This window comes from Citrobacter sp. Cf072 (genome assembly GCF_030334485.1).
Classification (GTDB): domain Bacteria; phylum Pseudomonadota; class Gammaproteobacteria; order Enterobacterales; family Enterobacteriaceae; genus Citrobacter; species Citrobacter freundii.
The window spans coordinates 1-56,992 of record NZ_JAOWDX010000034.1; the positions used below are offsets into that span (position 1 = coordinate 1).

Genomic DNA, 56,992 nt, shown 5'->3' on the forward strand with positions numbered 1-56,992 from the left:
AATTAGCTCATTACTTTAGCAACAACGCCCGCACCAACAGTACGGCCGCCTTCACGGATTGCGAAACGCAGACCGTCGTCCATCGCGATCGGGTGGATCAGGGTAACAACCATTTTGATGTTGTCGCCCGGCATTACCATCTCTACGCCTTCCGGCAGTTCGATGGTACCAGTCACGTCAGTAGTACGGAAGTAGAACTGCGGACGGTAGCCTTTGAAGAACGGAGTATGACGGCCGCCTTCGTCTTTGGACAGAATGTACACTTCAGATTCGAACTTGGTGTGCGGCTTGATAGAGCCCGGCTTAGCCAGTACCTGACCACGTTCGATTTCTTCACGTTTGATACCACGCAGCAGAACACCAACGTTCTCACCAGCACGGCCTTCGTCCAGCAGTTTGCGGAACATTTCAACGCCAGTACAGGTAGACTTAGCAGTCTCTTTGATACCAACGATTTCAACTTCTTCACCAACCTTGATGATACCGCGCTCTACACGACCGGTAACAACGGTACCACGACCGGAGATGGAGAATACGTCTTCGATAGGCAGCAGGAACGGCTTGTCAATCGCACGCTCTGGTTCTGGGATGTAAGAATCCAGGAAGCCAGCCAGTTCGATGATTTTCGCTTCCCACTCTGCTTCGCCTTCCAGCGCTTTCAGAGCAGAACCACGAACGATCGGAGTGTCGTCGCCCGGGAAATCGTACTGAGACAGAAGTTCACGAACTTCCATTTCTACCAGTTCCAGCAGCTCTTCGTCATCAACCATGTCGCATTTGTTCAGGAACACGATGATGTACGGAACGCCTACCTGACGACCCAGCAGGATGTGCTCACGAGTCTGCGGCATCGGGCCGTCAGTCGCAGCAACAACCAGGATCGCGCCGTCCATCTGCGCAGCACCGGTGATCATGTTTTTAACATAGTCGGCGTGGCCCGGGCAGTCTACGTGTGCGTAGTGGCGAGTCGGGGTGTCATATTCAACGTGAGAAGTGTTGATGGTGATACCACGAGCTTTTTCTTCCGGCGCGTTATCGATCTGGTCGAATGCACGAGCAGCACCGCCGTAGGTTTTAGCCAGTACGGTAGTGATTGCAGCGGTCAGGGTAGTTTTACCGTGGTCAACGTGGCCGATGGTGCCGACGTTAACGTGCGGTTTTGTACGTTCAAATTTTTCTTTAGACACGGCTATATTCCTTACTATAGTGCTCTCCCCTATGGAGAGAGCACGGGACTTAGGTTTTAATCCTGTGGATTATTTACCACGGGCTTCAATAACGGCCTGAGCAACGTTGTTCGGCGCATCGTCGTACTTCAGGAACTCCATGGAGTAAGAAGCACGGCCTTTGGTCAGAGAACGCAGCTGAGTTGCATATCCGAACATTTCAGACAGCGGAACTTCAGCATGGATAACAACGCCAGTGACGTTGGATTCCTGACCACGAAGCATACCACGACGGCGGCTCAAGTCACCGATTACGTCACCGGTGTTCTCTTCCGGAGTCTCTACTTCAACCTTCATGATAGGCTCAAGCAGAACTGGTTTCGCTTTCTTAAAGCCATCTTTGAAGGCGATAGAAGCGGCCAGTTTAAACGCCAGCTCAGAGGAGTCAACGTCATGGTAAGAACCGAAGTGCAGACGCACGCCCAGATCAACAACCGGGTAACCAGCCAGCGGGCCAGATTTCAGCTGTTCCTGGATGCCTTTATCAACGGCCGGGATGTATTCGCCAGGAATTACACCACCTTTGATGTCGTTGATGAACTCGTAGCCTTTCGGGTTTGAACCCGGCTCCAGCGGGTACATGTCGATAACAACATGACCGTACTGACCGCGACCACCAGACTGCTTAGCGTGTTTACCTTCGATATCGGTAACTTTCGCGCGAATCGCTTCACGGTAAGCAACCTGAGGTTTACCGACGTTCGCTTCAACGTTGAATTCACGCTTCATACGGTCAACGATGATGTCGAGGTGCAGCTCACCCATACCAGCGATAATGGTCTGGTTAGATTCTTCGTCAGTCCATACGCGGAATGACGGGTCTTCTTTAGCCAGACGGCCCAGAGCCAGACCCATTTTTTCCTGGTCAGCTTTGGTTTTCGGTTCTACCGCGATGGAAATTACCGGCTCAGGGAATTCCATACGTTCCAGAATGATCGGGTGATCCGGGTCACACAGAGTGTCACCAGTGGTCACGTCTTTCAGACCGATAGCAGCAGCGATATCGCCCGCGCGAACTTCTTTGATCTCTTCACGTTTGTTAGCGTGCATCTGTACGATACGGCCGAAACGTTCACGTGCAGTTTTCACAGAGTTCAGGATGGTGTCACCGGAGTTAACCACACCAGAGTACACGCGGAAGAAGGTCAGGTTACCCACGAACGGGTCGGTAGCGATTTTGAATGCCAGAGCAGCAAACGGCTCGTCATCGCTAGCATGACGCTCAGCAGGAGTATCTTTACCGTCGTCCAGAATACCGTTGATCGCAGGTACGTCTACTGGGGATGGCAGGTAATCAATTACCGCATCCAGCATCGCCTGAACACCTTTGTTCTTGAACGCAGAACCACAGGTTACCAGGATGATTTCGTTGTTCAGAACACGCTGACGCAGAGCTTTTTTGATCTCTTCTTCAGTCAGTTCTTCACCACCCAGGTATTTCTCCATCAGCTCTTCTGAAGCTTCTGCAGCGGACTCGATCAGGTTCTGGTGCCATTCTTCAGCCAGTTCCTGCATGTCAGCCGGGATATCTTCATAAGTGAAGGTTACGCCTGCATCTTCTTCGTTCCAGTTGATGGCTTTCATTTTCACCAGGTCAACAACACCGGTGAACGCTTCTTCAGCGCCAATTGCCAGCTGCAGCGGAACAGGGTTCGCGCCCAGACGGGTTTTGATCTGACCAACAACTTTCAGGAAGTTCGCACCCATACGGTCCATTTTGTTAACGAACGCAATGCGCGGAACTTTATATTTGTTTGCCTGACGCCATACGGTTTCAGACTGAGGCTGAACACCACCAACTGCGCAGTAAACCATTACTGCACCATCAAGCACACGCATGGAACGTTCTACTTCGATAGTGAAGTCAACGTGCCCCGGGGTGTCGATGATGTTTACGCGATGCGGTTCATACTGCTTAGCCATACCAGACCAGAATGCAGTAGTCGCTGCGGAGGTGATAGTAATACCACGTTCCTGCTCCTGCTCCATCCAGTCCATGGTGGCTGCGCCGTCATGAACTTCACCGATTTTATGGTTTACACCGGTGTAGAACAGAATACGTTCGGTAGTAGTGGTTTTACCGGCGTCGATGTGCGCACTGATACCGATGTTACGGTAGCGCGCGATGGGTGTTGTACGAGCCATTTGATTCCTCGTTTATCTTTTAGGCGTTCAATTTAAGTAGCCCAAAGCGGGCTGCTTACTAGAAGCGCCCGCCTGGTGACTAAAACTCCGAAGGGATTACCAACGGTAGTGTGCGAACGCCTTGTTGGCTTCTGCCATACGGTGAACGTCTTCACGTTTCTTAACTGCAGTACCTTTGTTTTCTGCAGCATCAGAAAGTTCGTTCGCCAGGCGCAGAGCCATGGATTTATCACCGCGTTTACGAGCAGCTTCAACGATCCAACGCATTGCCAGAGCATTACGACGGACCGGACGGACTTCAACTGGTACCTGATAAGTAGAACCACCAACGCGGCGAGACTTCACTTCGACAGTCGGGCGCACGTTTTCGAGAGCTACTTCGAAAGCTTCCAGTTCGTTTTTACCAGAACGCTGAGCCAGGGTCTCCAGCGCGCTGTATACGATAGTTTCGGCAGTAGATTTTTTACCATCTACCATCAGGATATTTACAAATTTAGCCAGCAGTTCTGATCCGAACTTCGGATCCGGCAGAATTTTACGCTGACCAATGACGCGACGACGTGGCATGGAAATACTCCGTTGTTAATTCAGGATTGTCCAAAACTCTAAGAGTTTAGTTTGACATTAATATAAAACGTTTGGCCTTACTTAACGGAGAACCATTAAGCCTTAGGACGTTTCACGCCATACTTGGAGCGTGATTGCTTACGGTCTTTAACGCCGGAGCAGTCAAGCGCACCACGAACGGTGTGGTAACGAACACCCGGGAGGTCTTTTACACGACCGCCACGGATCAGGATCACGGAGTGCTCCTGCAGGTTGTGACCTTCACCACCGATGTAGGAAGTCACTTCAAAACCGTTAGTCAGACGAACACGGCAAACTTTACGCAGTGCGGAGTTCGGTTTTTTAGGAGTGGTAGTATATACACGAGTACATACGCCACGTTTCTGCGGGCATGCTTCCAGCGCAGGCACGTTGCTTTTTGCAACTTTGCGTGCACGTGGTTTGCGTACCAGCTGGTTAACTGTTGCCATTAAATAGCTCCTGGTTTTAGCTTTTGCTTCGTAAACACGTAATAAAACGACCTCATACAATATGAGGACGCAGAATTTTAGGTCGGTGTCGAAAAGGTGTCAAGAAATATACAACGATCCCACAATTACCAGGACATCTGGCTGGGATGCTTCACCGTAAGTCTGACGAAGTCAGTATAGCTAACCCTGACGACACTGTCTGAAATTTGACCACTCAACCCGCGAGCCTTAATGTCTTCTTCCAGTACATAGACCTTAATGGAGGCATTTTGCAGACTTTCAAGGAAACGGCTTCCTTCGATTGCTGCCGTCACGCCATCCTGGAGCAATAAAAGTTCATCGTCTTTATCAATCAGACGAAGAAGAGAGGAGAAATCGGTAAGCCACGCGGAGCGATGTAGTGTGTGCAGCATGAGAGTCTCAAAACCTTAAAATGACGTCATAGTTGCCTAACTCACGGCGTAAATCTTCCGGTTCAAGCGCTGTCGCATCGATCACAAAATTACTCCCCTGCTGAAGGCCCCGCTCGCGTAATGAGGCAGCGCAGAACCAACATTGATCGATATCGTACAACCCTAACAGCTTGAAGGTCGCGATATAGTCTCGCGCTAGCACGGCATCCGGTTGCTGTCCCTGAAGGATTTGAAAGACGCCATCACCGATAAAAAACACGCCGAGGTCTTCCGTTAATGCAGAGGTCGCCAGCAATGCATCTAACCCTTCACGGCCAGATGCGCTGCCGTGCGGCACGGTAGAAAAGACAAAAGCAACACGTTTCATCAGAATTGCACCACGCGATCGCAGGTCAGGGATGCCTCAGCCAGCGATCCAAGCCCGCTGAGGTTAAAACCTGATTGTAAATTAGCTCCTGCCAGCCCCAGCCGCTTTGCCTCAGTCTCATCAACCACGCCGCGTCGCAACGCCGCTGCCACGCAAATATTCAGTGTTACACCATGCTGTTGGTTCAGCTGTTGCCAGGCCCGTACCAGATCGTATTCATCACTGGCAGGCGAAGTGAGTAGGTTGGCGTTATACACACCTTCACGATAGAAAAAGACGCTGCTTAGCTCATGCCCTTCTTTGAGTAGCGCATGAGCAAATTGCAACGCGCTGCTCGCCTGCTGCGTGCCGTACGCTGGCCCCGTCACCATGATGGCAAAACGCATTATTTATCTTGCCCCTGGAAATCGCCACTTTTGAACTGACGAATATAGAGGTAGACCGTATGTTTGGAGATGTTCAGCCGATCGGCGACCTGGTTGATGGCATCTTTAATATCGAAGATGCCTTTCTCATACAAATTCAGGACGATCTGGCGGTTCTTCGCGTTGTTGGAAACATTACGATCGGCATTCACTTCTTCGATTGTGAATTCCAGCGTCTGGGTAACCAGATCTTCCACCGAAGAAGCAAAGTTGACGGCAGAGCCCACTTCCGGGGTTTCCGGTGGGATAAAGGTATTCATTATCTGCGAGAAAGGGACATCAAGGTTCATGTTGATGCACAGCAGACCAATCACGCGATGCTCACGGTTGCGAATGGCAATCGTCACCGACTTCATCAAGACACCGCTTTTCGCACGTGTGAAGTAACACTTCGACACGCTGCTATCCGCACCCGTCATATCATGCAGCATACGCAACGCAAGGTCGGTAATCGGTGAGCCAATTTTACGGCCCGTGTGTTCACCGTTAGCAATGCGGATGGCCGAGCATTTCAAATCCTGCAAAGAGTGCAATACGATTTCACAATGGGAACCAATGAGCATCGCCAACCCGTCCACTACCGCTTCGTAGGATTTGAGGATATCGAAGTCGGTTTGATCGAAAGGACGTTGATCCAGCAAATCTAGCTCACTGGTTTCGTTGGTTAAAAGCGACCTGGACATGAAAAAAAGCACTCCTTTTCAGGAGCCTGTCGTTATGTTGTCAGGGCAGGCTCATCACTATTATAGGGGCATCTAAAGTAATACAGCGCACAAGGCGCTTTCCAGTATTAATTATATCCTGTCGATAATAAAAAACCGCCGCCCTGTGGGCGGCGGTTTCTGTTAGCTTATTTTTTGCTGCTGTCTGCAGCTTTATCTGCCGGTGCAGCATCTGGCTGCGCGTCAGCTTTCGGTGCCGGTTTGATGTCTAACAGTTCAACATCAAAGACCAGCGTAGAGTTAGCCGGAATGCCCGGAACGCCCGTTTTGCCGTAAGCCAGATCCGGTGGGATAACCAGCTGGATTTTGCCGCCTTTCTTGATGTTTTTCAGGCCTTCAGTCCAGCCCGGGATCACGCCGTCAAGACGGAAAGAGAGCGGCTCACCACGGGTATAAGAGTTATCAAACTCTTTACCATCGATCAGCGTACCTTTGTAGTTAACAACCACGGTATCGCTGTCTTTCGGTGCAGCGCCGGTACCTTCTTTCTCTACTTTGTAGACCAGGCCAGTAGCCGAGGTTTTAACGCCTTTCTCTTTAGCAAATTTCTCGCGGTAAACTTTACCTTTGGCTTCGTTGTCAGCCGCGTCTTTTTCCATTTTTGCCTGAGCGGAGCTCTTCACGCGCGCTTCAAACGCCTGCAGAGTTTGTTCGATTTCCTGGTCAGACAGTTTGCTCTTGTCTGCAAACGCATCCTGAACACCAGCGATCAGCTGATCTTTATCCAGTTTGATGCCCAGCTTTTCCTGCTCTTTCAGAGAGTTTTCCATATAACGACCCAGGGACGCGCCCAGCGCGTAAGCGGCTTTTTGGTCGTCATTCTTGAATGCTGCTTTGCTGTCAGCAGTAGCGGCTGGTTTCGCAGCATCAGCAGCGAAGGTGATCGGGGCATGCAGAGCAACAGCCATTGTGGTCGCCAGCAGCGTTACTTTAAACAGTGATTTCATCCATATCTCCAGGGCCGGGGCATCTCACCCCAGGGTTAACTAACATAAAAATGTACTATAAAGCGTTGCAGAACAAATCAACATACAGGCACGCCCTATTATCACCACTTTTCAGACTCTTTTTGTTTAAATTAGTTTCGTTACCGAAGATTGAGTGCTGTGCAAACAGGCAAAGTTAAGTAGAATTCGCCGCAGTCCGCGATCTGCCGGAGAAAAAAGAAAGAGGTGAATCATGCAGGATACAACAATGGAAACTCGCCTGGCTGAACTGGAAAGTCGCCTGGCATTTCAGGAGATAACCATTGAAGAGCTCAACGTGACGGTGACCGCGCATGAACTGGAAATGGCCAAACTGCGCGACCATCTGCGTCTGCTGACGGAAAAGCTCAAAGCAACGCAACCGTCCCACATCGCGTCGCAATCTGAAGAGACCCCTCCGCCACATTATTGAGACGTAAAAAAGCGGGGATATCCCCGCTTTTTTTGTGTCCGAAAGCGCTAACGCTTATCGGATCTACTCACATATACCCAAAGGATTTCAAATCACAGCAAGGCGGCAAGCTTGAGGAAGTCCTGGGAGCATAGATAACTATGTGACCAGGATTCGAAAGCGCAGCCAACACCGCTGTGGGTTGAAAGACGAAGGGTATTAGTGGCAACCGCAGCCGCCGCCGTTACCTTTACCGCCACCGCCGCAGCAGCCTTCGCCGCCGTGCTCGTGACCATGGTCGTGGCCGTGTCCACCGCAGCAACCGTCATGACCGTGGTCATGATCGTGGTCGTGACCGTGCGCACCGTGAACGTGGCCGTGAGCCAGTTCTTCTTCGGTCGCTTCGCGGATAGCAACAACTTCTACGTTGAATTTCAGATTCTGGCCAGCCAGCATGTGGTTACCGTCAACCACAACGTGGTCGTCTTCCACTTCGGTAATTTCTACCGGTACTGGACCCTGGTCAGTTTCAGCCAGGAAACGCATGCCAACCTGCAGTTCGTCAACGCCCATAAAGACGTCTTTAGGAACGCGCTGCACCAGGTTTTCGTCGTACTGACCGTATGCGTCGTTTGCGCCAACAGCAACATCGAATTTGTCGCCAACTTCATGACCGTCCAGCGCTGTTTCCAGGCCAGAAATCAGGGAACCGTGACCATGCAGGTAGTCCAGCGGTGCACTCACCGGAGACTCATCAACCAACACACCGTCTTCTGTACGTACCTGATAGGCCAGGCTGACCACCAGGTCCTTTGCTACTTTCATGATATCTCCTGAGCATGGAAAGAATAGTGGCGCAGATTGTAGCGGAATTCTGCACCTGTGTACCCTCTAGCTTAAAAAAAGCTGCGCCATATCGCTAGTCCGGATGAAAAATCCCGATCACTTGCTCTTCTTTGCGAACGTGCTCGCGCGCCTCTTTATCGGCTTCCCGCATCTGATGACCGCACTTAACACACTCAACAATATCGATATTATTTTCACGCCACATCGCCAGCGTATCCTGCGACTGGCAGGACGGACATTTTGCGCCTGCGATAAAACGTTTACGAATTGCCATGATTATCCTCTACTCAAATTCATCCCAGCCATCCAGCTGACGTCGCTCTTGCTGCATCTCTCGTTGGAAAATTTCCTCCAGCTCGCGCCGTGCTTCCCTTGCTCGAGAGATTTGTACCGTATCGGTATGCATGGGGATCAGTTCCCGCAGCATGCGCATATCCAGCCGACGGAAATGCAGCTGAGCACGCTGGGCCTGGTGCGGATGCATCCCCAGTGTAACCAGCGTTTTACGCCCCAACTCCAGCGCACTGGAGAACGTTTCGCGGGAAAACTGCGTCACACCGGCCTGTAATAACTCATGCGCCTCTACACGTCCGCGCGCTCGCGCAAGAATATGCAAATGCGGAAAATACTGTTGGCACAGTTCCACCAGTTTCATTGTGTCTTCAGGCTCATTACAGGTAATAACAATAGACTGTGCCGCCTCTGCCCCTGCGGAGCGCAACAGTTCCACCTGAGTGGCGTCACCGTAGTAGACCTTATAGCCATATTTGCGCATCAGATTCACCGCGCTGATATCTCGCTCCAGGACGGTAATACGCATTTTATTGGCCATCAACAGGCGACCAATAACCTGACCAAAACGCCCAAACCCCACCACAATCACCTGCGGTTTATCATCTTCCACCCAGGGTTTTTCGTCTTCCTCATCCGTGCCGTTAAACTGGCGGGAGAGCCATTTATCAATCAGCTTCATCACCAGCGGCGTGGTCATCATCGACAGCGTGACGGTCACCAGCAGCAACGCCATTTGGTCGCCCTGAAACAGCCGTTGCGAGGATGCCGTTGAAAACAGCACGAAAGCGAATTCACCGCCCTGACTTAAAACCCCGGCAAATTGCATCCGTTCAGAGCTTCTCATGCCGTTAAGACGCGCCAGTACATACAGCACCAGCATTTTAACGACCACCAGCACGATCACGCTCGCTGCCACCCACAGAATATGGGTGTAGAGCACGCCGAGATTGAGCGACATGCCAACGGAGATAAAAAACAGCCCGAGCAACAGTCCCTTGAACGGATCGATTGCCGTTTCCAGCTCATGTCGGTATTCACTTTCCGCCAGCAGCACACCCGCGATAAACGTTCCCAGCGCCATTGACAGCCCCAGCGCATCCATAAATAAAGCAGAACCCAGCACCAATAGCAGCGTGGCAGCGGTGAACACTTCCCGCACGCCAGAATCCGCAATAAAGCGGAAAACCGGACGCAGCAAATAGCGCCCGCCAATCAGCATGCCGGCAAAGGCCAGCACCTTCATTCCCACTTTAATCCAGTCAAAATGTTCGTCAGCAGACCCCGCCAGCAGCGGAACCAGCGCCAGCGCAGGGATCACCGCCAGATCCTGAAACAGCAGCACCGAAAAACCCAACTGCCCGGATTCACTGCGGTTCATGCCTTTCTCACGCATCAACTGCAGCGCCATCGCGGTCGATGACATCGCCAGACCAATGCCCCCAACCACTGCCGCCTGCCAGGAGAACGCAGTGAGCATCAATAATCCGGCCAGCACCACCGCGCTCAGCATCACCTGCGCGGCGCCGACGCCAAAAATTGAACGCCGCAGTTGCCAAAGCTTGGCCGGATTAAGTTCCAACCCAATGATGAACATCAGAAAAACCACGCCCAGCTCGGAAAAGTGCAGGATTTCATCCACATCGCTGATGAACCCTAATCCCCACGGGCCGATGGCAATACCCGCCAGCAAGTAACCCAACACCGGACCGATACCCAACCTGGACGCCAACGGTACCGCCGCCACCGCCGCGAAGAGAAACAACACTCCGGCTGTCAACAAATCTGAACCTTCCATCAGCGGCCTCCCACAGGGATCGGATTCGCCAGCCAGTCACCATACGCTTTCGCATGGCTGTCCAGCTCCTGCTTCGTTTGCCTTCTGGCCCAGTAAACGATAATAGGGCTCATCCAGTGCATGCGGCACATACCGGCCGTCAGCTCGAAAGGGCGCAGCACATCGCTCATTGGATAACGGTTTAGCGCGTCATAGCGGTAGGCACTTTCCGGTTCTCCGGTAGTGATAACGCTACGCCAGTACTTTCCCGCCAGTTGATTCCCTCCGGGACCGCTGGCAAATCCGCGGCTCAGTACGCGGTCAAGCCACTCCTTTAACAGCGCCGGACAGCTATACGTGTAAAGCGGATGCTGAAAAACGATCACATCATGCTCACGCAGCAGCGCCTGTTCATGCGGAATATCGATAAAAAAATCAGGATAGTGCGCGTAAAGGTCGTGCACGGTAACATTGCTGAGCTGCATGGCCGGTTTAAGCAGAACACGGTTCGCGACCGAGTCCTGAGATTCCGGATGGGCATACAGCAGCAAGACTTTCGCTGGCTGGAACATCATCCCCCTCCCGGTTTTGTCTTTTGTCTATTTTCGACGTTTTGGGCTACCATTGCGCCTCGGTGCGGCAAACGGCCCGCACATTACATTATCATAATGATAAATTAACATAGTCTGAACATACGGCGCCTTATGATTGTTTTCTCATCGTTACAAATTCGTCGCGGCGTGCGCGTCTTGCTGGACAATGCCACGGCCACCATTAATCCAGGGCAGAAGGTTGGCCTGGTGGGTAAAAATGGCTGCGGTAAATCTACCCTGCTGGCATTGCTGAAAAATGAACTCAGCGCCGACGCTGGAGGATTTACCTATCCGGGAAACTGGCAGCTCGCGTGGGTGAATCAGGAAACGCCTGCGTTGCCACAGCCCGCGCTGGAGTACGTCATTGACGGCGACCGCGAATATCGTCAACTGGAAGCGCAGTTGAACGACGCCAACGAACGTAACGATGGACATGCCATTGCCACTGTCCATGGCAAGCTGGATGCCATCGATGCCTGGACCGTGCGTTCACGCGCCGCCAGCCTGCTGCATGGCCTCGGTTTCTCCAACGAACAGCTTGAACGGCCGGTCAGCGACTTCTCCGGTGGCTGGCGTATGCGCCTCAACCTGGCCCAGGCGCTGATTTGCCGTTCAGACCTACTACTGCTCGATGAACCTACCAACCACCTCGATCTCGACGCGGTGATCTGGCTGGAAAGATGGCTGAAAAGCTATCAGGGCACGCTGATCTTGATCTCCCACGACCGCGACTTCCTCGATCCGGTGGTGGATAAAATTATTCATATCGAACAGCAAACCATGTTCGAGTACACAGGCAACTACAGCGCGTTTGAAATCCAGCGTGCGACCCGCCTCGCGCAGCAACAGGCCATGTACGAAAGCCAGCAGGAGCGCGTGGCACATCTGCAAAGCTATATCGATCGTTTCCGCGCTAAAGCAACGAAAGCAAAACAGGCGCAGAGTCGTATCAAAATGCTGGAACGCATGGAGCTGATTGCCCCAGCGCACGTGGACAACCCGTTCCACTTCAGCTTCCGTGAACCGGAAAGCCTGCCAAACCCGCTGCTGAAGATGGAAAAGGTCAGCGCTGGCTACGGCGATCGCGTCATTCTCGATTCGATCAAACTGAATCTGGTGCCGGGTTCCCGCATCGGTCTGCTCGGTCGCAACGGCGCGGGTAAATCGACGCTGATTAAGCTGCTGGCCGGCGAACTGGCCCCCATCAGCGGCGAGATTGGCCTGGCGAAAGGCATCAAGCTGGGCTATTTCGCGCAGCACCAGCTGGAGTTTTTACGCGCCGATGAATCACCAATTCAGCATCTGGCACGCATGGCGCCGCAGGAGCTGGAGCAGAAACTACGAGACTACCTGGGTGGATTCGGCTTCCAGGGCGATAAAGTCAGCGAAGAGACTCGCCGCTTCTCCGGTGGTGAAAAGGCGCGTCTGGTGCTGGCATTGATCGTCTGGCAGCGCCCGAACCTGCTGCTGCTCGATGAACCGACCAACCACCTGGACTTAGATATGCGTCAGGCGCTGACCGAAGCGCTGATCGATTTTGAAGGCGCGCTGGTTGTCGTCTCGCACGACCGTCACCTGATCCGCTCCACCACCGACGACCTCTATCTGGTACACGACAAGAAAGTCGAGCCGTTTGATGGCGATCTGGAGGATTATCAGCAGTGGCTGAGCGATGTCCAGAAACAGGAAAATCAGAGCGACGAACCGGCGAAAGAGAGCGTTAACAGCGCCCAGGCTCGTAAAGACCAGAAGCGTCGTGAAGCGGAACTGCGCACTCTGACGCAACCGCTGCGCAAAGAGATCACCCGTCTGGAAAAAGAGATGGAGAAACTGCACGCGCAGTTAGCTCAGGCGGAAGAGAAACTCGGCGACAGCGAACTGTACGACCAAAGCCGCAAAGCCGAACTCACCGCTTGTCTGCAGCAGCAGGCCAGTGCGAAATCCGGGCTGGAAGAGTGTGAAATGGCCTGGCTGGACGCTCAGGAACAACTTGAGCAGATGTTGGGTGAGTAAGGTTTTGCCGGATGGCGACGCTGGCGCGTCTGATCCGGCCTACATAAAGCGTGCGGCCTGCTGCCCGTAGGCCGGATAAGGCAAAGCCGCCATCCGGCAAAAGCCCAGCTTAGCGTTGCATCGCCAGACGCTGGCGGATTTCTTCGAAATGCTCGCAGTTAAACAGCTTGCCGTTGAGAAAACGGGTTTTCAGCTCCCCTTCCTGCTCTTGCTCCCAAGTCTGTTCATCATGCAGACGCAGTTCCCCTTGCTCATCACGTGTGACGCGAAGCAGACCACGGGCTGAACGCTTCAGGCCATTATCGGTTTTCGGCTCTTTGAAAATCGTCCGGCCTTTGCCGTCGACTTCTCCCCACGTCGCTTTCATCGCAAAACCGAAGGTGTCACGCGTGTTGTACTGATAGGTAAAGGAACCGACGCCAAACACGACGTTTGAACTGGCAAATCCTTTCGCTTCCAGACGACGCAGGATCTCATTCGCCCGCTCAAGGGTGATGGAGTCGCCATAAATCAGTCCAACATGCGGGTCGAGCACCTTGTAACCTTTAGCGTTAATCGTGCCGCCAAAAATCTCCCACAGCACTTCCACGGACCCTTTCTCCTGAGCGGTACGATCGCTGCTTGTATCGTTATCTTCGCCAGTACCGCACAGAATCTCTACCGGGTTGCCGCTATCCGGACGGAATACCACACGACCTTCACGCGCCAGAATGATGCTCTTCAGTTCGCGGGTATATTCCGTCAGCACCTGCCAGTAGTCCCAGGTATCAGATACTATCGATACAAATCCTTGCGGGTAGAGATCGGCAATCAGGCGGCGGAAGGTTTCAATTTCATGCTCGCGCTCGCCCATACACATCACGCTGTGTTCAGTAGCTGGAATACTGGCGCCGATAAAATAGGGCTCGCCGTCGGTGTAGTAATCGCGGGCGTACAACAGAGATGGAATACTGTCGGTCCCTTTAAAGCTCAACAAATGCCCACTGCCCGCCTGCATGGTGTCCTGTAATCCGGACATACCGCGAAATGAAAAGTCATGGCACTGGAAGTCAAGATGCGTCAGGTCGCTACAGGTTTTCTGTGCCCAGCGTGCGCAGATTTTACGGTAATGGTGAGCAATCGTGGCGTTTGTCGACGCTTTCCACAATTCCGCCGACAGGACGGTCTCCAGGTAATTCACCAGCCAGAAAAATTCGGGTTTGGTGTTGATAATGGTTAAAACCGGCACAGTCATTGGGACTTTGCTACCTTCATCCAGCGCCTTGATGTGCAGCGGCAGATAGCCCAACTGATGCAATGCACGAATATGGTCCACCGCCACCGCATCTTTGCCGAGATAGCTATCCATGACCTGTTTGTATTCACTCACAACCTCATCTTCCGGGCGGGCAAAGAACGCCTCATTAAACAGGTCGACTAAAAACCACTGCATAAACCCCTGCAGGCCGAAAAATACCAGTTTGCCATCCGCCAACGGCGAGGAGAAAAAGCGATCGCTGCGAGGGGTAAAGTTGGAATATACGCGACGGGTGCCCTGCGGATACTGAACGCGGTGAGACACTTTGTAGCCGTCGATAGCTAAAATTGGATTCATTTTCATAATCAGTCTCTCCCTCAGGCGCGGTAAATCGCGTCAATATCGATAAGTTCAAGCTGCGGATGTTCCAGCGTCGGGGCAGCTAAAGAAGTGGTGGTGTAGATGGCGTCAATACCGTTAGCAAACAGGTGTTCAACGCCCTTAGAAAAGATCCCGTGGGTGACGTACAGGCTAACGCTGCGGGCACCGGCATCACGTAGCACCTGCGCAGAACCTATGAAGGTGCCGCCAGCATCACACAGGTCGTCGACAATCAGCAGATCCCTCCCCCTGACGTCTCCGGCCAATAACGTAAATCCCGTCAGGCTGCCGCTTGCCACATCACGTTTTTTGCTCAGGATGGCGTACTGCTCCACACCGGCCGCTCTGGCTACGGCATCAATCTTCTTCAGCGATCCTGCATCGGGAGCAACCAACATCAGCGCGTTTTGCTGAAACAGCCGCGATAATGACGCGCTTTGCATCAGGCAAACCTCCTGGGGGATCGCCACAAAGTTGTCGATTGCAGCCGCCGCCGCGTCACTGTGCGGGTCGAGCACGTTGACCTTGTCAAATTTCAACGTATTGAGCTGACTGGCGAAGACTTTCAGCGCAAAGCTGTCACCCGATACCATATGTCTGTCCTGACGCGCCCACGGCAGCCAGGGAAGGTCGAGATGGCTGACCAGTACATCGGTCTGATGACGGACCGCCTCAACCAGTTGCGCCAGCAGCATAAAATCGTTCATATCGCGCATAGCCGTGGCACGGATGCGCATCAGGCGAGCAAAGGTTGGCAACGCATCGGTGACTTTTAACCAGACAGCACCATCAGGAAAAACACCGCTGGCAACGGCATAGACCTGGTCGTCCAAAGTTAGTGTCAATTTTATGTTCATCGCGCTCACCTCTTAATTGTGTCCCTTCGACATAATTAATAATGTCTCTAAGACACATATTAAGCAAGCAGAAAATGAATTATTTTTAAGCTGTTAGTTAATCTACTGATAAATAATGAGAAAAAACGAACCTTGCCCCCCGGTGCCGGGCTGGTACACTTATCAGCGTTACAAATCATCGTGAGTACCTTATGACCACCGAAGCCGACTACCTGAATCAGTACGACGCCAGCCGCTTCCCTTCACCTCTGGTGACGGTAGATAGTGCGTTATTTACCCTGCATCAACAGGCGCTGTGCGTATTACTGGTCGAGCGGGCAAAGCACCCGCAAAAAGGACGTTGGGGATTACCCGGCGGCTTTATTGATATCGAAAACGATGATTCAACCCGTACCACCGCGCTGCGCAAACTCACTGAAAAAACGGGTGTTTCGCCTTCGTGGCTGGAACAACTGGATACCTTTTCCGGGCCTGATCGTGACCCGCGCGGCTGGAGCCTGACTGTCACCTGGTTTGCACTAATCGCCTGGGTAGACTGCGCGCCCCATATCGCCAGCGTCAGCAATGCCCGTTGGGTGCCGGTTGATGAGTTGAAAAACTATTCACTCGCGTTTGATCACGAGAAAATCATTACAGCGGCGCTGCATCGCTTGCGGCAAAAAACGATGTACTCGCTCCTTCCAGTGTACTGCTTGCCGGAAACATTTACCCATGGGCAACTACTCGAAGCCACTGAGGTGATCCTCGGTCAGTCGATCCAGCGTAAAAGTCTGATTCGTCGCTTTGAAGCGTCAGGAATGTTTGAAGATACTGGAGAAAGCGTGGCGACAGGGACGCGTAAAGCCCGCCTGTGGCGACGTAAACCTAACGTCGATTTTCATTTTTTCTCGCGTAACCTGCTGACTGACTAGCGACAAAATCACATATTGGCTAACCCGCACGCGCTGTGCGCGGTATAGTTATTCTTTCCGATTATTAATTGCTCCGGTGTTATGGTTGAAATCACGTCCACAGAAATGACCCCACCTACCGACGATTCGCGAGAATTCCGCCCGATGCGCGGTATCAGTAACCGCCATCTGCAGACGATGCTGCCGCGATTAATTCGCCGTAAGGTGAAGTTCGACGCCCACTGGCAGCGTCTGGAATTGCCCGACGGCGATTTCGTCGATCTGGCGTGGAGTGAAGATCCGCAACAGGCGAGACACAAACCGCGCCTGGTGGTTTTTCACGGTCTGGAAGGTAGTCTGAACAGCCCCTACGCACATGGCCTGATTGAAGCAGCACAAAAGCGCGGCTGGCTGGGCGTGGTAATGCATTTTCGCGGTTGCAGTGGTGAGCCCAATCGTTTGAACCGTATTTATCACTCCGGCGAAACAGAAGATGGCACCTGGTTTTTACACTGGCTGGATCGTGAGTTCGGTCGCGCACCGACCGCCGCGGTAGGTTATTCACTCGGTGGAAACATGCTGGCTTGTCTGCTGGCAAAAGAAGGCAACGATATTCCGATAGATGCAGCGGTTATCGTTTCTGCGCCTTTCGTGCTCGAAGCCTGTAGCTACCATATGGACAAGGGCTTTTCCCGTGTCTATCAGCGCTACCTGCTCAATTTATTGAAAGCCAACGCCTCGCGTAAGCTTGAGGCATATCCAGGTTCGCTGCCGGTAAGCCTGGCCCAGTTGAAATCTTTGCGCCGCATTCGCGATTTTGACGATCTGATCACCGCCAAAATCCACGGTTTCGCCGATGCTATCGACTATTACCGCCAGTGCAGCGCCATGCCGTTGCTCAATCGGATCGCCAAACCAACACTGATTATCCATGCTAAAGACGATCCGTTTATGGATCATCACGTGATCCCGAAACCGGAAAATCTGCCTTCACAGGTGGAATATCAGCTGACTGAACATGGCGGCCACGTCGGATTTATTGGTGGCACAGTGCGCCGTCCTGAGATGTGGCTGGAATCAAGAATCCCGGACTGGCTGACAACGTATCTGGAGGCGTCATCATGATTATCCCATGGCAAGATATCTCTCCGGACGCGCTGGACAATCTGATTGAAAGCTTTGTCTTGCGTGAAGGCACCGATTACGGTGAACATGAACGCTCGCTCGAACAAAAAGTCGCCGACGTCAAACGCCAACTACAATCAGGTGAAGCCGTGCTGGTGTGGTCCGAACTGCATGAAACGGTCAACATTATGCCGAGGAAGCAGATTCACGAGTAATCCGTAGCCGCCGGCCGACTTTACTATAATTACAACCATTTCATGGAGTTGTTATGTCTGCCAAACATCCGGTGATTGCGGTAACAGGATCCAGCGGCGCGGGGACCACCACCACCAGCCTCGCGTTTCGTAAAATTTTCGCGCAGTTAAACCTGCGCGCCGCCGAGGTGGAAGGTGACAGTTTTCACCGCTATACCCGTCCGGAAATGGACATGGCGATTCGCAAAGCACGCGATGCCGGGCGGCATATCAGCTATTTCGGCCCCGAAGCTAACGACTTCGGTCTGCTGGAGCAAACCTTCATTGAATACGGCCTGACGGGCAAAGGTCAGTCGCGTAAATACCTGCACACCTACGATGAGGCCGTACCGTGGAATCAGGTTCCGGGGACATTTACGCCCTGGCAGCCGCTGCCTGAACCGACGGATGTCCTGTTCTATGAGGGACTGCACGGCGGCGTTGTCACCCCTCAGCAAAATGTGGCCCAGCATGTCGATCTGCTGGTTGGCGTGGTGCCGATCGTGAACCTGGAGTGGATCCAGAAGCTGACCCGCGATACCAGCGAGCGTGGACACTCGCGTGAAGCGGTGATGGACTCGGTGGTGCGCTCAATGGACGATTACATCAATTACATCACGCCACAGTTTTCCCGTACGCATATCAACTTCCAACGCGTACCAACCGTCGATACCTCTAATCCCTTTGCCGCCAAGAGCATTCCGTCACTCGATGAAAGCTTTGTCGTGATTCATTTTCGTAATCTGGAAGGGATCGACTTCCCGTGGCTACTGGCCATGCTGCAGGGCTCATTCATTTCTCATATCAATACGTTGGTCGTACCGGGCGGAAAAATGGGTCTGGCGATGGAATTGATTATGCTGCCGCTGGTGCAGCGACTGATGGAAGGCAAAAAGATAGAGTGATATGTGGAAAGCGCCCGATGGCGCTTCGCTTATCGGGCCTACGATTCAACATCACCTTGTAGGCCGGATAAGGCAACGCCGCCATCCGGCATCAGCAATTACGCGGCAACCACTTCATAGGAGTGGGTAATGTTCACCGCCTTTTCCAGCATCAGCGCCACGGAGCAATATTTTTCCGCCGAAAGATCGACCGCACGTGCGACGGACGCATCTTTCAGATCGTTACCCGTTACGATGAAGTGCAGGTTGATATGGGTAAACAGGCGCGGCGCTTCATCACGACGCTCGGAGGTCAGCTTCACTTCGCAGTTGGTCACATCCTGACGACCCTTTTGCAGGATCGACACCACATCAATTGCGCTGCAACCACCCGCAGCCATTAAGACCATTTCCATCGGGCTCGGCGCTTTATCACCGGAGTTACCGTCCATCAAAATCTGGTGGCCAGAAGCGGACTCACCGAGGAAGGTCAGCCCTTCAACCCACTTAACACGTGCTTGCATATTTTATTACTCCGATGCATCAATTTTCCTGACAGATTACGCGCACACAACAAATCTCGCAACGGAAGGCGACCTGCGTCATGCTGAAGCGAGACACCAGGAGACACACGGCGAAAGCTATGCTAAAACAGTCGGGATGCTACAGTAATACATTGACGTACTGCATGTATGCAGAGGACATCACATTACAGGCCGTCGCACGTATTGACAGCCCCCTTCCCAGGTAGCGGGAAGCACATTTTTGCAAACCCAGAGACAGGATGTTTTTTGGCTCTGGAGACAGCTTATAACAGAGGATAACCGCGCATGGTGCTTGGCAAACCGCAAACAGACCCGACTCTCGAATGGTTCTTGTCTCATTGCCATATTCATAAGTACCCATCGAAGAGCACGCTGATTCACCAGGGTGAAAAAGCGGAAACGTTGTACTACATCGTTAAAGGCTCAGTGGCAGTGCTGATCAAAGATGAAGAAGGGAAAGAAATGATCCTTTCTTATCTGAATCAGGGCGATTTTATTGGTGAATTAGGCCTCTTCGAAGAAGGTCAGGAACGCAGCGCCTGGGTCCGTGCTAAAACTGCATGTGAAGTCGCTGAAATTTCCTACAAAAAATTTCGTCAATTAATCCAGGTCAATCCAGATATTCTGATGCGTCTGTCCTCTCAGATGGCTCGCCGTCTGCAGGTCACGTCTGAAAAAGTGGGCAACCTTGCCTTCCTCGACGTTACCGGTCGTATCGCGCAGACTCTGCTGAATCTGGCGAAACAGCCTGATGCGATGACCCACCCGGACGGCATGCAGATTAAAATCACCCGTCAGGAAATCGGCCAGATCGTTGGCTGCTCCCGTGAGACCGTCGGTCGTATTCTGAAGATGCTGGAAGATCAGAACCTGATCTCCGCACACGGTAAGACCATCGTCGTCTACGGCACACGTTAACCCCATCGAAGTGGCGCGTTACCCCGTAATGCGCCACTTTTGTTTGCTCCGATGTGGCGAAGACTGATATACCACCCAGAGATCAACTACGCACTACGACAAACGCTGGTGCTATGTTTACCTGTGGCCGTCGGTCTGATCATCGGTCAGCTTCATCTGGGACTCCTCTTTTCCCTCGTCCCTGCCTGCTGCAATATTGCCGGTCTTGATACCCCGCATAAGCGCTTTTTCAAACGCTTAGTGATTGGCGCGTCTTTGTTTGCCGGATGCAGTCTGATCATGCAATTACTGCTGGCACAGACTATACCGCTGCCGCTGATCCTCACCGGCCTGACGCTGATTCTTGGTGTAACCGCAGAATTAGGCCCTCTGCATGCGCGACTACTACCTGCCTCGCTTATTGCGGCAATTTTCACACTCAGTCTGGCAGGTAACATGCCCGTCTGGGAGCCGCTGCTGATCTACGCGCTGGGCACATTGTGGTATGGCCTGTTCAACTGGTTCTGGTTCTGGATGTGGCGCGAGCAGCCGCTGCGTGAGTCGCTCAGCTTGTTGTACCGCGAATTAGCCGATTACTGTGAGGCCAAGTACAGCATGCTGACCCAGCATGCCGACCCAGAAAAAGCGCTGCCTCCCCTGCTGGTGCGCCAGCAAAAAGCGGTGGATTTAATTACCCAGTGCTATCAGCAAATGCATATGCTGTCGGCGCATCGCAACAACGATTATAAGCGCCTGCTACGTGCCTTTCAGGAGGCGCTCGATTTACAGGAACATATTTCCGTTAGCCTCCACCAGCCGGAAGAGGTGCAAAAGCTGGTCGAACGTAGCCACGCCGAACAAGTGATTCGCTGGAATGCGCGCACCGTCGCCGAACGCCTTCGCGTACTGGCCGATGATATTTTGTATCACCGCTTACCGACCCGTTTCTCAATGGAAAAGCAGATTGGCACGCTGGAGAAAATCGCCAACCAGCATCCGGACAATCCGGTGGGTCAATTTTGCTACTGGCACTTCAGCCGTATTGCCCGTGTGCTACGCACCCAGCGACCACTGTATGCCCGTGATTTAATGGCTGACAAGCAGCGTCGGCTGCCGCTGATCCCTGCCCTGAAAAGCTATTTGTCGTTGAAATCCCCGGCGCTGCGTAATGCCGGACGCATCAGCGTCATGTTGAGCATTGCCAGCCTGATGGGCAGCGCCTTACACCTGCCAAAACCCTATTGGATTTTGATGACAATCCTGTTCGTCACGCAAAATGGCTACGGGGCAACCCGGGTACGTATCTTACACCGTTCAGTAGGGACGCTCGTCGGCCTGGTGATCGCCGGCGTCACGCTGCACTTTCATATTCAGGAAGGTTACACGCTGGCAGGCATGCTGCTGATAACCCTGGTGAGTTATCTGACCATCCGCAAAAACTACGGCTGGGCTACCGTCGGCTTTACGGTCACCGCGGTATATACCCTGCAACTGCTGACGCTGAACGGGGAACAGTTTATCGTGCCGCGGTTTATCGATACGATCACTGGCTGCCTGATCGCTTTTGGCGGGATGCTCTGGCTGTGGCCGCAGTGGCAGAGCGGTTTACTGCGTAAAAACGCCCACGATGCGTTAGAAGCCGATCAGGAGGCCATTCGCCTGATTCTTAGCCACGATCCCCAGGCCACACCGCTGGCGTATCAACGCATGCGGGTCAACCAGGCGCATAACACGCTGTTCAACTCGCTGAACCAGGCGATGCAGGAGCCAGGGTTCAACTCGCACTACCTGGCGGACATGAAACTGTGGGTTACGCATAGCCAGTTCATCGTCGAACACATCAACGCAATGACTACGCTGGCAAGGGAACATACGATGCTGACGCCGGATTTGGCGCAGCGGTATCTGGAGTCCTGTGAAATTGCGATCCAGCGCTGTCAGCAGCGGCTAGAATATGACGGTCCCGGAAGCTCCGGCGATGTGAATATTCTCGAAGCGCCAGAGATGCTGTCCCATGGGCCTTTAAGCACCCTTGAGCAGCATCTGCAGCGGGTTTTAGGGCATCTGAACACCATGCATACCATTTCGTCGGTAGCATGGCGTCAGCGACCGCACCATGGGATCTGGCTGAGCCGCCGGTTGCGGGACATGAAAGGTTAAGAGAGTTGCCGGATGGCGGCGTAAACGCCTTATCCGGCCTACAGAGTAAGGTGTGATCCGTAGGCCGGATAAGCGTAGCGCCATCCGGCAATCCGTCAACCCATCACTTTCGCCACGGCCTGCGCGAAGCGCTGCATTCCTTCATCGATATCGGTCTGCTCCACCACCAGCGACGGCGCGAAACGCATCACGTCCGGTCCGGCGTTCAGTACCATCACGCCTTCATTCGCCGCGGCGTACAAGAAATCACGCGCCCGGCCTTTAAACTGCGGCTTCAGTTCGGCGCCAATCAGCAGTCCCATACCGCGAATGTCGCTGAAAATGTCAAACTGCTGGTCAATTTTCTGCAAATGCTGAACAAACGCCTGGCGTTTGGCCTGAATACCTTCCAGCACTTCCGGCGTGTTGATGATATCAAACGCAGCTCCCGCAACCGCGCAGGCCAGCGGGTTACCGCCGTATGTGGAGCCGTGTGAACCCACGTGGAACGCGGAGGCAATCTCCTGGGTGGTCAGCACCGCGCTCACCGGGAAACCGCCACCGAGCGCCTTGGCGCTGGTGAGGATATCCGGCGTCACGCCGTAGTGCATATAGGCAAACAGTGAGCCAGTACGCCCCATCCCGCTCTGTACTTCATCAAATACCAACAGCGCCTGGTGCTGATCACAGAGCTCACGCAAGCCTTGCAGGAATGCCGGCGTTGCCGCAGTAACGCCACCCTCGCCCTGAATAGGCTCGATCACCACCGCGCAGGTGTGATCGTCCATCACCGCTTTGACCGCATGCAGATCGTTAAACGGGACATGGATGATATCTGCCGGCTTTGGTCCAAAGCCGTCGGAATATTTCGGCTGCCCGCCGACGGATACGGTAAACAGCGAGCGGCCGTGAAACGCGTTATGGAAGGCAATGATTTTGGTTTTGAACGGGCTATGACGCACGCAGGCATAGTGGCGCGCCAGCTTAAAGGCGGTTTCGTTAGCTTCGGTACCGGAGTTCATGAACAGTACGCGTTCGGCGAAAGTCGCATCAATGAGTTTACGACCTAAGCGTAACGCCGGTTCGTTGGTGAAAACGTTGCTGGTATGCCACAGGGTTTCACCCTGGGTTTTTAACGCCTCAACCAGCGCAGGATGGCAATGCCCTAACGCGGTAACTGCAATGCCGCCCGCGAAATCAACATACTCTTTACCCTGTTGATCCCATACTCGACTCCCTTTCCCTTTTACCGGGATAAACTCAGCCGGTGCATAAATCGGCAGAATCACTTCATCGAATGTCGCGCGTGTAATTGCAGTTTGTTCAGTTGCCATGTCATTACCACCCTGTTAAGCAGAAATGCTAGTGAAATTATAATCACAAAATATGAATAAAAAATCACTGAATAGCAACCACAAATCACCGGTTGAGGAAATTAGCCAGCAGCTGATGCCCCTGTTCGCTGAGAATGCTCTCCGGGTGAAACTGCACCCCTTCCATATCCCACTCCCGGTGGCGAATACCCATGATCTCCTGTGTTTCACTCCAGGCGGTCACCTCAAAGCAGTCAGGAAGGGTTTCGGGAGCGACCACCAGAGAATGGTAGCGCGTTACCGTTAATGGATTGGCGAGCCCCTGAAAAACGCCCTGCCCGTTATGTGTAATCGGCGACGTTTTACCATGCATCACTTTCGCCGCCCGAACCACGGTCGCGCCAAAGGCCTGCGCCATCGCCTGGTGCCCCAGACAAACGCCCAGCAGTGGGATCTTCCCTGAGAAATAGCGAATAACCTCCAGCGAAATACCGGCGTCATCCGGCGTACAGGGTCCCGGGGAAATGACGATTTTTTGCGGGCTCAGCGCGTCAATTTGCGCCAGCGTCAACTCGTCGTTGCGCCTGACAAGGACATCTGCCCCCAGTTCGCAGAAGTATTGGTACAGGTTCCAGGTGAAAGAATCATAGTTATCAATAAGCAGGATCATGGCGGCTCCGGTACATAAGAACCGCGCTATTCTACTCAGTTTCCGGTGCTTCGCTTACCACTTTACGAAATATCGCCCGCAGTGCAGACAGGTCACCCATCGCCCCGCTCTGATTAGCCTGATTCCACTCCTCAACCGGAATGCCATCCCAGCTCAGCACATACCCTGCATGAATCGCTAACTGTTCGAAGAAAATACGCTGCGCCAGACCGCTACCAATGCGAAACGGATGCAGCACATTGATTTCGCAATAATAGTGCGCAAGACGATCGACAAACTTGTCTTCCGGTAATCCCACCAGCCAGGACTCATCTTCCAGGTCCTGCATCAGTGCATTGCCCTCTTTCTCGATATAGGCGAAATGGCAAAAGCGAGTATCGCCCTGGTAAATATCGACTTCGCGCAGGTGTCCCGCCCAGTCAAAAATATCCCGATACAGCTGGCGATGAATGGCGCACAGGTGCGGTAAGCCCCGTTTAAGCGGCCCCAATTCGATAGTCGCCGCACGCAGCGCCGTCAGTTCATAAGCCGCCTGCGCCAAACGCTGCGCCTGATGAATCCCCAGACGGTTACGCATGACATTCAGGCCCGGATATAAATACGGGTCTCGACCATCACCGAATTTATCGCTCATAGTGCCTCCTCAGCTCTTCAAGACGCGCCAGAGCGTCTTCAGCACTCAGAGTAACCCGTAGAATATCTACGCCTTCCAGCCGTCGACTGGCCTGGAAATTGGCGTTTCGCCGCTGTTCCCACAGCCTGGACTTTTGTTTATCGGTGAGTTTTTTCACGTGACCTCCCTGAATGAGCCGACACTTGCCACAAGTATAAGCAGCAATTTCGGGTTACGCAGAGAGAGGGGGGAACGCGGGCAAGAACTACCCGCGCTAGATACGATTACGGCAGAACTTTAGCAGAAAGGATAACAATCGGTTTTGACGGAACATTCTGGTATGGACCGACATCATGGGTCTGTACCTGAGAGATCTTATCCGCGACATCCATACCTTTCACAACTTTTCCGAAGACAGCATAGCCAAAGTCGCGCTGGCCGTGATCGAGGAAAGCGTTGTCTGCAATGTTGATAAAGAACTGGCTGGTCGCGCTGTCTTTATCCGCTGTACGCGCCATAGCAATCGTGCCGCGGGTGTTACGCAGTCCGTTATCGGCTTCATTCTTGATTGGCGGGTTAGGTTTCTTCTGCTGCATCTGCTCGGTAAAACCGCCACCCTGCACCATGAAGCCAGGGATCACACGGTGGAACGTAGTGTTGTTATAGAAACCGCTGTTGACATAATCGACAAAGTTTTGCACTGAAACCGGGGCTTTCTGACTGTTCAGCTCCAGCTCAATGTTACCAGCAGAGGTTGTCAGCAGAACATGAGGGTCACCTTTTGCTGCCAGTGCTGCGGGAGAGAGAGCAGAAAGAGCGAGAACAGCTGCAACAGCCGCCAGAGTCGATTTGAGCATGAGAATTCCTTAACAAGAGCAGAAATGAAGCAAGTGAATTGATTCTAAAGAGCCTTCAAGGACAAGGCCATCCCTTTACCTAATTTTACGTACTTGAAACAAATGTAACCTTACTGCCGCATGAATCAATGTGATTTAGATCACATACAAAAATGTAATAAACAAACTCATTACCAATAAATATTTAAATACATCACAAAAGCGCCTAAAATCTGCCCGCTCACGGCGCAGTCAATGCGCCTTACACTTCTATACAGGCCAGTCATGACTAACAGCAATCGCATCAAGCTCACATGGATTAGCTTTCTCTCCTACGCCCTGACAGGTGCGTTGGTAATTGTCACCGGGATGGTGATGGGAAACATCGCAGATTACTTCCATTTGCCCGTTTCCAGTATGAGTAACACCTTCACCTTCCTGAATGCCGGCATTCTGATCTCTATCTTTCTGAATGCATGGCTAATGGAAATCGTGCCCCTGAAAACCCAGTTGCGCTTCGGCTTTATCCTGATGGTACTGGCAGTCGCCGGACTGATGCTCAGCCATAGCCTGGCCTTGTTCTCTGCCGCCATGTTTGTATTGGGTCTTGTGAGCGGTATAACCATGTCGATTGGTACGTTCCTGGTAACTCAAATGTACGAAGGTCGCCAGCGCGGTTCCCGCCTGCTGTTTACTGACTCCTTCTTCAGCATGGCCGGTATGATTTTCCCGATGGTTGCCGCGTTCCTGTTAGCGCGCAGCATCGAATGGTATTGGGTCTATGCTTGCATCGGCCTGGTATACGTCGCTATTTTCCTGCTGACCTTCGGTTGTGAATTTCCGGCACTGGGTAAACACGCTCAGCAGTCAGACGCGCCGGTAGTAAAAGAAAAATGGGGGATTGGCGTGCTGTTTCTGGCGATCGCCGCGCTGTGCTACATCCTCGGTCAGTTGGGCTTTATCTCCTGGGTTCCGGAATACGCCAAAAGCCTGGGTATGAGCCTGAACGACGCAGGTAAACTGGTCAGCGACTTCTGGATGTCTTACATGGTTGGCATGTGGGCGTTTAGCTTCATTCTGCGTTTCTTCGATTTGCAACGCATCCTGACCGTACTGGCGGGTCTGGCCACCGTACTGATGTATCTGTTTATCACGGGTACGCCGGAACATATGCCGTGGTTCATTCTAACGCTGGGCTTCTTCTCCAGCGCGATTTATACCACCATCATTACCCTTGGCTCCCAGCAGACGAAGGTCGCCTCACCCAAACTGGTTAACTTCGTTCTGACCTGCGGCACCATCGGTACTATGCTCACCTTCGTGGTAACCGGCCCTATTGTGGCACACAGCGGCCCACAGGCAGCATTGCAGACGGCTAACGGCTTGTATGCGGTTGTATTCGTAATGTGCTTTATTCTTGGGTTCGTCACGCGTCATCGCCAGCATAACGCGCCAGCAGCGCATTAATCTCAGTGCCGGGGCGCTTAGCTAGCCCGGCCTACACACTGCCGGATGGTATCCACTTCATCCGGCATATTTTCGCCCCCTCTCTTCTTTCTCTGGTCATGTAGGCCAATTCTTACAAAAACCCCTTAATTTGTACGCTATTTGTACAAACACGAAAACTCAAATAATTCCGTCACTTATAAAAATGCTGACAAATCAGTTATATACCTCTTAAGGAGTATATAAGGGCGAATTTGATTTGCATCAATAAGTGCGGTTGCTGAATCGTTAAGGTAGGCAGTAATAGAAAAGAAATCGAGGCAAAAATGAGCAAAGTCAGACTCGCTATTATCGGTAATGGTATGGTCGGCCATCGCTTTATTGAGGATCTTCTTGATAAATCCGACGCTGCCAATTTTGATATTACCGTCTTCTGTGAAGAACCCCGCAAAGCATACGACCGCGTACACCTGTCTTCCTACTTCTCTCACCACACCGCCGAAGAGCTTTCTCTGGTGCGTGAAGGATTCTACGAGAAGCACGGCGTTAAGGTGTTAGTGGGCGAGCGCGCAATTACCATTAACCGCCAGGAGAAAGTAATCCACTCCAGCGCAGGTCGTACGGTTTACTACGATAAGCTAATCATGGCGACGGGTTCTTACCCGTGGATCCCACCGATTAAAGGTTCGGAAACCCAGGACTGCTTCGTTTACCGCACCATCGAAGACCTCAACGCGATTGAGTCTTGCGCGCGCCGTAGCAAACGCGGTGCCGTGGTAGGCGGTGGCCTGCTGGGCCTGGAAGCCGCTGGTGCGCTGAAAAGCCTCGGCGTTGAAACCCACGTGATTGAATTCGCCCCAATGCTGATGGCTGAACAGCTGGATCATATGGGTGGCGAGCAGTTACGTCGCAAAATTGAAAGCATGGGCGTGCGTGTGCACACCAGCAAAAACACTAAAGAGATCGTTCAGGAAGGCACCGAAGCGCGCAAAACCATGCGTTTTGCCGACGGTAGCGAACTGGAAGTCGATTTCATCGTCTTCTCTACCGGTATTCGTCCACGCGACAAACTGGCTACCCAGTGCGGCCTTGATGTCGCGCCACGCGGCGGTATCGTCATTAACGACACCTGCCAGACTTCTGACCCGGACATCTATGCCATCGGCGAATGCGCAAGCTGGAACAACCGCGTGTATGGTCTGGTCGCTCCTGGCTACAAAATGGCGCAGGTTGCCGTTGACCATATTCTCGAAACTGAAAACGCCTTTGAAGGTGCGGACCTGAGCGCCAAGCTGAAGCTGCTCGGCGTTGACGTCGGCGGTATTGGTGACGCGCATGCTCGCACGCCGGGTGCACGTAGCTATGTCTATCTCGACGAAAGCAAAGAAGTCTACAAACGCCTGATCGTTAGCGAAGATAACAAAACCCTGCTCGGCGCGGTTCTGGTTGGCGACACCAGCGATTACGGCAATCTGCTGCAGTTGGTGCTGAACGCCATTGAACTGCCGGAAAATCCAGATTCACTGATTCTGCCAGCACACGCGGGCAGCGGTAAGCCATCTATCGGTGTCGATAAACTGCCGGACAGCGCGCAGATTTGCTCCTGCTTTGACGTCACCAAAGGCATGCTGGTTGCCGCTATCAACAAAGGCTGCCATACCGTTGCGGCGCTGAAAGCGGAAACCAAAGCCGGTACCGGCTGTGGCGGGTGTATCCCGCTGGTAACGCAGGTCCTGAACGCCGAACTGGCGAAACAGGGTATCGAAGTGAATAACAACCTGTGCGAACACTTCCCGTACTCACGTCAGGAACTGTTCCATCTCATCCGTGTAGAAGGCATCAAAACCTTCGAAGAGCTGCTGGCCAAACACGGGAAAGGCTACGGCTGCGAAGTGTGTAAACCTACCGTGGGTTCTCTGCTGGCTTCCTGCTGGAATGAGTACATCCTCAAACCACAGCACACGCCGCTGCAGGACACCAACGACAACTTCCTGGCCAATATCCAAAAAGACGGTACCTACTCCGTGATCCCGCGCTCTGCGGGTGGCGAAATTACCCCTGAAGGCCTGGTGGCCGTGGGCCGTATCGCGCGTGAATTTAACCTGTACACCAAAATTACCGGTTCTCAGCGTATCGGTCTGTTCGGCGCGCAGAAAGATGACCTGCCGGAAATCTGGCGTCAGCTGATTGAAGCTGGTTTTGAAACTGGCCACGCGTATGCCAAAGCGCTGCGTATGGCGAAAACCTGCGTAGGTAGCACCTGGTGTCGTTATGGCGTCGGCGATAGCGTCGGCTTCGGCGTGGAGCTGGAAAATCGCTACAAAGGCATTCGTACCCCGCACAAAATGAAATTCGGCGTCTCCGGTTGTACCCGCGAATGTGCGGAAGCTCAGGGCAAAGACGTAGGTATCATCGCCACTGAGAAAGGCTGGAACCTGTACGTTTGCGGTAACGGCGGGATGAAACCTCGCCATGCAGACCTGCTGGCAGCAGATATCGATCGCGAAACGCTGCTCAAGTATCTTGATCGTTTCATGATGTTCTACATCCGTACCGCCGACAAACTGACCCGTACCGCACCGTGGTTAGACAATCTGGAAGGCGGTATCGAGTATCTGAAGTCCGTCATCATCGACGACAAGCTGGGCCTGAACCAGCATCTTGAAGAAGAGATGGCCCGTCTGCGTGAAGCGGTGGTCTGCGAGTGGACAGAAACCGTTAACACTCCATCCGCGCAGGTTCGCTTCAAACACTTTATCAACAGCGATAAACGCGATCCGAATGTCCAGGTTGTGCCTGAACGTGAACAACATCGTCCGGCCACGCCTTATGAGCGTATCCCGGTGACTCTGGTGGAGGAAAACGCATGAGCCAGTGGAAAAACATCTGCAAAATCGATGACATTCTGCCTGCAACAGGCGTCTGCGCCCTGTTAGGTAACGAGCAGGTTGCAATTTTCCGCCCGTATCACAGCGACCAGGTGTTTGCGATCAGCAACATCGACCCGTTCTTTGAGTCCAGCGTGCTTTCTCGTGGGCTTATTGCTGAACATCAGGGTGAATTGTGGGTTGCCAGCCCGCTGAAAAAACAGCGTTTTCGTTTAAGCGACGGACTGTGCATGGAAGACGAACAGTTCTCCGTGAAACATTACGAAGCGCGAGTGAAAGACGGCACGGTGCAACTGCGCGGTTAATAAATTTTTGGGAGGCGCAACGCCTCCCCTTTTTTGACGTATTTGTAGGTCTTTTATTGGTAGGCCTGATAAGCGTAGCGCCATCAGGCAATTGCAAAAGCACATTGCCGGATGGCGGCATAAATGCCTTATCCGGCCTACGGTTACGATTTCTTTTTATTTTTGTACTTCAAGGATAATCAACACATGTTCACAGACACTATCAATAAGTGTGCGGCTAACGCTGCGCGCATCGCACGCCTGTCGGCAAATAACCCGCTCGGGTTCTGGGTCAGTTCGGCAATGGCAGGGGCCTACGTTGGCCTCGGCATCATCCTTATTTTTACCCTCGGTAACCTGCTCGACCCGTCCGTACGTCCGCTGGTGATGGGTGCAACCTTTGGTATCGCCTTAACGCTGGTTATTATTGCCGGTTCAGAACTGTTTACCGGTCACACCATGTTCCTGACGCTCGGCGTCAAAGCGGGCACCATCAGCCACGGCCAAATGTGGGCTATCCTGCCGCAAACCTGGCTGGGAAATCTGGTCGGATCCGTGTTTGTCGCCCTGCTTTATAGCTGGGGAGGCGGCAGTCTGCTGCCGGTCGATACCAGCATCGTCCATTCGGTCGCGCTGGCGAAAACCACCGCGCCTGCAACGGTGCTGTTCTTTAAAGGCGCACTGTGTAACTGGTTGGTTTGTCTGGCAATATGGATGGCAATCCGTACCGAAGGCGCGGCAAAATTCCTCGCTATCTGGTGGTGTCTGCTGGCGTTTATCGCTTCCGGCTACGAGCACTCGGTGGCCAACATGACGCTGTTTGCCCTCTCCTGGTTCGGTCATCACAGCGAAGCTTATACCCTGTCAGGAATTGGTCATAACCTGCTGTGGGTGACACTCGGTAATACTTTGTCCGGTGTCGTATTCATGGGATTAGGTTATTGGTATGCTACGCCAAAATCGGAGCGTCCGGCTCCGGCAAAAATCAACCAGCCAGAGGCGGCTGCTAATAATTAATTAAGGGGTAATGTCGTGGACCATTTGCCTATATTTTGTCAACTACGTGACCGCGACTGCTTGATCGTCGGCGGTGGTGATGTCGCAGAACGCAAAGCGCGGTTACTGCTGGAAGCGGGCGCCCGTTTAACGGTTAATGCACTGGCGTTTATTCCGCAGTTCAAAGTATGGGCAGATGAAGGCATGCTGACGCTGGTTGAGGGACCGTTCGATGAGTCCCTGCTCAACACCTGCTGGCTGGCTATTGCCGCCACCGATGACGATGCCGTCAATCAAAGCGTCAGCACCGCCGCGGAGTCACGTCGTATCTTCTGCAACGTGGTCGACGCGCCAAAAGCAGCCAGTTTTATCATGCCCTCCATTATCGACCGCTCGCCGCTGATGGTGGCGGTCTCCTCCGGCGGGACATCGCCGGTGCTTGCCCGTCTGCTGCGTGAAAGGCTTGAATCCGTACTGCCTCAGCATTTGGGCCAGGTCGCACAATATGCCGGCAAGTTGCGCTCCCGGGTGAAGAAACAGTTTGCCAGCATGGGTGAACGTCGCCGCTTCTGGGAAAAATTGTTCGTGAATGACCGCCTGGCGCAGTCGCTGGCGAACAATGACCTGAAAGCCGTCGAGGAAACCACCGAGCAAATGCTCAGCGAACCGCTGGATCACCGTGGTGAAGTGGTGCTGGTTGGCGCCGGTCCTGGCGATGCCGGCCTGCTGACGCTGAAAGGGCTACAGCAGATCCAGCAAGCGGATGTCGTGGTCTATGACCGCCTGGTTTCCGACGACATCATGAACCTTGTACGCCGCGATGCAGACCGGGTGTTCGTCGGCAAACGTGCGGGCTATCACTGCGTACCGCAGGAGGAGATTAACCAGATCCTGCTGCGTGAAGCACAACAGGGCAAGCGCGTGGTACGACTGAAAGGTGGCGACCCGTTCATCTTTGGCCGTGGTGGCGAAGAGCTGGAAACGCTGTGCCATGCCGGTATTCCATTCTCTGTAGTGCCTGGTATTACCGCAGCATCCGGTTGTTCTGCCTATTCCGGCATTCCACTGACCCATCGTGATTACGCTCAGAGCGTGCGTCTGGTTACCGGACACCTGAAAACCGGCGGTGAGCTGGACTGGGAAAACCTGGCGGCCGAGAAACAGACGCTGGTGTTCTACATGGGACTGAATCAGGCAGCCACCATCCAGGAAAAACTGATTGAATTTGGCATGCAGCCTGATATGACCGTCGCGCTGGTAGAAAACGGGACTTCCGTGAAGCAACGCGTCGTCAACGGGGTTCTGACACAGCTCGGCGAGCTGGCACAGCAGGTTGAAAGTCCGGCGCTGATTATCGTCGGTCGCGTGGTTGGACTACGCGATAAGCTGAACTGGTTCTCGAATCATTAATTGAATGCTAATAAATGCCCTGATATTCAGGGCATTTATTTATGATTCACAAAAGTTAATATTTAATCTAAATAAAATATCATTCATCAATTTATTAATAATAGATACATTTCATAGCATTTTAATTCATTAAAAATATAATTCACCCTAACATTATCACGTCCTTATTCGGACTATTTAAAATCTTCCTTAGTTGATATCTTAACCGCCGAGAAATGGATTTCATCCATTTAAAAAATAGATATCTTACAAGGATTTTATCATGTTTAAATTTGCAAAAATCACCATCGTGGCAGGTGTGCTGGCTACGCTGACCGCATGTACTGGTCATATCGAAAACACAAAAAACAACTGTAGCTACGATTATTTATTCCATCCAGCAATTTCAATTTCTAAAATTATTGGTGGCTGCGGCCCGGCTGCAAATCAATAATATACGCGATTGCGCAGATACAAAAAAACCGGGAATTTCCCGGTTTTTTCATTTTAGATTTACGCTCACTCACATGCACTCACGCTTTCCCGCAAAATCCGCAGCACCGTGTCCTCGCCACTGCGATTGGGATTAATACGAATCGCATAGTCGCTCAGCTCTGGATTCGCTTCACGGAAGGTCCCGGAGAGGCGATAAAACAGCGGCGGGATTTCATATTTCGACTCCGCTCCTACCGGATACGGTAGCGCACCTCTCTCTTGCGCCGCTTTCAGCACACGGGCGGCAATCGGCTGGTGAAACTCCACGATCAGCACCTTCGACTGGGCATTAGCAATAACCGCTTTTTTCACCTCAGGTATCGCTCCACAATCGAGCAGATTCAGCAGACGCTCAGAAACGCCAGCCTGCACCGCATGCATCACCGGAGCGAAAACCAGACCGCGAAGTACCTCGAGCGCCTGCGCTCCCTGGATCTGGCTGCCGCCGGAATAGAGGGTGCTACGAATTTTAGCGATGACCTCTGCCTTGCCGACAACCGCCCCTACGCCTTCCGGGCCGAAGAGCTTAAAGCAGGAAAAGGTGGACAGCGTCGCCCCACACTCGCAGCCGATACCCTCTACTTTCATCACCGCGTAGTTATCATCGGTTAACGTCGGCACGTCACACCGTGTAATTTCCGCCAGTACCTCGGCTAAAATATAGCTGTCCTGTGGTTGTTGACGCGTATGCTGCACCAACGCTGCATCGGGGCGGTGCTCAGTGATAGCCCGCTTAATCGCCGAAAGATCGTTGAAATCAGTCCTGACCAGCACGATCCCCATCTGATCAATAAGCACCTGTGTAGTGGGATACACAGGCGCATCATGAACCAGAAGCTGCTGGCCGGGTTTGAGCAGTGCGGCCAGCCCGGCGCGAATAGCCCCGGTGCCAGCACCCTGAACCAGCACGGCGGCTTCAGCATGAAACGCCTCGGCCAGCACCTTTTCCACACGCTGCGTGACCCGGGGCTGATTCAGCCCCGGGGCCAGCCCCAAATCGCCACCGGCCAGAAAGTCAGCGCCAGGAAAGTGACGGCAGAGCGTATCCACCAGCGCAAACTGCTTTTGTTGTGCTTGCGCGAGCGTAAGACTTTGCAGAGGGAACGTCTTCATGTTTTACGCCTCCTCAGGCCGGAACAAACAGACCAAACCAGTAGAGAATATTCAGCACAATACCCGTAATCATCACCGCCACGACCGGGGCCGCCATCTTCTGCACCGGACGCCCTATCGATTCGTTAAGGAAGTAAATCGCCACCGCAATCGAGAAACCGGTGTAGCCCGCCATCTTAATGGCGGCAAAAATCGAGCCTATCAGCAGCGCCATTTCCATCAGCATATTCATCGCATTACGAATATTGTCCGATGCGTTACGCACTGACGGATAACGCCCCAGCCATTTGCCAATTGAGCGCAGCAGCAGCACTTCCGCGGAAATCACGATAGCGCCCAGGATGGCCGCTATCCACGGGTTCGGAGCCAGATAACCAACGGAATAAACAAAGGTGAAGCCCGCTACCGCGTATACACCGGTTGCCAGCGCGGTGGTGGCAATCAACGGCACAAAACCCAACCCACGCATAAATTCCGCCAGCGCCGCCTGGTTAACCAGCGTCTGCGATTGCTCAGGCGTAATCCCCGCTGAATAGGCTTTTTCCAGCGTAAAAATTGAGACCTCGCTACCAGCAAAAATTTTCATACTGGCAACGGCGGCAATCAGCGCGCCGACAATCGCGATGTACGGCAGGTTTTTAATAATCCGTGAGGTTCGTTCTTCAAAGACCGATAGCCCGCTGGCATCCATCTCCTCATCACCGCGATGGCGAATATCATGCGTAATGGCGATCGCCAGCAGCATCATCATCCCCACAAAAATCTCAATTGATTCCGGGTTCAGATGCGGGAAGTAACGCACCACCACCACGCGGGTCATCAGTACTACCACCGCCGCGATAATGCTGTGCTTCCAGCCAAACTGGTAGAAAATCGCCACCAGCGGGAAGAGTGCGAATGCGGAAACCACCGGAGAACTCAGCTCACCGAGGCTGCCCAGTACATCAACCGGCAGCGCCGTGAGCAAATGGTTCACCGGCAGCAGGCAGGTCAGAATCAATATGCCCCAGATAGCGCCCAGACCGAACGCCAGCAGGCTGTTCATTGCCAGCACGCCGAGAATATCCGTCGGCAGAAACAGCAGCCAGGCGTTGAGCAAGCCGGTTTTCAGGGTAAAGGAGATCCCCACTGACGCGACAAAGCCGATACTCAGACCAAACGCGATACTTCCCGCCTCCCGGCGGTTCATGTACCCCTCGATCAGCTGCGGCAGGATCGGGCGGATGCCGTCATGAAAGACGGCCGCCGAGCGGTGTGCCAGAAGTGACGTCATGCCGGTCAGGCAGGCCACCACCACAATCTGAATATACAGATCCATAGTCATGCCTTTTATTTCAGGTGGTTAACCAGCATCGGAATCGCATGTTCAACATGTTCGACGGAGAGACCAAACGCCACTTTCCCTTCCGCAACCATTTTTGCGATATGTTCGTCTTTCGCCTTAATACCCGGCTTGGCGATAGTGCAACTTTTGTTGTAGCCAATCACCGCGATGGCAATCGACAGTGCTGCACCCGCACCGGTGTTACAAGCGCCGATGTAGTAATCCAGTTGTCCGGATTTCACCTTCATCGCCGCTTCCATATCGTTATGAATGGAGACTTCAAAGCAGCCCGGTGCTGCGGTTTCGATGGTTTTTTTAATCTGTTCACGCTGTAAGCCAGCAACGCCAATCTTTTTCATGATTCTGTCCTTATTGGAAAAATTTTGAGGGGTTATCACGTAACATCATGTCCACATCGGCCTGACTGAATCCTGACTGGCGCAGCTGTGGGATAAAGGTGGTTAACAGATAGTCGTAGCCATTGCCGCCATTGGCTTTTAAATGCGAGCGGCGGGTAATGTCCATAGAGAGCATGACGTGGCTAAGCAGTCCGCGATCGCGTATCGCGTGCAGCATGGCGATGCGTTTCTCGTCCGGGTAATAGTTGTTTTTTCCGATGGTATCGAATTGCACATACGCGCCGAGCTCGATCATGCGTAAGATATTGTCGAGATTATCTTTCAGGTCGCAGTGACCCACGGTTACGCGGGAAAGGTCGACGCCGTGCGCCTGTAGCAACACCAGTTGTTCCACTCCCATCGTGCTAAAAGAGGTATGGGTTGAGATGGGGCGTCCGGTTTCGATGTGTGCCCGCGCCGCGGCGATAAACACCTTCTCTTCAAGCGGCGTAATCACGCCTTCACTAGAGCCGATTTCCGCGATAATTCCGGCCTTCAATTCAGTACCATCAATACCGATGACTATCTCATCGACCATCTCCTGCGCGAGCTGTTCCACGCTTCGGGCCGCAACATGTTCAGGGAAGAACGCATCCTGGTAATAGCCTGTGCAGGCCACGACGTTAATTCCGGTATCGCGCATCAGGTCGAGCATGAATTGCGGATTACGTCCCATATAGCGGTTGGTCATCTCAATAATGTTGCTGACGCCTAACGCCCGGAGATCCTTCATTTCCTGACAAATGAGATCGTACTGATCTAACCGGCAGTCGAGGTTATTCTTAAATCCGGAGAGATCGATATGCAGATGTTCGTGGACCCAGGTGTAGCCCGTCGGATCAAAGTTCATAAGGTGTCTCCTGTAAGGCGCAATGCCGAGAGAAAAGAACAGCCGTTTTGTGGCGCCGCCGCGCCGAAAAATTCACACACCGTAGCGCCAACATCGGATAACGTCGCCCGGATGCCTAATTGCGCAGGCTCCAGCCCCTGTTGATACACCAATACCGGCACAACTTCCCGGGTATGGTGGCTGTGCCCTATGGTCGGATCGTTGCCGTGATCGGCCATGACCACCAGACAGTCATTTGGCTCCATAGCGGTCAGAAGGCGTGAAAGATTAAGATCAACAAGCTGCAGCCGTTCGGCATAACGTGCGACGTCTTCAGCGTGTCCGGCGAGATCGGTTTCCTGAATGTTGGTACAGATAAATACCGTCGATTCCGCGTTAAATTCGTTAAGCGTGATATCCATAATCTGCTGGCTATCCACCAGGTTTTGCCAGCTGCGCCCGTGCGGATTGCCAACGATGTCCGCCACTTTACCGACCAGCACGGTAGGGATTCCGGCGTCATGCAGTTTTTGCGGTACCTGTACCTGCTCATCTACGCCATAGCCCATATGCCTGACCTGAAAACCGCTTTCATACGCGCCGGAGCGTGGGGCATTAATGCCGACAAAGCGCCCTTCCATCGTTTCGGCGGCATCCAGAATGCGCTGGCTGTTCGCAAGCTGACCGCCAAAGGTGATGACGCGCCCGACCTGAACCTGTTCGCGCACTACGCGGCCAATCTTTAGCACCTCATCAAACGCAATGGCGGACAGATTGGCAGTGACGTTGTAGACCTGACCTAAATCCGCTTCGAGGTTATCGCCCACTGCAACCGCATCGTTGATCCAAAGAAACGCCAGGTCGCCGCCGCGACGTTCCACCTGCCAGCCCGCGACTTTCAGCGCTTGCTCAACGCGATCAATAACGTCGCTAAATGGCATCCGCAGCGGTGCCTGAGGCCGTGTGCCTAAAATCTCCTGATGGCCCATAAAGGTATCTCCCCCTTCATGCTGCAGCTCCGCAACGCCCCAGACTGCCGATTCCGAAGGTTTCATCACGCCCGGCGCAAAGCCCAGAGCGTTAATCAGCCCCAACTTCTCAAGCGTTGGCAGCCGTAACTGCGGGAGTTCGCCCAGGATATGACCACAGGTATTCGCTCCGGCATCCTGCGGCCTGACCCGCGTGACGTCTTTCATTGCGCCAACGCCAAAACTGTCGATTACTAACACCACGAATCGGGCCATTAGTCCTCCAGAATATTGCCGAGACTGTCGTATCGCGCGACGATTTCAGCTACGCCGCGCTGAATGCCCGACACCAGTACCACGTCGCTACGCGTCACGAAGATCTGGGTGCGAAAACAGAAGATCACCGCGCTGCTCACCGGAAACTCACCGGCCACAGGCAGGTAGTAGTCAATGCTGCTGTCGTCCACGGGTTTTAGTTTCGCGGCTATAGGCGCGTCATTTTCTGGCGTAAAGACCAGCGCATTTTGCGCATGGCCGCGACGATAATAGCCCCCGCCGTAGCAATAACTGTCTCCGCGAAAATTGTGCGATATCTCGCTCAACCACAGCATCGCAATGCGTTCCGGCTGGTCGCCTTTTTGATTGGAAGGAATGGTGCCGGTCAACGCATGACCCGGCTCCGCATGGGTGACGCCATATTCCGCCAGCAGGGGGAGTGACGAACAGCTACTGGCTGACGGCGCATTAAGCTGCTCAATGGCAATCCCGGCCTCAACCAACTGACGTCGGGCATTTACCAGCGTATGCAGATTAGGCGTCGGCATCGTCTGCGCGGAGTTTTCATCCCATAACAGGCAGGGGAAATGGGTGAGGCCGCTCAGGCGCAGGCCCGGCAGTCTGCGGATTTCATTGACCACATCCGTCAGATACATCAGCGGAAATCCGCTTTCCTGCCCCGGGTAGAGAAAATCATCTTTGTCGTACACCTTCAGCATCACATTCTGTTCACAACCGGCCTTCACCGCAGCAGCGGAAACTTCGCGCGCTTTCTCCAGTGAGAACAATGTGATGACTTCAGTACCTTGCGCTACAGCTTCATTGACCAGCCGCGACGGGATCTGCACCAGATGTCCCTGATGCGCAACCGGCAACCCGGCACGGCGCATGACGCGACTCTCCTTGTAATCGACAACCACGATGCCTTCATAGCCAAGCTGCAACAGTTTCTCCGCCAGCCACGGGTTACGTCCAACCTGTTTGGTCATCAGATACAGCGAGATACCATGTTGCCCCGCGACATCCAGCAGACGTTTGCCATTCTCAATGACCTGGTCAACATCAATGACCCAACTATCAGGGGCGATCTTTCCCTGCTGCCATAACGCGATAGCGGCGGAGATTAGCGCGGGGTTCTGGCGTTTCAATGCGTCTATAAACATTTCTCGGCCTCGTTTCTAATCCTTCAGTTAAATATTCATTTTTTTGAATATTTAAGATGCAATAAGCTCATTCCCCATTGATTTCAGACGCCTTCGTTCGCCGCCATCCACAATCCATACAAGTTCGCCAGCATATAGCCTTCTTCATTCGCGTGCAGCGACACCGTAAACTCTTTCATCAGCGCCTGATGTACCAGCAAAATAGTTGGCCAGAGATGAGATTGCGCCAACTCCTCCAGCAACTCGCCATCCAGCGCTTCAATCACTTCGCCCTGGCGGCTGCGCATTAACGCACTCGCCATATGGGTCATCGCCATGGTTCCTTGCTCGCTGTGAATCGGCAAACGCCACTCTTCGTCCAACCGCCTGACCACTTGCAGCATGCCGCTACAAATATCCTTGTCGATAACGCCTGCTTCACACAGCAGGTTAAGCCTGTTTTCCATGTCGTTTGCCTTCACTTAATAACTGGGTTCCTGTTCACCGTTCGCCACACGTTGTTGGTGGGCAAGCAGCGCCTCTTTGTTAACAACGGCGCGCAGTAGCTGCTGCATCGCATAATCCTCTGCGCGGGTAAGTACCACGGCCTCCGTGGCCTGCAGAAATCGCGGGTCGTTGGTGAGCGGCGTGGCTTCTAACCCCAGTACCGCCAGCTCGGCCTCTGCAACCACGTTCCAGATAACCGCATCCACATCCCCTTTCGCGATGCGCTGCAAGCTTTCGTGATAAGGCATATCGATCAATTCAACGTTACGGTTGCCAAAACAGGCCTCGGTCATGATTTTCTGATCCGCCGAACGGTTATCGAGCCCGACACGTTTTACAACTGCAGATTCGCCCTTGCGACAAATTAGCTGATGCTCGCCAACGTAGGTATGCGGTCCCAGCGCCAACGTGATGCGCAGCCCGTCCTGAGCAAGGTAACTTTCCGCCGCCAGACGAGAAACCACCGCCATGTCGTAGACGCCGTTTAGCAGGCATTCCACGCGAATATCAGCCCCACGCATGTGTGCGTAATAAAACGGGATCCCATCGAACTGCGCTTTCAGCCCACTCGCCAGCCCTTCATATAAACGGGTGTAAGGCAGCGGCATCGCACAGACCACGTTATTAATATCCACATGCTTAAGCAGCGTACGGTTATCCATCTCCACCAGATAGCTACCGTTGCGCCCACGACGCTCAATACGGATTGCCCCAGAGGATTCCAGCGTTTTCAACGCAGCCTGGGTTAACCCTACCGATGAGTGACACTCGGCTGCCAGTTCATCAATAGTTTTCAATCTGTTACCGCACTTCTCACCGAGCAGGTAACGGGCTAGGGTTGTCAGCACAACCCCCTCTTTCTTGATAAATGTCCGACGCATTTTATATTTTCAGTAAATTGAATATTTATATCTTCATTAAAGTGAAGATATAACGCAATGAGGAAATATGCAAACGGCGAGGCGCTTCACATTTTTTGAGGTTCACAAACCAACAGGCGAAAAAAAACCGGGCCTAACCCGGTTTCTTCAACAACACAGAGCGCATTACGGCTTGGCGACAAAACCAATCGCTTCGTAAACGGCTTTCAGCGTAACAGACGCACGTGCGCTGGCTTTTTCCGCACCGTCTTTCATCACTTTCTGCAGGAAAGCTTCATCGTTACGGAAACGGTGATAACGCTCCTGAAGCTCGGTCAACATACCGGAAACGGCCTCTGCGACTTCACCTTTCAGATGACCATACATTTTGCCTTCGAAGTGCTGTTCCAGCTCCGGAATGCTCTGGCCGGTAACCGCAGAGAGGATATCCAGCAGGTTGGAAACGCCCGCTTTGTTCTGCACGTCGTAGCGTACAACAGGCGGCTCTTCAGAGTCGGTCATCGCGCGTTTGATTTTCTTAACCACAGATTTCGGATCTTCCAGCAGACCGATCACGTTGTTGCGGTTGTCATCCGACTTGGACATTTTCTTCGTCGGCTCCAGCAGCGACATCACGCGCGCACCGGATTTAGGAATGAACGGCTCAGGCACTTTGAAGATCTCGCCATACAGGGCGTTGAAGCGCTGGGCGATATCGCGGCTCAGTTCCAGATGCTGTTTCTGATCTTCGCCAACCGGTACCTGGTTGGTCTGATACAGCAGAATGTCTGCCGCCATCAGTACCGGATAATCAAACAGGCCGGCGTTGATGTTCTCCGCATAGCGTGCGGATTTATCTTTGAACTGGGTCATACGGCTCAACTCGCCGAAGTAGGTGTAGCAGTTCAGTGCCCAACCTAACTGTGCATGCTCCGGTACGTGAGACTGCACGAAAATTGTACTTTTTTCAGGATCGATACCGCATGCCAGGTACAGCGCCAGCGTATCGAGCGTTGCTTTACGCAGCTGCTGAGCATCCTGACGAACGGTGATGGCATGTTGGTCAACGATGCAGTAGATGCAATGGTAGTCATCCTGCATGCTCACCCACTGACGCAGCGCACCCATATAGTTGCCAATGGTCAATTCACCTGAGGGCTGTGCGCCACTAAAAACGATGGGCTTAGTCATTTTTTGATTCCTGATTTTCGCTATGCGGAAGCCCGAGAGCGGGCAGTAGTTCATTAATACGGTCGTAAATAACGTCGGGCTGGCTCAGCGCGATCGACTCACCGTAGTTGTAGCCATAGGTCAGGCCAACGGACGGACAGCCAGCAGCTTTTGCCGCCTGAATATCATTGCGTGAATCCCCTACGAAGAGCATTTGCTCAGGCTTGATGCCAAGCTTGCTTGCCACCAGCAGCAGCGGATCCGGATGCGGTTTTTTATTCTGCACGTCGTCACCACCGATGACCACGCTAAAGTATTTGGCGATATCTAATGCTTCGAGTAATGGTGCGACAAACGGGGTCGGTTTGTTGGTCACCAGACCCAGCGGCAATCCTTTCGCATGCAGCGCGCCCAGCGTGTCGGCAACATCAGGGAACAGGAATGTCCCTTCTTCTGCGACATCACCGTAGTATCTGTCGAACAGCTTACGCAAAATACGTACCTGTTCCTCAGCGGGAATATCATCATCAACGGGCGGTTTACCCATCGTTTTACGTAATGTCGCGCGCTCCTGACGAGACCACGCCAGCGCGCGCTCCATCAGTACGTCTGCACCGTTGCCAATCCAGGTGATAACGCGTTCTTCTCCGGCAACCGGCAATTCCAGCGCATACAGCGCCATATCCACCGCTGCGGCTAATCCCGGCGCGCTGTCGACCAGCGTACCGTCGAGGTCAAATGCAGCGCCCCGAATATCCTGAAACTTATCCATGACTTACCTTCGCCAGTTCATTGCGCATTTCATCAATGACTTTTTTGTAGTCTGGTTGGTCGAAAATCGCGGAGCCTGCGACAAACATATCTGCGCCTGCAGCAGCTATTTCGCCAATGTTGTTCACTTTGACACCGCCGTCCACTTCGAGGCGGATATCGTAGCCAGATTCATCAATGCGACGACGCACTTCGCGCAGCTTATCCAGCGTTTGTGGGATGAAGGACTGCCCGCCAAAGCCTGGGTTAACGGACATCAGCAGGATCACATCGAGCTTATCCATGACGTAGTCCAGATAGCTCAGCGGCGTTGCCGGGTTGAACACCAGGCCCGCTTTACAGCCATGTTCTTTGATCAGCTGTAAAGTGCGATCGACATGCTCGGAGGCTTCCGGGTGAAAAGTAATGATGCTGGCACCGGCGGCGGCGAAGTCCGGGACAATACGATCGACCGGTTTCACCATCAGGTGAACATCAATCGGGGCAGTGATGCCATATTTACGCAGCGATTTCAGTACCATCGGTCCGATGGTCAAGTTCGGTACGTAGTGATTGTCCATGACGTCGAAGTGCACAACGTCGGCACCGGCAGTCAGCGCTCTCGCAGTGTCCTCACCCAGGCGGGCAAAATCAGCCGACAGAATTGAGGGGGCGATCAAATACTGTTTCATCCGCTTCTCCTTGAGATTTATTTCTTCGCAGGCGTTACAACTCCTGGTTTATACAGTGCCAGCAGTTCGTTCACCTTTTTACGCGTGCCGCCATTGCTGCTTATGCTGCGCCGCACTTTGACCTGAAAATGTTTCGCCGCTCGGTACCATTCACGGGTATCGGGCGTATCGTGGTTCGAAATTAACACTGGGATCTGCTTACTGACCAGCTTTTCTGCCATCTCGGCCAAATGCGCCTGCTCTTTCGGGCTAAAGCTGTTGGTGTGATACGCAGTGAAATTTGCCGTCGCCGAAAGTGGTGCATAAGGCGGGTCACAATAGACCACAGAGTTGCTATCCGCACGGTCCATGCACTCTTCATAGGAGAGGCAATGGAACTCCGCATTCTGCGCTTTCTCAGCAAAATGGTACAACTCGGCTTCCGGGAAGTAAGGTTTTTTATAACGCCCAAACGGGACGTTAAACTCGCCGCGCAGGTTATAACGGCATAATCCGTTGTAACCAAAGCGGTTCAGATACAAGAACAGCACTGCTCTGCGGAACGGATCCTGGCTGGCATTAAATTCTTCTCTGAACCGATAGTACACCTCAGCCTGATTGGTTTCAGGCATAAACAGCTCACGAGAAGCCTGCACATACTCATCGGTACGCGTCTTCACGATGTTATAGAGACTGATAAGGTCGCTGTTGATATCGGCAAGAATATAACGAGAAAAGTCGGTGTTGAGAAACACCGACCCGGCACCCACGAAAGGTTCAATCAGGCACTCACCCTGAGGTAAATGCCGTTTGATATCATCAAGCAGGGGGTATTTCCCCCCTGCCCATTTCAAAAAAGCGCGATTTTTTTTCATGCTGACTAACTAATTACACCTTCTCCGGCTGTGGAGAAAGCTCCGACAGCATCCTGCGCTTTAGTCTTTGTCCCGCAATTGGGCGAAACAGCAAACCATTGCAGAACATATCCTATCTTACTTCAAATCGGCCTGAACCTGGTGCAGCGGTTTTGCCCACGGGTTTTTCGCCTGAATATCAGCGGGTAACGTAGACACTGCACGTTTCGCATCTTCTTTAGACGCATACACGCCTGTCACCAGAACATACCACGGTTGACCGTTACGCGTCGTCTGGTACACCACATAGTTCTTCAGGTTTTCTTTCTTCGCCCAACCGTTCAGATTGTCGTAGTTAGAAGAACTGCTGAGCTGCAGCGTGTAATGGCTGGACGGCGCAGATTTTAACGCTCCAACGTTACCTGCACTTTTCGCTCCGCCAGCAACAGGTGTTGTCGTTGTTGCTGTCGCCGTTGGCGCAGGCGTTGCGGTCTGTGCTGGCGCCGTCGTGGTTGCTTTCGGCTCAGCGGTCGCTTTCGGCGTAGCGGTTACCACAGGCGCTTTGGTTGTGGTAGTCGGCGCAGTTGCGGTTGGTTTTGCCTGGGCAACAGGTTTCGGCTCTGTCGGCGTCGCTTTCACCGTAGTTTGCGGTTTGCTCTTCGGCTCAATTACGGCCTGTTTACGTTCCTGATGCGTAGCCGCAGGACGTTCAGTCGTTTCCGTTTTCGCAGTCTGGCGCGCAGCATTACCATTACGCATCGGCGCAACGGTCGCAGGTTCGGTCGGCAGCGTAGAGTTAACCACAGCGTTGTTAACTTGCTCCTGGCCTTGCGGTTGTGTCAGAGCGTTGTTCAAATCGCCCTGCACTTCAACACGCTGCTGCCCTTCAGTTGCCGCAGGTGCCTGACCTTGAGTCGGGGTAGAGGAAATCGGTGGCAGGGAAACATCCTGCTGGGTATTGCCAGCAGTCTGCTCTGCGCCCGTTGCAGGTGTCGTTGCACTCGCCTGATCCGTTGCATTGCTGCCAGAGAGATCGATGCTCTTCTCACCAGATGCTGCCTGCTCATTGGAAGAAGATGAGGGGGCTTTCAGCGCAGAACCAATGCCGATAATCAGCAGCAGCAGTACCAGAACACCCACGCCCATCATCATATACTGGCGGGAGGCAGGCTTGCTGGCGACTTTCTTACGCTTGCGCGGACGACGTTCTACACGCTCTTCATCCACGGTATCGTCATCAGATTCATACTCTTCTTCAATGTTCTGCTCTTCATCACGCTCTTTGCGTGCGCGCGCAGGACGGCGATCGTCAGCATCCAGATCAACATCATCAAAATTGATTTGCGGCTCATTATCGCGTTCAGACGATTGACGAGAACGACCAGTACGACGATCGCTGGGATCGGGTTTCAGCTCGTCTTCTGGTTTGAATTCATCCATTTAACACCCCACTCAAAGGTTAATGCTTACGACTTTGCACATAACCTGAAGCTAAAAGACCTACGTTTCGCAACGTAAGCCTGACCTTTCTTGTTGTTACGCCTGCTGGCAATCAGCAATAGCGTTAAGAACCACCTCGTGCGACACTCCGCCGCGCACTTCACTCTTCCCTATCGCTCGCGGAAGCACCAAACGAATCTCTCCCGCTAACACTTTTTTATCTCGCAGCATGTGCGGCAGATAAGCCTCAGTGGACATTTCACGCGGCCCATTCACCGGTAAGCCTGCTCGCTGTAACAGCGTAATGATGCGCTGCGTATCAGCGGAGGTGAACTGACCCAAACGTTCAGACGTACGGGCAGCCATTACCATACCTGCTGCAACTGCTTCACCATGTAACCAATTGCCATAACCCATTTCAGCTTCGATCGCATGGCCAAACGTGTGCCCCAGATTCAGTAAAGCACGTAAGCCCATTTCACGCTCGTCTGCTGCGACAACTTCTGCTTTCAGCTCACAACAACGACGAATACAGTACGCCATCGCCGGACCGTCCAGACGCAACAACGCATCCAGATTGTCTTCCAGCCAGCTGAAAAATTCACCGTCAAGAATGATGCCGTATTTGATCACTTCCGCCAGCCCCGATGCCAGCTCACGCGCAGGAAGCGTTTTCAGACAATCGAGATCCACCACCACGGAGGCCGGTTGGTAAAACGCGCCAATCATGTTTTTACCGAGGGGATGGTTTACGGCGGTTTTGCCGCCAACGGAGGAGTCGACCTGCGACAACAGGGTTGTCGGGACTTGAATAAAACGAACACCACGTTGATAGCTGGCTGCCGCAAAACCGGTCAGATCGCCAATCACGCCGCCGCCAAGGGCAACTAACGTGGTATCACGACCGTGCGGTTTTTGCAGTAACGCGGTGAAAACCGTATCCAGAACCGTCAGGCTTTTATGCTGCTCGCCATCGGGAAGGATAACGCTATCAACGTTAACACCCGCCTGTTCAAGTACGCCGCGAACCTTATCGAGATAAAGGGGGGCCAGGGTTTCGTTGGTCACCAACATAACCTGATCGCCCGATTTCAGCGGTAAGAATGAAGCTGGCTCATTGAACAAACCAGCCGCGATGGTGATAGGGTAACTACGTTCCCCGAGAGTGACTGTGATCCTCTCCATTACGCGACATCCACCTTAGTTACTTGTACCCGCAGACGAGTGTGTATTCAGCCAGAATTAGTTGCTTTCCAACATATGAATAATCTGGTTTGCTACGACTTTTGCGCTCTGATCGTCGGTGCGAATGGTCACGTCAGCAATCTCTTCGTACAGAGGATTGCGTTCGTCAGCCAACGCTTCCAGAACTTCACGAGGCGGTGATTCTACCTGCAGCAACGGGCGTTTCTTGTCACGTTGAGTACGCGCAAGTTGTTTTTCAATTGTCGTTTCAAGATAGACCACGACGCCACGCGCGGAAAGACGGTTACGTGTTTCACGTGATTTTACAGAGCCACCGCCAGTTGCCAGCACAATACCCTGTTTTTCCGTCAACTCGTTGATGACTTTTTCTTCGCGATCACGGAAGCCGTCTTCACCTTCTACATCGAAGACCCAGCCCACATCAGCTCCGGTTCGTTTCTCAATCTCTTGATCAGAATCGTAAAATTCCATATTGAGTTGTTGAGCTAACTGGCGCCCAATAGTGCTTTTTCCGGCACCCATAGGCCCAACCAGAAAGATATTGCGTTTCTCTGCCATTTTTTCGGTACTACTAAGACTATTCGTTAATGGTAAACCCGCTTCGCAGACACCCAGCGCAGCAGGACATGAACTGAAACCTCATAAGATATTGCGAGAGTCAGACTGAAAATTATCTCAATACTCAAGCGGGTTTGGCAACTGAATAAATCACCAAACCTAACGCATTTCTGGTCGTGGCAGGCATGCTACCCTGCAAACATCAGACCTGGCGACGTATCGCGCAGCCAAATGACACCCAATAAGCCTATGGCACACCACCGGAAAGGCAAAGCGTATTCACTGCCGCATAAGTAAAGAAAAGTACCGACGCTCAAATCGGTACTCCTTGTATGCTAAATACACCCTCACGTCAAATCCCTGAAACGTGTTCAGTGCAAAAACAACGGCTTTTCATGCATAAGTTATTCCGTTGAAACCAGTCTGGGCGTTATAAAGACCACTAATTCGCGCCGTTCATCTTCTTTACCATCATGGCGAAAAAGAGAGCCAAGCCAGGGAATGTCGCCTAATAGCGGCACGCTGTCGGCTGCGGATTTATTCTTATGTGAAAAAATCCCGCCAAGCGCAATCGTCTCGCCGCTTCTTACCTCGACCTGCGTTTCAATCTCTTGCTTGTCGATAGCCAACACTTCGCCATCTGCCTGCTGTAGAACCTGTCCCGGAACATTCTGGCTGATATGCAGTTTCAGCCTGATTCTCCCTTTCTGCAACACCGTTGGCGTTACCTCCATCCCCAACACAGCTTCCTTAAACTCGACGGATGTCGCGCCGCTTTCACCGCTGGAGACCTGATAGGGGATTTCACTACCCTGCTTAATACTGGCAGGTTGCAGGTGAGATGCCAGTAATCGTGGACTGGCAATGATATCCAGTTGCTGTTTTTGCTCCAGCGCAGACAACTCCAGTTCCAGTAAACGACCGTTAATACGGCCAATGTTAAATCCCACACGGGATGTGGCGGTGGCTACAGAGAGATCGCTGGCAAGCGTTGTGACATTCCCAACCGCCCCCGGTTGTTGTGCGTCAGCCAGTGACCACTTCACCCCCAGCTCACGCAAACTTTTTTCATTAATGGTGACGATATGCGCCGCCAGTTCAACCTGGGCAACCGGCAAATCCATTTGCGCCACCCACGTTTCCAGGGTATCAAGAACAACACGATTGTCACGCAGCAGTAAGCGGTTGGTTCGTTTATCCACCGTCATGCTTCCTTTGGCACTGAGCAGCTTTTCTCCGGCTTTTACCAGCTCGGTGGCATCAGCATAGTGCAAAATGATGCTGCGATGTTCCAGCGGAAGACTAGCCTGAATCCGCGCCTGCTCGTTTTCCTGACGAGCCGCATTTTCACTCTGCCATTGAACAGAATGCACATGCAGAATATTGCCCTCCTGGCGTAATACCAGACCGGCGCTTTTCACCACCGTCTGCAATGCCTGCTTCCAGGGGACATCCGTCAAATGCAGCGACAGCACACCGCTGACATCCGGCGAAACCACCAGGTTTTTTTGTTCCTGTTCAGCCAGCGCCTGCAATACCTGCGTAACCGGCACATCATCGACTACCAGCGTCACGTTTTGCGGTTTCGTCGCCAGCGCGCTTGTTATCCCAACCGCCAGTGCCATTAGTATCAACGCTATCCATCGCTTCATTTACCGCTCCTTGTCGCTGCCACTGCCACCGCGGCGGTTCGCAGTTTTTTTCTGTGTCGAGAGTTATGTTCTGGGCCGTTATCTGCATAATCGTCCAACCGTTTTTCAGGACGTCATTTCGCTTAACCCGCAGCCATTTTTTCTGGCTATCCTGAACGATGCCGATGGGTCGTGTGCCCTGACTCACCATGCCCTGAAAACGCCATGTCGACAGCTCAGCAATTTGACAACGGTCCTCCGGCGGCAGGAAGGGATTACGCATACCGGTAAGCATCAGTACGCTTACGCATATCAACAGCCAGCGCTCAACCATCATTCAGGCGCTCCAGCTTTAGCGTTAGCAGCAGCTCCGTACCTTCTGCGCTAAGCGAAAATCGGCTGACGTTCATCCCCTGAGCCGCCAACTGGACAAATGTCAGCGGGATAGCATCCCAGGCCGATATCAGCGCCATCTCTCCCCCCTGAGCTGAGGGTTGCCAGTGGATAAGACGGGTAAGTGAATTCTGAAACAGCAGCGGGGAGAACAGGGTCAGTTTCTCTTCAGACTCTGCTGGTGATGCCGCCAGCAGATATACATCTCGCCATTGCATCTGAATAGCCGCACGTTGCTGGACCAGCGACTCGCGTTGCATAGTCCGCTCCCGCGCTACGGGGTAAAGACATAGCGTCACCAGTATGAGTACCCCCCAACATCCAGCCGCACCAGCATATGAGTCGAAAGCGTGGCGACTGCGCTAACCAGACATCACAGAGCGTTATCATGCGCACCGCTCCGTGTCAGTCGAAAGTGGAATTGCCAGCGTCCCTGTGCATCCTGCTGCGTTTCTCCAGGGCTGTTCAACATAAACAACGGCAACTGGCGTAATTGCGCTTCCAATGCCTTCAATGCGGCAAAGTTCAGTGTGTTTCCCGTCAGTTCCAGCGTGTCCTCCTGCCAGGTCATTTTTGTTAACCACGCCTGCTCCGGCAGTAATTCCGCCAGCCCTTGCAAAGCCCGCTGCCAGCTTCGGGTCTGCTCACGCTGTTTGTTCCGCGCCTGAACCTGCTGCCATCGTTGCTGGCGCAGTTGCATACGCGGCTTCAGCGCCATGAGGGCCTCGGCCCGCGTCTTTTCGGCGTCTGCCAGCAACAATTCAGCCCGATTTTCTACACTCAAAGCGCTGTAATAGCGCAACAACACGCCAATACTAAGCAAGAGTGAAGCGCTAAATAAGATGCCCCAGAAGCGCAGGCAAGCGTAACGCCGAGCCTGACGCCAGGGCAGAAGATTAATGGTCGCAATCATCAGTACACGCCCCCCATAGCGAGTCCCAGCGCAATGGCGAAGTGATGGCTTTGCGTTGGAATGGGCGGCTGGCGTACAGACACGGCGCTTAAAGGATCGAAGCCGCCGGGGGAGCATTTCGCAATGGCTGTCGTGGGCAGAGATAATGTCGTGGCAAGTTCTTCGATACGGCCAATATCGCCCGTTGATTTACGTCCCCATGCTGAACGGGTCGCCCATAACCACTGGGCATCATCACGCCATACCAGACACCGGTGATGCTCCGGCAGGAAGGGAATAAATCGCTGTAACGCGCTGGCGTCCGGGGTAATCGCCGTAACCTGCACCTTCAGGGTTTGGATAAGCGTCAGAAGCGCTGAAATCTCTTTGCTTTGCGCAGCAGTGACGTTAAACGCCGGGCTCAACGTGTCTTCGCTATAATCAAAATGCAGCGCATCCGGCGCCATATCCAGTTCACGCGCCATCGAACCGGACAACCATGCGGTTTGCTCTGGCTCGCGTAACGTCATTGTCGGACGAGGAAACTTTTTTTGTAACGTCCTTTTGGCGGGAAAAGAGAGATGAATATGGTGTCGGCGAGGGAGCTCCCGGCTCCACAACAGTAGCGCGGCGACCAGCTGTTCAGGCTCGCGAATGTGGCCATCGACGATAACCTGAGGCGTCAGCGGTATACGCCACCAGCGTTGCAGATACCAACCTGATGCTTCGCGAACGATAGCGACAGCCAGCACTTCATGTTGCTGAATATGCAGACCAATTTTCCAGATATTGAAAGCCATTGCTGATGATCTCCTTATCACCCGTCGCTTTAACGGGTATATCAATGCGTCTGGCTTGCCTTTATACTACCGCGCGTTTGTTTATAAACTGCCCAAATGCCACTAAATGGGAAATCTCCAGTGAAGTTCGTAAAGTATTTATTAATCCTTGCAGTATGTTGCATCCTGCTGGGAGCAGGCTCGATTTATGGCCTTTATCGCTATATCGAGCCGCAATTACCTGACGTCGCGACGCTCAAAGATGTGCGTTTACAGATCCCGATGCAGGTTTACAGCGCTGACGGCGAGCTAATCGCGCAGTATGGCGAGAAACGTCGAATCCCGGTCACGCTGGATCAGATGCCGCCGGTAATGGTTAAAGCCTTTATCGCCACAGAAGACAGCCGCTTTTATGAGCACCACGGGGTAGACCCGGTGGGGATTTTCCGTGCGGCCAGCGTAGCATTGTTCTCTGGTCACGCGTCGCAAGGGGCGAGTACCATTACCCAGCAGTTGGCGAGAAACTTCTTCCTGAGCCCGGAACGTACGCTGATGCGTAAGATCAAAGAAGTGTTCCTGGCGATCCGCATTGAACAACTGCTGAGTAAAGATGAGATCCTCGAGCTGTATCTGAACAAGATTTACCTGGGGTATCGCGCCTATGGCGTGGGTGCTGCCGCGCAGGTCTATTTCGGTAAAACGGTGGATCAACTCAGCTTAAGTGAAATTGCGGTGATTGCCGGTCTGCCAAAAGCGCCGTCAACCTTCAACCCTCTCTATTCGATGGACCGGGCAACCGCGCGACGTAACGTTGTACTGTCGCGTATGTTGAGCGAAAACTACATCACGCAGGCCCAGTACGATCAGGCGCGCGGCGAAGCCATTGACGCCAACTACCACGCGCCGGAAATCGCTTTCTCTGCACCATATCTGTCTGAAATGGTGCGCCAGGAGATGTATAACCGTTATGGTGAGAAAGCCTATGAAGACGGGTATCGCATCACCACCACCATTACACGCAAAGTACAGCAGGCAGCTCAGCAGGCAGTACGCAACAACGTGATGGATTACGACATGCGCCACGGCTACCGCGGCCCGTCGAACGTGCTGTGGAAAGTGGGCGAAAGCAGTTGGGACAGCAAAAAAATCACCGATACGCTGAAAGCGCTGCCGACTTATGGACCGCTGTTACCGGCGGTTGTTACCAGTGCCAATCCGCAGGAAGCCATTGCCGCGCTGGCGGATGGTACGTCAGTGTCATTACGCATGGATGGCATGCGCTGGGCGCGTCCTTACCGCTCGGATACTCAACAAGGCCCAACGCCGCGCAAAGTGACCGACGTGGTACAGGCCGGCCAGCAAATCTGGGTACGCCAGGTGGGCGATGCCTGGTGGCTGGCGCAAGTGCCAGACGTCAACTCCGCACTGGTCTCCATCAATCCGCAAAACGGCGCGGTGCTGGCACTGGTTGGTGGTTTTGACTTCAACCAGAGCAAGTTTAACCGTGCAACGCAGGCGTTACGCCAGGTGGGTTCTAACATCAAGCCATTCCTGTATACCGCCGCGATGGATAAAGGTCTGACGCTGGCGAGCATGCTCAACGACGTGCCAATCTCCCGCTGGGATGCCGGTGCTGGTTCCGACTGGCAGCCGAAGAACTCCCCGCCGCAGTACGCCGGTCCTATCCGCTTACGTCAGGGGCTGGGTCAGTCGAAAAACGTGGTGATGGTACGCGCCATGCGCGCCATGGGCGTGGATTACGCGGCAGAGTATCTGCAACGTTTCGGTTTCCCGGCACAGAACATTGTGCATACCGAGTCACTGGCGCTGGGTTCGGCTTCGTTCACACCGTTGCAGGTGGCGCGCGGTTACGCAGTGATGTCTAACGGCGGCTTCCTGGTCGATCCATATTTCATCAGTAAGATCGAAAGCGATATGGGCGGCGTTATCTTCGAAGCGAAGCCGAAAATTGCCTGCCCGGAATGCGATATTCCGGTGATTTACGGCGATACCCAGAAATCTAACGTGCTGGAAAACAGTAACGTAGAAGATGTCGCTGTCTCGCAGGAACAGCAGAATGCCGCCGTGCCTATGCCACAGCTTGAGCAGGCTAACCAGGCACTGGTCGCGCAAAGCGGCACACAGGAATACGCTCCGCACGTGATCAACACACCGCTGGCCTTCCTGATTAAAAGCGCGCTGAACACCAATATATTTGGTGAACCAGGCTGGATGGGAACCGGTTGGCGCGCAGGTCGCGATTTACAGCGTCATGATATCGGCGGGAAAACCGGAACCACCAACAGCTCTAAAGATGCGTGGTTCTCCGGTTACGGACCAGGCGTGGTGACGTCAGTATGGATCGGCTTTGATGATCATCGCCGCAACCTTGGTCATACGACAGCTTCCGGCGCGATCAAAGACCAAATCTCCGGCTACGAAGGCGGTGCGAAGAGTGCGCAGCCAGCATGGGATGCCTACATGAAGTCCGTGCTGGAAGGCGTGCCTGAACAGCCGTTGACGCCGCCACCGGGTATCGTGACGGTCAATATCGATCGCAGCACAGGACAACTGGCAAGCGGTGGCAATAGCCGCGCAGAGTACTTCATTGAAGGCACTCAGCCGACGCAACAGGCGGTGCATGAAGTGGGGACGACCATTATCGATAATGGTGAGACGCACGAACTGTTCTGATCAAAAAAGGCGCTTAGGCGCCTTTTTTGTTGTTCGTGTATTAGCTGCAGAGAAATTAAAGCCGCCCCTGCCCTTTCAGCCATTCGCGTACGAGGAACAACGCACTGACATTACGCGCTTCGTGAAAATCAGGATCTTCCAGCAGGTCCATCAAATGCGCCAGCGGCCAGCGCACCTGCGGTAATGGCTCAGGTTCATCACCCTCCAGCGATTCAGGATATAAATCTTCTGCCACCACGATGTTCATCTTGCTGGAGAAATAAGATGGTGCCATGCTGAGTTTCTTTAAAAACGTCAGATCTTTTGCGCCAAACCCCACCTCTTCTTTCAGCTCCCGATTCGCCGCCTCAAAAACGCTTTCGCCAGGATCGATTAATCCCTTGGAAAAACCCAGTTCGTAAGATTCGGTCCCGACTGCGTACTCGCGGATGAGGATCATGTGGTCGTCAACAATCGGCACAATCATTACCGCTTCACGCGTGGATGGACGCATACGTTCATAAACGCGGCGTACGCCATTGCTGAACTCAAGGTCCACGCTTTCGACTTTAAACAGCCGGGATTGGGCGACGGTTTCCACTTTCAAAATCGTGGGTTTCTGTAATGATTTGCTCATTGTGAGGATCTTTGCTGTGAAATCTGGGGTTATTGTGCGATATACCGCACGGTTTCGGCAATGTGAATTGCCGTTTATTTACATTTATGTAACGTACTAAAAGTTAATCCCTATTTCAAATTAAAAGTCAATAGGTTGAAATAACTCCAGGAATTTGCTGATATTCCATTTTTAGTGATTTTGCTATGATTCGCTTTTACTGGGCTGTACTTAAAGATGCTCAAGTTCGACTCCACACTTGCCGATAGCCAACCACAGAATCACGAATATTGAACAGGGTGCGACTGACCACGCCTGACAGACTAAGTAAGATGGGGAAAGCATGAGCACCATTCTGATTTTTTTAGCTGCTTTGCTGGCCTGCTCATTGCTTGCAGGATGGCTACTCAAATCAAAATCCAGGCAGAAAAATTTACCCTTGAGCAGCGTCTTCTCAGACGCCTCGAAACGTAAACTCGCGCCTGAAGAACGCAGTGCCGTCGAAAACTATCTCGAAAGCCTTAGTCAAATTCAGCAAGTACCTGGTCCAACTGGAGCCAGTTCTGCGCCAGTCTCATTAACGTTGAATGCCCAAAGTAATAGCGTCATCGTGCTTACTCGTTCGATTACACGTTACGGCATCACCACCGACGATCCTAACAAATGGCGCTACTATCTTGATTCCGTTGAGGTGCACCTTCCCCCTTTCTGGGAACAATACATCAATGACGAAAACAGCGTTGAGATAATCCATACCGATACAATACCGCTGGTTATCTCGTTGAACGGCCATACGCTGCAGGAATATATGCAGGAAGCGCGTGGCTATGCGTTGCAGCACACCGCTTCTACCCAGGCATCCATTCGTGGTGAAGAAAGTGAGCAGATTGAACTGCTGAATATTCGCCAGGAAACCCATGAAGAATATGCGCTCAGCCGCCCTTCGGGATTGCGCGAGGCGTTGCTGATAACCGCATCATTCCTGCTGTTCTTTTTCTGTTTGGTTATCCCGAATACGTTTGTTCCATGGGCAGTCGGTGGCGCGGTGTTGCTGTTAGCTGCGGGTCTGTGGGGATTATTCGCCCCGCCGTCCAAAACCGCCCTGCGGGAAATTCATTGTCTGCGCGGTACGCCGCGTCGCTGGGGGTTGTTTGGCGAAAACGACCAGGAGCAAATTAATAATATCTCGCTGGGTATTATTGATCTGATCTACCCACCTCACTGGCAACCTTACATCGCCCAAGACCTTGGCCAGCAAACGGATATCGATATTTATCTCGATCGCCACGTTGTCCGCCAGGGGCGTTTTTTATCTCTGCACGATGAAGTCAAAAATTTCCCGTTGCAACATTGGCTGCGCAACGCCGTCATCGCTGGCGGCTCGTTGCTGGTACTGCTGATGCTGCTGTTTTGGATCCCGCTGGATATGCCGATAAAGGTCACGCTTTCCTGGATGAAGGGCGCGCAAACTATCGAAGCCACCAGCGTTAAACAGCTCGAAAACGCGGGCGTTCGCGTGGGTGACACGCTGCACCTGAGCGGTACGGGTATGTGTAATATTCATACCCAAGGGAGCTGGAATGCACAGCCCACCACGCCGTTTATGCCTTTCGATTGCTCGCAAATTATCTGGAATGACGCACGCGCATTACCACTGCCCGAATCCGATTTGGTGAATAAGGCCACTGCGCTCACGCAGACCGTGAACCGCCAGCTGCATCCCAAACCTGACGATGACTCTCGCGTCAGCGCATCGCTACGATCGGCAATCCAAAAGTCCGGCATGGTGTTACTGGACGATTTTGGTGAGATTGTCCTGAAAACGGCCGATCTGTGTGCAGCCAAAGATGAATGCGTACGCTTAAAGAATGCGCTGGTTAACCTCGGTAACAGCAAAGACTGGGCCGCGCTGGTAAAGCGAGCGAACGCAGGCAAACTGGATGGGGTGAACGTGCTGCTGCGTCCGGTAAGCGCTGAGTCGTTAGATAATCTGGTGAATACCTCTACGGCACCATTTATTTCACGCGAGACTGCGCGAGCGGCCCAGGCGCTGAATAGCCCTGCTCCCGGCGGTTTCCTGATTATCAGCGATGAAGGCAGCGATCTGGTCGATCAGCCGTGGCCGACGACCTCGCTATATGACTATCCTCCCCAGGAACAGTGGAACGCCTTCCAGCGCCTGGCGCAGATGCTGATGCAGACACCATTTCGCGCAGAGGGGATCGTCACCAATATTTCGACTGACGCCAATGGCACCCAGCACATTGGCCTGCACCGTATCCCGGATCGTTCAGGGTTATGGCGCTACCTTGGCACGACGCTGCTGATGTTCTCCATGCTCGGATGCGCTGTCTACAACAGCGTGCAGGCATTCAGACGCTACCAGCGTCACCGCACCCGCATCGCGGAAATTCAGAGCTACTACGAAAGTTGCCTGAATCCAACGCTGATTGACGACCCGGAAAGCCTGATTCGATAACACGCTCGCACGACAGGATATGCTACTCTGTCGCGCATCATGTTTTCTTGTGGGGAGTTTCCATGCATATCAATATTGCCTGGCAGGATGTCGACACCGTGTTGTTAGATATG

General features: G+C 53.0%; 57 protein-coding genes and 3 pseudogenes (1 of these 60 cut by a window edge). 17 read left to right on the forward strand and 43 right to left on the reverse strand.

Annotated elements, in window-relative coordinates:
- Positions 1-2: 2 nt before the first annotated feature.
- The 9 genes from tuf to fkpA form a co-directional block, all read right to left on the reverse strand.
- Positions 3-1,187, reverse strand: a complete 1,185-nt coding sequence (tuf, locus tag OGX66_RS02860) for an elongation factor Tu (protein WP_003031109.1) — start codon at positions 1,185-1,187, stop codon at positions 3-5.
- A gap of 69 nt (positions 1,188-1,256) precedes the next feature.
- Positions 1,257-3,371 (reverse strand): elongation factor G, encoded by a 2,115-nt coding sequence (gene fusA, locus OGX66_RS02865; protein WP_003023659.1) that lies wholly within the window; start codon positions 3,369-3,371, stop codon positions 1,257-1,259.
- Positions 3,372-3,467: 96 nt separating this feature from the next.
- Positions 3,468-3,938 (reverse strand): 30S ribosomal protein S7, encoded by a 471-nt coding sequence (gene rpsG / locus OGX66_RS02870; RefSeq protein ID WP_003023657.1) that lies wholly within the window; start codon positions 3,936-3,938, stop codon positions 3,468-3,470.
- Positions 3,939-4,033: 95 nt separating this feature from the next.
- Entirely contained in the window at positions 4,034-4,408 is a 375-nt protein-coding gene (gene rpsL, locus OGX66_RS02875; RefSeq protein ID WP_003023654.1) for a 30S ribosomal protein S12, read from the reverse strand.
- 125 nt (positions 4,409-4,533) lie between these two features.
- Positions 4,534-4,821, reverse strand: coding sequence for a sulfurtransferase complex subunit TusB (gene tusB / locus OGX66_RS02880; RefSeq protein ID WP_003023651.1), 288 nt, complete (start codon positions 4,819-4,821; stop codon positions 4,534-4,536).
- Positions 4,822-4,828: 7 nt separating this feature from the next.
- Entirely contained in the window at positions 4,829-5,188 is a 360-nt protein-coding gene (gene tusC, locus OGX66_RS02885; RefSeq protein WP_049001488.1) for a sulfurtransferase complex subunit TusC, read from the reverse strand.
- Positions 5,188-5,574, reverse strand: a complete 387-nt coding sequence (gene tusD / locus OGX66_RS02890) for a sulfurtransferase complex subunit TusD (protein WP_003023646.1) — start codon at positions 5,572-5,574, stop codon at positions 5,188-5,190. The genes tusC and tusD overlap by 1 nt, the downstream gene beginning before the upstream one ends.
- Positions 5,574-6,296: a helix-turn-helix transcriptional regulator gene (locus OGX66_RS02895; protein WP_003023643.1), complete on the reverse strand. Its 723-nt coding sequence runs from the start codon at positions 6,294-6,296 to the stop codon at positions 5,574-5,576. Before OGX66_RS02895 ends, tusD begins: the two co-directional genes overlap by 1 nt.
- A 167-nt stretch (positions 6,297-6,463) precedes the next feature.
- The gene (fkpA, locus tag OGX66_RS02900) at positions 6,464-7,282 is read right to left on the reverse strand and encodes an FKBP-type peptidyl-prolyl cis-trans isomerase (RefSeq protein WP_003023641.1); all 819 of its coding nucleotides are present in this window, start codon (positions 7,280-7,282) and stop codon (positions 6,464-6,466) included.
- 232 nt (positions 7,283-7,514) lie between these two features.
- Here fkpA and OGX66_RS02905 point away from each other — a divergent pair, with 232 nt between their 5' ends.
- Entirely contained in the window at positions 7,515-7,733 is a 219-nt protein-coding gene (locus OGX66_RS02905; protein WP_003023639.1) for a protein SlyX, read from the forward strand.
- A gap of 198 nt (positions 7,734-7,931) precedes the next feature.
- Here the strand turns inward: OGX66_RS02905 and slyD are convergent, their stop codons facing one another.
- The 4 genes from slyD to kefG all read right to left on the reverse strand — a co-directional run bounded on the left by slyD (position 7,932) and on the right by kefG (position 11,198).
- Complete coding sequence (slyD, locus tag OGX66_RS02910; RefSeq protein ID WP_003023634.1) at positions 7,932-8,537, reverse strand: peptidylprolyl isomerase; 606 nt, start codon at positions 8,535-8,537, stop codon at positions 7,932-7,934.
- Positions 8,538-8,631: 94 nt separating this feature from the next.
- Positions 8,632-8,832, reverse strand: a complete 201-nt coding sequence (locus tag OGX66_RS02915; RefSeq protein WP_003023632.1) for a YheV family putative zinc ribbon protein — start codon at positions 8,830-8,832, stop codon at positions 8,632-8,634.
- Between the two features lie 9 nt (positions 8,833-8,841).
- On the reverse strand, positions 8,842-10,647 hold the full coding sequence (gene kefB / locus OGX66_RS02920) for a glutathione-regulated potassium-efflux system protein KefB (protein ID WP_003023630.1): 1,806 nt from the start codon (positions 10,645-10,647) through the stop codon (positions 8,842-8,844).
- Entirely contained in the window at positions 10,647-11,198 is a 552-nt protein-coding gene (gene kefG, locus OGX66_RS02925; protein ID WP_003023629.1) for a glutathione-regulated potassium-efflux system ancillary protein KefG, read from the reverse strand. Before kefG ends, kefB begins: the two co-directional genes overlap by 1 nt.
- Positions 11,199-11,330: 132 nt before the next feature.
- Between kefG and OGX66_RS02930 the strand changes: the two genes are divergently transcribed.
- Positions 11,331-13,232, forward strand: coding sequence for an ABC transporter ATP-binding protein (locus OGX66_RS02930; protein ID WP_003847948.1), 1,902 nt, complete (start codon positions 11,331-11,333; stop codon positions 13,230-13,232).
- A 109-nt stretch (positions 13,233-13,341) separates the two neighbouring features.
- Here OGX66_RS02930 and OGX66_RS02935 read toward each other — a convergent pair whose 3' ends face one another.
- Together OGX66_RS02935 and prs are read right to left on the reverse strand one after the other, a co-directional pair.
- Complete coding sequence (locus tag OGX66_RS02935) at positions 13,342-14,832, reverse strand: nicotinate phosphoribosyltransferase (protein WP_115489367.1); 1,491 nt, start codon at positions 14,830-14,832, stop codon at positions 13,342-13,344.
- 14 nt (positions 14,833-14,846) lie between these two features.
- Positions 14,847-15,707 (reverse strand): ribose-phosphate diphosphokinase, encoded by an 861-nt coding sequence (gene prs, locus OGX66_RS02940; protein ID WP_032937275.1) that lies wholly within the window; start codon positions 15,705-15,707, stop codon positions 14,847-14,849.
- 191 nt (positions 15,708-15,898) lie between these two features.
- Between prs and OGX66_RS02945 the strand changes: the two genes are divergently transcribed.
- The 4 genes and pseudogenes from OGX66_RS02945 to OGX66_RS02960 all read left to right on the forward strand — a co-directional run bounded on the left by OGX66_RS02945 (position 15,899) and on the right by OGX66_RS02960 (position 18,860).
- Complete coding sequence (locus OGX66_RS02945; protein ID WP_046671298.1) at positions 15,899-16,618, forward strand: NUDIX hydrolase; 720 nt, start codon at positions 15,899-15,901, stop codon at positions 16,616-16,618.
- Positions 16,619-16,653: 35 nt separating this feature from the next.
- Positions 16,654-17,722: pseudogene (locus OGX66_RS02950) on the forward strand (hydrolase).
- Positions 17,719-17,937 carry a YheU family protein gene (locus OGX66_RS02955; protein WP_003023615.1) on the forward strand — a complete coding sequence of 73 codons (219 nt, stop codon included), beginning with the start codon at positions 17,719-17,721 and terminating at the stop codon, positions 17,935-17,937. The pseudogene OGX66_RS02950 and the gene OGX66_RS02955 overlap by 4 nt, the downstream one beginning before the upstream one ends.
- 53 nt (positions 17,938-17,990) lie before the next feature.
- Positions 17,991-18,860 (forward strand): phosphoribulokinase, encoded by an 870-nt coding sequence (locus OGX66_RS02960; RefSeq protein WP_044713851.1) that lies wholly within the window; start codon positions 17,991-17,993, stop codon positions 18,858-18,860.
- Positions 18,861-18,958: 98 nt separating this feature from the next.
- On the opposite strand, the gene OGX66_RS02965 is transcribed toward OGX66_RS02960, so the two are convergent.
- Entirely contained in the window at positions 18,959-19,363 is a 405-nt protein-coding gene (locus OGX66_RS02965; protein WP_003023611.1) for an OsmC family protein, read from the reverse strand.
- A 306-nt stretch (positions 19,364-19,669) separates the two neighbouring features.
- On the opposite strand from OGX66_RS02965, the gene crp reads away from it, so the two are divergent.
- Positions 19,670-20,302, forward strand: a complete 633-nt coding sequence (gene crp / locus OGX66_RS02970) for a cAMP-activated global transcriptional regulator CRP (RefSeq protein ID WP_000242758.1) — start codon at positions 19,670-19,672, stop codon at positions 20,300-20,302.
- A gap of 51 nt (positions 20,303-20,353) precedes the next feature.
- Entirely contained in the window at positions 20,354-22,441 is a 2,088-nt protein-coding gene (locus OGX66_RS02975) for a YccS/YhfK family putative transporter (protein WP_016151089.1), read from the forward strand.
- Here the strand turns inward: OGX66_RS02975 and OGX66_RS24575 are convergent.
- From OGX66_RS24575 to ppiA, 6 genes and pseudogenes are all read right to left on the reverse strand, one after another.
- Positions 22,434-22,532 (reverse strand): annotated as a pseudogene (locus OGX66_RS24575) (hypothetical protein); the annotation flags it as partial. The gene OGX66_RS02975 and the pseudogene OGX66_RS24575 sit on opposite strands and share 8 nt — an antisense overlap.
- 4 nt (positions 22,533-22,536) lie before the next feature.
- The gene (gene argD / locus OGX66_RS02980; protein ID WP_003847953.1) at positions 22,537-23,754 is read right to left on the reverse strand and encodes a bifunctional acetylornithine/succinyldiaminopimelate transaminase; all 1,218 of its coding nucleotides are present in this window, start codon (positions 23,752-23,754) and stop codon (positions 22,537-22,539) included.
- Positions 23,755-23,839: 85 nt separating this feature from the next.
- Positions 23,840-24,403, reverse strand: a complete 564-nt coding sequence (gene pabA, locus OGX66_RS02985) for an aminodeoxychorismate synthase component 2 (RefSeq protein ID WP_003837945.1) — start codon at positions 24,401-24,403, stop codon at positions 23,840-23,842.
- Positions 24,404-24,434: 31 nt separating this feature from the next.
- Positions 24,435-25,037 carry a putative adenosine monophosphate-protein transferase Fic gene (locus tag OGX66_RS02990; protein ID WP_003023599.1) on the reverse strand — a complete coding sequence of 201 codons (603 nt, stop codon included), beginning with the start codon at positions 25,035-25,037 and terminating at the stop codon, positions 24,435-24,437.
- A complete protein-coding gene (gene ficA / locus OGX66_RS02995) occupies positions 25,027-25,194 on the reverse strand; it encodes a FicA/YhfG family antitoxin (RefSeq protein WP_003023597.1) in 168 nt (55 codons plus the stop codon). Before ficA ends, OGX66_RS02990 begins: the two co-directional genes overlap by 11 nt.
- A 106-nt stretch (positions 25,195-25,300) precedes the next feature.
- The gene (ppiA, locus tag OGX66_RS03000; protein ID WP_003023595.1) at positions 25,301-25,873 is read right to left on the reverse strand and encodes a peptidylprolyl isomerase A; all 573 of its coding nucleotides are present in this window, start codon (positions 25,871-25,873) and stop codon (positions 25,301-25,303) included.
- A 264-nt stretch (positions 25,874-26,137) separates the two neighbouring features.
- Here ppiA and tsgA point away from each other — a divergent pair, with 264 nt between their 5' ends.
- The 6 genes from tsgA to OGX66_RS03030 all read left to right on the forward strand — a co-directional run bounded on the left by tsgA (position 26,138) and on the right by OGX66_RS03030 (position 33,309).
- Positions 26,138-27,319 (forward strand): MFS transporter TsgA, encoded by a 1,182-nt coding sequence (tsgA, locus tag OGX66_RS03005; RefSeq protein WP_148361402.1) that lies wholly within the window; start codon positions 26,138-26,140, stop codon positions 27,317-27,319.
- Positions 27,320-27,624: 305 nt separating this feature from the next.
- Entirely contained in the window at positions 27,625-30,168 is a 2,544-nt protein-coding gene (gene nirB, locus OGX66_RS03010; protein ID WP_003023592.1) for an NADPH-nitrite reductase large subunit, read from the forward strand.
- The gene (nirD, locus tag OGX66_RS03015; protein ID WP_003023590.1) at positions 30,165-30,491 is read left to right on the forward strand and encodes a nitrite reductase small subunit NirD; all 327 of its coding nucleotides are present in this window, start codon (positions 30,165-30,167) and stop codon (positions 30,489-30,491) included. Before nirB ends, nirD begins: the two co-directional genes overlap by 4 nt.
- Positions 30,492-30,677: 186 nt before the next feature.
- On the forward strand, positions 30,678-31,487 hold the full coding sequence (nirC, locus tag OGX66_RS03020) for a nitrite transporter NirC (protein ID WP_003023587.1): 810 nt from the start codon (positions 30,678-30,680) through the stop codon (positions 31,485-31,487).
- Positions 31,488-31,502: 15 nt separating this feature from the next.
- Positions 31,503-32,876, forward strand: a complete 1,374-nt coding sequence (cysG, locus tag OGX66_RS03025; RefSeq protein WP_016151091.1) for a siroheme synthase CysG — start codon at positions 31,503-31,505, stop codon at positions 32,874-32,876.
- Positions 32,877-33,138: 262 nt separating this feature from the next.
- Positions 33,139-33,309: a YhfL family protein gene (locus OGX66_RS03030; protein ID WP_003837939.1), complete on the forward strand. Its 171-nt coding sequence runs from the start codon at positions 33,139-33,141 to the stop codon at positions 33,307-33,309.
- A gap of 65 nt (positions 33,310-33,374) precedes the next feature.
- Here the strand turns inward: OGX66_RS03030 and OGX66_RS03035 are convergent, their stop codons facing one another.
- From OGX66_RS03035 to OGX66_RS03130, 20 genes and pseudogenes are all read right to left on the reverse strand, one after another.
- Positions 33,375-34,463 carry an aminotransferase class I/II-fold pyridoxal phosphate-dependent enzyme gene (locus tag OGX66_RS03035; protein ID WP_270932813.1) on the reverse strand — a complete coding sequence of 363 codons (1,089 nt, stop codon included), beginning with the start codon at positions 34,461-34,463 and terminating at the stop codon, positions 33,375-33,377.
- A 13-nt stretch (positions 34,464-34,476) separates the two neighbouring features.
- Entirely contained in the window at positions 34,477-35,781 is a 1,305-nt protein-coding gene (locus tag OGX66_RS03040) for a YhfT family protein (protein WP_003847963.1), read from the reverse strand.
- Between the two features lie 11 nt (positions 35,782-35,792).
- Complete coding sequence (locus OGX66_RS03045) at positions 35,793-36,146, reverse strand: DUF2620 domain-containing protein (protein ID WP_003023576.1); 354 nt, start codon at positions 36,144-36,146, stop codon at positions 35,793-35,795.
- A 10-nt stretch (positions 36,147-36,156) separates the two neighbouring features.
- Positions 36,157-37,035 carry a phosphotriesterase-related protein gene (locus tag OGX66_RS03050; protein WP_044701432.1) on the reverse strand — a complete coding sequence of 293 codons (879 nt, stop codon included), beginning with the start codon at positions 37,033-37,035 and terminating at the stop codon, positions 36,157-36,159.
- Positions 37,032-38,258 carry a phosphopentomutase gene (locus OGX66_RS03055; RefSeq protein WP_057101798.1) on the reverse strand — a complete coding sequence of 409 codons (1,227 nt, stop codon included), beginning with the start codon at positions 38,256-38,258 and terminating at the stop codon, positions 37,032-37,034. The genes OGX66_RS03050 and OGX66_RS03055 overlap by 4 nt, the downstream gene beginning before the upstream one ends.
- Positions 38,258-39,421: a YhfX family PLP-dependent enzyme gene (locus OGX66_RS03060; RefSeq protein ID WP_003023571.1), complete on the reverse strand. Its 1,164-nt coding sequence runs from the start codon at positions 39,419-39,421 to the stop codon at positions 38,258-38,260. The genes OGX66_RS03055 and OGX66_RS03060 overlap by 1 nt, the downstream gene beginning before the upstream one ends.
- 83 nt (positions 39,422-39,504) lie before the next feature.
- Entirely contained in the window at positions 39,505-39,867 is a 363-nt protein-coding gene (locus OGX66_RS03065; protein ID WP_046671290.1) for a hypothetical protein, read from the reverse strand.
- Between the two features lie 15 nt (positions 39,868-39,882).
- Complete coding sequence (yhfZ, locus tag OGX66_RS03070; RefSeq protein ID WP_003837923.1) at positions 39,883-40,788, reverse strand: GntR family transcriptional regulator YhfZ; 906 nt, start codon at positions 40,786-40,788, stop codon at positions 39,883-39,885.
- A gap of 165 nt (positions 40,789-40,953) precedes the next feature.
- Entirely contained in the window at positions 40,954-41,958 is a 1,005-nt protein-coding gene (gene trpS, locus OGX66_RS03075) for a tryptophan--tRNA ligase (protein ID WP_003023564.1), read from the reverse strand.
- A complete protein-coding gene (gph, locus tag OGX66_RS03080) occupies positions 41,951-42,709 on the reverse strand; it encodes a phosphoglycolate phosphatase (protein ID WP_003837920.1) in 759 nt (252 codons plus the stop codon). Before gph ends, trpS begins: the two co-directional genes overlap by 8 nt.
- The gene (gene rpe / locus OGX66_RS03085; RefSeq protein ID WP_003023561.1) at positions 42,702-43,379 is read right to left on the reverse strand and encodes a ribulose-phosphate 3-epimerase; all 678 of its coding nucleotides are present in this window, start codon (positions 43,377-43,379) and stop codon (positions 42,702-42,704) included. The genes gph and rpe overlap by 8 nt, the downstream gene beginning before the upstream one ends.
- A 17-nt stretch (positions 43,380-43,396) precedes the next feature.
- A complete protein-coding gene (dam, locus tag OGX66_RS03090; RefSeq protein WP_003023558.1) occupies positions 43,397-44,233 on the reverse strand; it encodes an adenine-specific DNA-methyltransferase in 837 nt (278 codons plus the stop codon).
- Positions 44,234-44,350: 117 nt separating this feature from the next.
- Positions 44,351-45,652 carry a cell division protein DamX gene (gene damX / locus OGX66_RS03095; protein ID WP_032937261.1) on the reverse strand — a complete coding sequence of 434 codons (1,302 nt, stop codon included), beginning with the start codon at positions 45,650-45,652 and terminating at the stop codon, positions 44,351-44,353.
- Between the two features lie 96 nt (positions 45,653-45,748).
- The gene (gene aroB, locus OGX66_RS03100) at positions 45,749-46,837 is read right to left on the reverse strand and encodes a 3-dehydroquinate synthase (RefSeq protein WP_003837915.1); all 1,089 of its coding nucleotides are present in this window, start codon (positions 46,835-46,837) and stop codon (positions 45,749-45,751) included.
- Between the two features lie 57 nt (positions 46,838-46,894).
- On the reverse strand, positions 46,895-47,416 hold the full coding sequence (gene aroK, locus OGX66_RS03105) for a shikimate kinase AroK (RefSeq protein WP_003023552.1): 522 nt from the start codon (positions 47,414-47,416) through the stop codon (positions 46,895-46,897).
- 404 nt (positions 47,417-47,820) lie between these two features.
- A complete protein-coding gene (gene hofQ / locus OGX66_RS03110; RefSeq protein WP_088903003.1) occupies positions 47,821-49,068 on the reverse strand; it encodes a DNA uptake porin HofQ in 1,248 nt (415 codons plus the stop codon).
- Positions 48,971-49,384 (reverse strand): HofP DNA utilization family protein, encoded by a 414-nt coding sequence (locus tag OGX66_RS03115; protein ID WP_032937259.1) that lies wholly within the window; start codon positions 49,382-49,384, stop codon positions 48,971-48,973. The genes hofQ and OGX66_RS03115 overlap by 98 nt, the downstream gene beginning before the upstream one ends.
- A pseudogene (locus OGX66_RS03120) lies at positions 49,374-49,830 on the reverse strand (HofO family protein). Before OGX66_RS03120 ends, OGX66_RS03115 begins: the two are co-directional and overlap by 11 nt.
- Positions 49,814-50,353 (reverse strand): PilN domain-containing protein, encoded by a 540-nt coding sequence (locus OGX66_RS03125; RefSeq protein ID WP_032937257.1) that lies wholly within the window; start codon positions 50,351-50,353, stop codon positions 49,814-49,816. Before OGX66_RS03125 ends, OGX66_RS03120 begins: the two are co-directional and overlap by 17 nt.
- Positions 50,353-51,132, reverse strand: coding sequence for a type IV pilus biogenesis protein PilM (locus OGX66_RS03130; protein WP_088903001.1), 780 nt, complete (start codon positions 51,130-51,132; stop codon positions 50,353-50,355). Before OGX66_RS03130 ends, OGX66_RS03125 begins: the two co-directional genes overlap by 1 nt.
- A gap of 120 nt (positions 51,133-51,252) precedes the next feature.
- Here OGX66_RS03130 and mrcA point away from each other — a divergent pair, with 120 nt between their 5' ends.
- A complete protein-coding gene (gene mrcA, locus OGX66_RS03135; RefSeq protein WP_003837905.1) occupies positions 51,253-53,805 on the forward strand; it encodes a peptidoglycan glycosyltransferase/peptidoglycan DD-transpeptidase MrcA in 2,553 nt (850 codons plus the stop codon).
- A 55-nt stretch (positions 53,806-53,860) separates the two neighbouring features.
- On the opposite strand, the gene nudE is transcribed toward mrcA, so the two are convergent.
- On the reverse strand, positions 53,861-54,421 hold the full coding sequence (gene nudE / locus OGX66_RS03140; RefSeq protein WP_003837903.1) for an ADP compounds hydrolase NudE: 561 nt from the start codon (positions 54,419-54,421) through the stop codon (positions 53,861-53,863).
- Positions 54,422-54,743: 322 nt separating this feature from the next.
- Here nudE and igaA point away from each other — a divergent pair, with 322 nt between their 5' ends.
- Both igaA and yrfG read left to right on the forward strand, forming a co-directional pair.
- Positions 54,744-56,879: an intracellular growth attenuator protein IgaA gene (gene igaA, locus OGX66_RS03145; RefSeq protein WP_270932815.1), complete on the forward strand. Its 2,136-nt coding sequence runs from the start codon at positions 54,744-54,746 to the stop codon at positions 56,877-56,879.
- 62 nt (positions 56,880-56,941) lie between these two features.
- Positions 56,942-56,992 carry the 5' end (the start) of a GMP/IMP nucleotidase gene (gene yrfG / locus OGX66_RS03150; RefSeq protein ID WP_003023533.1) on the forward strand. 618 nt of this gene lie beyond the right edge of the window, so the window shows 51 of its 669 coding nt (coding positions 1-51); its start codon is at positions 56,942-56,944; its stop codon lies beyond the right edge, outside the window.

Excerpts from the sequence above, each read along its gene's own strand:
- fusA (WP_003023659.1), bottom strand. The coding sequence starts at position 3,371 with ATGGCTCGTACAACACCCATCGCGCGCTACCGTAACATCGGTATCAGT.
- rpsG (WP_003023657.1), bottom strand. The coding sequence starts at position 3,938 with ATGCCACGTCGTCGCGTCATTGGTCAGCGTAAAATTCTGCCGGATCCG.
- rpsL (WP_003023654.1), bottom strand. The coding sequence starts at position 4,408 with ATGGCAACAGTTAACCAGCTGGTACGCAAACCACGTGCACGCAAAGTT.
- tusB (WP_003023651.1), bottom strand. The coding sequence starts at position 4,821 with ATGCTGCACACACTACATCGCTCCGCGTGGCTTACCGATTTCTCCTCT.
- tusC (WP_049001488.1), bottom strand. The coding sequence starts at position 5,188 with ATGAAACGTGTTGCTTTTGTCTTTTCTACCGTGCCGCACGGCAGCGCA.
- tusD (WP_003023646.1), bottom strand. The coding sequence starts at position 5,574 with ATGCGTTTTGCCATCATGGTGACGGGGCCAGCGTACGGCACGCAGCAG.
- OGX66_RS02895 (WP_003023643.1), bottom strand. The coding sequence starts at position 6,296 with ATGTCCAGGTCGCTTTTAACCAACGAAACCAGTGAGCTAGATTTGCTG.
- fkpA (WP_003023641.1), bottom strand. The coding sequence starts at position 7,282 with ATGAAATCACTGTTTAAAGTAACGCTGCTGGCGACCACAATGGCTGTT.
- OGX66_RS02905 (WP_003023639.1), top strand. The coding sequence starts at position 7,515 with ATGCAGGATACAACAATGGAAACTCGCCTGGCTGAACTGGAAAGTCGC.
- slyD (WP_003023634.1), bottom strand. The coding sequence starts at position 8,537 with ATGAAAGTAGCAAAGGACCTGGTGGTCAGCCTGGCCTATCAGGTACGT.
- OGX66_RS02915 (WP_003023632.1), bottom strand. The coding sequence starts at position 8,832 with ATGGCAATTCGTAAACGTTTTATCGCAGGCGCAAAATGTCCGTCCTGC.
- kefB (WP_003023630.1), bottom strand. The coding sequence starts at position 10,647 with ATGGAAGGTTCAGATTTGTTGACAGCCGGAGTGTTGTTTCTCTTCGCG.
- kefG (WP_003023629.1), bottom strand. The coding sequence starts at position 11,198 with ATGTTCCAGCCAGCGAAAGTCTTGCTGCTGTATGCCCATCCGGAATCT.
- OGX66_RS02930 (WP_003847948.1), top strand. The coding sequence starts at position 11,331 with ATGATTGTTTTCTCATCGTTACAAATTCGTCGCGGCGTGCGCGTCTTG.
- OGX66_RS02935 (WP_115489367.1), bottom strand. The coding sequence starts at position 14,832 with ATGAAAATGAATCCAATTTTAGCTATCGACGGCTACAAAGTGTCTCAC.
- prs (WP_032937275.1), bottom strand. The coding sequence starts at position 15,707 with ATGAACATAAAATTGACACTAACTTTGGACGACCAGGTCTATGCCGTT.
- OGX66_RS02945 (WP_046671298.1), top strand. The coding sequence starts at position 15,899 with ATGACCACCGAAGCCGACTACCTGAATCAGTACGACGCCAGCCGCTTC.
- OGX66_RS02955 (WP_003023615.1), top strand. The coding sequence starts at position 17,719 with ATGATTATCCCATGGCAAGATATCTCTCCGGACGCGCTGGACAATCTG.
- OGX66_RS02960 (WP_044713851.1), top strand. The coding sequence starts at position 17,991 with ATGTCTGCCAAACATCCGGTGATTGCGGTAACAGGATCCAGCGGCGCG.
- OGX66_RS02965 (WP_003023611.1), bottom strand. The coding sequence starts at position 19,363 with ATGCAAGCACGTGTTAAGTGGGTTGAAGGGCTGACCTTCCTCGGTGAG.
- crp (WP_000242758.1), top strand. The coding sequence starts at position 19,670 with ATGGTGCTTGGCAAACCGCAAACAGACCCGACTCTCGAATGGTTCTTG.
- OGX66_RS02975 (WP_016151089.1), top strand. The coding sequence starts at position 20,354 with ATGTGGCGAAGACTGATATACCACCCAGAGATCAACTACGCACTACGA.
- argD (WP_003847953.1), bottom strand. The coding sequence starts at position 23,754 with ATGGCAACTGAACAAACTGCAATTACACGCGCGACATTCGATGAAGTG.
- pabA (WP_003837945.1), bottom strand. The coding sequence starts at position 24,403 with ATGATCCTGCTTATTGATAACTATGATTCTTTCACCTGGAACCTGTAC.
- OGX66_RS02990 (WP_003023599.1), bottom strand. The coding sequence starts at position 25,037 with ATGAGCGATAAATTCGGTGATGGTCGAGACCCGTATTTATATCCGGGC.
- ppiA (WP_003023595.1), bottom strand. The coding sequence starts at position 25,873 with ATGCTCAAATCGACTCTGGCGGCTGTTGCAGCTGTTCTCGCTCTTTCT.
- tsgA (WP_148361402.1), top strand. The coding sequence starts at position 26,138 with ATGACTAACAGCAATCGCATCAAGCTCACATGGATTAGCTTTCTCTCC.
- nirB (WP_003023592.1), top strand. The coding sequence starts at position 27,625 with ATGAGCAAAGTCAGACTCGCTATTATCGGTAATGGTATGGTCGGCCAT.
- nirD (WP_003023590.1), top strand. The coding sequence starts at position 30,165 with ATGAGCCAGTGGAAAAACATCTGCAAAATCGATGACATTCTGCCTGCA.
- nirC (WP_003023587.1), top strand. The coding sequence starts at position 30,678 with ATGTTCACAGACACTATCAATAAGTGTGCGGCTAACGCTGCGCGCATC.
- OGX66_RS03030 (WP_003837939.1), top strand. The coding sequence starts at position 33,139 with ATGTTTAAATTTGCAAAAATCACCATCGTGGCAGGTGTGCTGGCTACG.
- OGX66_RS03035 (WP_270932813.1), bottom strand. The coding sequence starts at position 34,463 with ATGAAGACGTTCCCTCTGCAAAGTCTTACGCTCGCGCAAGCACAACAA.
- OGX66_RS03040 (WP_003847963.1), bottom strand. The coding sequence starts at position 35,781 with ATGGATCTGTATATTCAGATTGTGGTGGTGGCCTGCCTGACCGGCATG.
- OGX66_RS03045 (WP_003023576.1), bottom strand. The coding sequence starts at position 36,146 with ATGAAAAAGATTGGCGTTGCTGGCTTACAGCGTGAACAGATTAAAAAA.
- OGX66_RS03050 (WP_044701432.1), bottom strand. The coding sequence starts at position 37,035 with ATGAACTTTGATCCGACGGGCTACACCTGGGTCCACGAACATCTGCAT.
- OGX66_RS03055 (WP_057101798.1), bottom strand. The coding sequence starts at position 38,258 with ATGGCCCGATTCGTGGTGTTAGTAATCGACAGTTTTGGCGTTGGCGCA.
- OGX66_RS03060 (WP_003023571.1), bottom strand. The coding sequence starts at position 39,421 with ATGTTTATAGACGCATTGAAACGCCAGAACCCCGCGCTAATCTCCGCC.
- OGX66_RS03065 (WP_046671290.1), bottom strand. The coding sequence starts at position 39,867 with ATGGAAAACAGGCTTAACCTGCTGTGTGAAGCAGGCGTTATCGACAAG.
- yhfZ (WP_003837923.1), bottom strand. The coding sequence starts at position 40,788 with ATGCGTCGGACATTTATCAAGAAAGAGGGGGTTGTGCTGACAACCCTA.
- trpS (WP_003023564.1), bottom strand. The coding sequence starts at position 41,958 with ATGACTAAGCCCATCGTTTTTAGTGGCGCACAGCCCTCAGGTGAATTG.
- gph (WP_003837920.1), bottom strand. The coding sequence starts at position 42,709 with ATGGATAAGTTTCAGGATATTCGGGGCGCTGCATTTGACCTCGACGGT.
- rpe (WP_003023561.1), bottom strand. The coding sequence starts at position 43,379 with ATGAAACAGTATTTGATCGCCCCCTCAATTCTGTCGGCTGATTTTGCC.
- dam (WP_003023558.1), bottom strand. The coding sequence starts at position 44,233 with ATGAAAAAAAATCGCGCTTTTTTGAAATGGGCAGGGGGGAAATACCCC.
- damX (WP_032937261.1), bottom strand. The coding sequence starts at position 45,652 with ATGGATGAATTCAAACCAGAAGACGAGCTGAAACCCGATCCCAGCGAT.
- aroB (WP_003837915.1), bottom strand. The coding sequence starts at position 46,837 with ATGGAGAGGATCACAGTCACTCTCGGGGAACGTAGTTACCCTATCACC.
- aroK (WP_003023552.1), bottom strand. The coding sequence starts at position 47,416 with ATGGCAGAGAAACGCAATATCTTTCTGGTTGGGCCTATGGGTGCCGGA.
- hofQ (WP_088903003.1), bottom strand. The coding sequence starts at position 49,068 with ATGAAGCGATGGATAGCGTTGATACTAATGGCACTGGCGGTTGGGATA.
- OGX66_RS03115 (WP_032937259.1), bottom strand. The coding sequence starts at position 49,384 with ATGATGGTTGAGCGCTGGCTGTTGATATGCGTAAGCGTACTGATGCTT.
- OGX66_RS03125 (WP_032937257.1), bottom strand. The coding sequence starts at position 50,353 with ATGATTGCGACCATTAATCTTCTGCCCTGGCGTCAGGCTCGGCGTTAC.
- OGX66_RS03130 (WP_088903001.1), bottom strand. The coding sequence starts at position 51,132 with ATGGCTTTCAATATCTGGAAAATTGGTCTGCATATTCAGCAACATGAA.
- nudE (WP_003837903.1), bottom strand. The coding sequence starts at position 54,421 with ATGAGCAAATCATTACAGAAACCCACGATTTTGAAAGTGGAAACCGTC.
- igaA (WP_270932815.1), top strand. The coding sequence starts at position 54,744 with ATGAGCACCATTCTGATTTTTTTAGCTGCTTTGCTGGCCTGCTCATTG.